Origin of the sequence: Caballeronia sp. BR00000012568055, assembly GCF_029439455.1 — a bacterium.
Classification (GTDB): Bacteria; Pseudomonadota; Gammaproteobacteria; order Burkholderiales; family Burkholderiaceae; genus Caballeronia.
On sequence record NZ_JAQFVG010000308.1, the window covers coordinates 1 to 45,194 of the forward strand.

Consider the following 45,194-nt stretch of genomic DNA (forward strand, 5'->3'; position numbering starts at 1 on the left):
GGGCAGGCCTCCGTGGCGGCGGGCTATTGTTACCGAGAGAGACCATTAATCCACTTGCCTTTTCAACGGGCAGTGTCCGGTTGAAAAAGCTGCTTTCTTTGGTGACTTTCTTTGCAGCAGCAAAGAAAGTTACCCCCCCGCCGGGGAGGCGGCTACTGAACCAAAACGCCCCAAAAACACCAGCATGTAAGCAACCATATACCGACCCTACGCCCACGATAAGCGAACCAAAAACAAAATACGCTAAGCTAAAAAAACACCCATAGGGAGCCGCATATGAACCTGCAATGCCCCAGCCTCTTCGAGCAATCCGCATACATCGGCGGAAAGTGGATCGACAGCACGGCACTACCGCGAATTCCGGTCAGCAACCCATCCACAGGCGATATCATCGGCTCCATACCGCAGGTATCCGCAGAGCAAGTGACAGAAGCGATCGAATGCGCGCAAGCGGCCTTACAGGACTGGCGCGGCTGGAGCAGCCGCGAACGCGCATCGGTGCTGCGCGAGTGGGCGGCGCTGGTGAACAATCATCGCGATGATCTCGCCACGATCCTGTGCGTAGAACAAGGCAAACCGCTGCACGAAGCGCGCGCCGAGATTACACAGGCATCGAATTATCTGGACTGGTTCGCGGAGGAAGCGCGCCGCATTTATGGCGACAATATTCCCGCGCCGCGTCGCAATCAGCGCATACGCGTGCTGCACCAGCCGATCGGCGTGTGCGGCGCGTTCACCTCGTGGACTTTTCCCTCGTCGATGGTCGCGCGGCGCGTGGGCGCGGCGCTCGCGGCGGGCTGCACGGTGATTCATCATCCCGATCCGCAGACGCCGTTTTCCGCCCTCGCGTTATGCGCGCTCGGTGAAAATGCGGGCTTGCCGCGCGGCGTCTTGTCTGTGCTGACGGGCGAAACAGAGCCGATCCGCACGCGTCTGCTCGCCAGTAACGATGTGCGCAAAATTTCCTTCACCGGTTCCATCGACGAAGGCAAGCGGCTGATGTCGATGTGCTCCGACACGGTCAAGAAAGTGTCGCTGGAACTGGGCGCGAATTGCCCGTTCATCGTGTTCGCCGATGCCGATATCGACCTCGCCGTAAAAGGCGCGCTCGACGCGCGTTTCCGTCATTCGGGGCAGGCCGCGATGTGCGCGAATCGATTCTTCGTACATGAAGACGTGTACGAAAGTTTCGTCGCGAAACTGGTCTCGAAGGTCGCGGTGATGAAGGTCAGCGACGGCCTCGCGGAAGGCGCGCAAATCGGCCCGCTTATCAGCGATGCAGCGGTCGCGCGCATCGAAGAACTGGTTGACGATGCGGTGCGCGCAGGCGCTGCGATTGCCACGGGCGGCGCGCGTCTGAATGCCGGATCGAACTTCTATAAGCCGACCGTGCTGACCGATGTGAAACCATCGATGAACATTTGCGGCGATGAAATTCTCGGACCCGTTGCAAGCGTGTTGCCGTTCCGCGACGAAGACGATGTGATCGCGCTCGCCAACGACACGCGCACGGGTCTGGCCGCGTACTTTTATACGACCGATATCAGCCGCGCTTTCCGTGTGATGGAAGCGCTGGAATGCGGCGTGGTCGGCGTCAACGACAGCCTCGTCTTCAACGAAGTCGCGCCGTTCGGCGGCATCAAGGAATCGGGCATGGGACGCGAAGGCGCGCATTCCGGCGTAGAAGAATATCTCGAAGCGAAGTACGTATGTTTCGGCAATTTATGAACTGTCGATGTTTATGAAGGATCGCTGAATATCGCGCATAATCGTTGCGATCACGACGACAGGAGACACGTTCATGTCACGCAGCGTATCTGAAAAACGTGCGGCGTTCCGCGCATTGCACGAGTCCGGCTGTTTCATGCTTCCTAATCCGTGGGATATCGGTTCTGCGCGTTATCTCGAGACGCTCGGTTTCAAAGCGCTCGCGACCACCAGTTCCGGTTTCGCCTGGTCGATGGGCCACGCCGACAACAGCGTTACGCGCGATGCCGTGCTCGCGCATCTGCGCACTATCGTCGATGCCACCGACTTGCCCGTGAACGCCGACTTCGAAAGCGGCTTCGGCGCGACTCCTGATGAAGTCGCTGAAAGCGTGCGGCTGGCGATCGAAACCGGCGTCGCAGGTTTATCGATCGAGGATTCGACGGGCGATACGTCCGCGCCGCTCATGTCCATCGATACCGCCGTGGAGCGCATCAACGCCGCGCGCCGCGCCATCGATGCCAACGGTGGCGACACGCTGCTTATCGGCCGCGCGGAAAACTTCTTCGCAGGCAAGCCCGATATCGACGATGCCATCGCGCGGCTCAAAGCGTATTCCGATGCAGGCGCGGATTGCCTCTACGCGCCCGGCATCAAGTCGCGCGAGCAGATCGAAGCGGTGGTGAAAGCGGTCGGACCGAAGCCGGTAAATCTGCTGATCGGCGGTGTATCCGAATTCACGTTGAATGATGTCGCGTCGATGGGCGTGCGTCGCGTGAGCGTCGGCGGCGGATTGGCGCGCGCGGCGTGGGGCGGTTTCATGCGCGCAGCGCTTGGATTAGCCGATGGCCGTTTCGATGGCTTCAAAGACGCGGCCGCAGGCGATGAGCTGAACGGCATCTTCAATCGGCATACTAAATAAAAAGAGAGGAGATATGGCTCGCGAAATCATCCGCGTCGAACCGCTTTCGACGTGGCTCGAAGGCTTCAAAGCGCCGACGTCCGCCGTCACGCGTCATGGCGATACCGTCTATGTGTCCGGCTTTCCGCCCTTCGATCCCGCCACCGGCCAGATCGCCGTCGATGCGAGTATCGAACGGCAAACCGAACTGGTGATGGAGCAGTTGAAGCTGTGCGTGGAAGCGGCGGGATCGTCGATGGATCAGGTGTTGAAGTGCAATGTGTATTGCACATCCGTCGAGGCGTTTCCCGTGGTCAACGCCATTTACGCGCGATACTTCGCGCCGCATTTTCCGGCGCGCATCTTTATCAACGTGCCCGCGTGGCCGGGCAAGTTCGATATCGAAATCGATTGTGTGGCGGCTGTTAGTTTTTCCGATGTGTCATGTACCTGAGATAAACGATCACATTGTCGATATCGCCGTCGCTCATGGCGTTTTTGTCGAAGCCGTGCATCTTCATATCGGGCCACGCGCGGATCGATTTAGGATCGCGAATGAATTGCTTCAGCACCCACGGCTGAAGATATTCCGTCGGGTTGTGCGGCAGATTCAGATCCGGTCCCATCGACGCATCGCCTGCGCCGTTCATTTTGTGGCACGCCATGCATTGCGCTGCGAACAGCGCCTGGCCTTTGCGGATGGGTGAATCGGCGGGAATATTACGCGCGACCGCGATTTGCGGCCATTTGGCGGTGAGCGTCGGCGCGCTGCGGATCGCATCGACTTTGTACGGCCACTGCTCGCTCGTGATATGCGATGCGGATGGATCGATCCACACGACGTAGAACGGACCGATATCGTCGCCGTTCGGCAGGCGCGGCCATTTTTCGTTATCCGATTCAATCGCGAGCCAGGGCGTGGCTTGCGTGCCATTGAACACGAGATTTGCAGGCAAATGCGTGACAAAGCCATCGGTGCCGGTGATCTGCAATTCGTGATTGGCGGGCAGGGCTTTAACAGCATCTTCACCGAGCAAGGCGCGCAAAGGCACCGCGCGATAAGTCATCGTCCGATGGAACACGACGTCATCGGGAACGTGAAGCGTGACGGCATCCCCACGCGCGAGCAGTTGTTCCGTCGTATAAACGCGCTTCGTGCCGATATCGACGACAAGACTCGCCGCCATCGACGAAGCACAAGTCAGCATAAAACATAGAAGCGCGAGTGCGTGTTTGAATCGCATCGAAAAAATCCCGAGATTGATCAATCGATCTGCTTCTGCCAAATCGCAATCGCGCCGCCCACCAGCGCCACACCGATCATGAAATAAAACCCGTCCAGCGCGCTCAAAAAACTCGCTTGCTGCGTGACGATGCTGCTGATTTCGCCCATCGCCAAACCCTTCGCCTGCGCCGCGCCATACCCAAGCGATTCGAACCCGCCGACGAGCCGCTCATACGTATTCTGAAACAGCGGATTGAACGGATTCACGCTTTCCGCCAACCGCGTCTGATGCACCGCCAGCCGATGCTGCTGAAGAATGATCATCGTTGCCGTGGCGAAAGAATACGTCAGTTGCTTGACGATGTTCTTGAAGCGATAACCGTGATTGAACTCCTCGATCGCAAAGATCCGGAAAGTCAGATTCGCCACCGGCAACGCGATGAACAACAGCAAACACCCGCGCAACGTCAGCGGTAACACGAGCCACGGCATGCTGGCATCGGGCGGCATGCGCACCATCCACGCGCCGATCAACGCCGCCAGCAAAAAGCCCGGCACGATCACCCATTTCTTATGCGTGATGCGCGCGGAATAGCGGAAATAAACGAAGGCCATCAACAGCGAACCCATCGACGTAAAACTAGTCAGTCGTCCTGCATTCTCCACCGGATAACGCAACCCGCCTTCCAGAAAACGCGATACGAGAAACCCCATCGCATTGTTGATGTAGTAGAACGCGATATACAACGCAATGCCCGCGCGAAACGTTTTCTCGCGCAACGCATGCAGCCGCAGCAAGGGCTTCGGATGATGCCACTGATGCCACACGAAATACGCAATCGCGCCGATCCCGCCAATGGTCATCAAGAGCAACTCGGGCGACGTGCTGAACAACTCGAATCGCACTTGCTGCATGACGATTTGCAATGCGCCTAAAGCAAGCGCGAATGTCATGTACGGCCAGAAATGCGCGTCGCCGCGTTGCTCGGGTTGCACGTGGCCGCTGTGCGGGACCGCCAGCAACGCAAAGCCGCCAAACACGAAACCGGCGAGCGCGGTGCTGGTGAACAACACGCGCCAGCCGAAGTAGCCGATCAAATAACCGCCGACCATCGGCGCGAGGCCGCTGCCGAGCAGGATCATAAACAGAAAGCGTTTCACGGCCGGACCGCGCGTCTGCGGCGTGAACTTCGATTGAATCAGAATGCGGCACGCGCTCATCATCGGGCCGATGAAATAGCCCTGAAATCCGCGCGCGAACGCCAGTTCTATCGACGATTCCGACATCGCCGCCGCCAGTCCGCCGACCGCGAACAGCACCAGGCAGCCGCCGACATATCGACGCCAGCCGAGCCGTTCGACAAACCATTGCTGCTGCAAAATGCCGAGCACGGACGCCACCGCATACGCGCTCGACGACCACACGAGTTCATCGACCGATGCGTTGATGCCGCCCGCGATATGGCTGGTGAAGAACGAGAAGATCGCGTTGTCGAAATAATCGAGACCCGTGGCGAGCGCAATGGCCCACGGAAAAAAGTCGGCGCGAAGGCGTGAGACAAAGGAGCGCTGACTCATCGATGCTGCCGGAGTCATTTCGCGGCATCCTCCTTGCTTGCAGGTTTGCGGCGCTTGCGCGCGGCGCGTTCTTTCAGCAGGTCTTCCCTGCTCTCGCCCGCGATGCGCCGCTGAATGTAGCTTAGGTCATCGGCCAGTTCGCCGCGAACGGCTTGTGCTTCTTTCAGCTCGCGTCGAACTGAAGCGATGCGCGCATCGATTGATTCGAGTTGTTGCGACAGCGCGCCTTCGATTTCGCGCAGCGAACTCATGGAGTAGGCGGAGCGGCCTTCGCTCACGGAATCGAGCGGACGTTTCAGTATTTCGGTGATGCCTTGCAGCGAAAAACCGAGCGAACGCAGCCGCAAAATGCGTGCGAACTTTTCGAGGTCCTGTTCGCTGTATAGCCGATACCGCCCTTCGCTGCGGTCCGGCGTCACCAGGCCGCGCTCTTCGTAATATTTGAGCGTACGCGGCGTGACATCGAGACGCTCGGCGGCGTCGCGGATGGTAAGCAATTCGGCTTTGGACGCGGACATACGGCGCTCCGGCACGGGAAAACGGCATTATAACGCCAACCTGTACGTTCGCGTACGGGTTGGGTCGGACGCATGATGCTTGGGAAGGCGCAGTGATAGACTTGGACGCACGATGCACAACGAAGCAATACGCGCATCGCCCGATTCACGACATGATTAAAAAAGGCGCATGAACAAACGATTCTCGATGATCCGCGACTTCCATCTGGCCGACTGGTTCACGCTCGGCAATGCGGTCTGCGGCACCGGCGCGCTGTTCTCGTCGATGTCCTATCTCGACGACAACGACGTGCTGCATATCTATCTCGCGGTGGCTTTGGTATTCGCCGCGCTCGTCTTCGATGTGCTCGACGGCCGCATTGCGCGGTGGCGTCAGAAGGCTTCGCTATTGGGCAAGGAACTGGACTCGCTGGCGGACGTGATTTCGTTCGGCGTCGCGCCAGCGATCATCGGCTATGGATTCGGCATGCGCGGGTTATATGACCGCGTGATATTGGCGTACTTCGTGGCGTGCGGCGTGTCGCGGCTGGCGCGCTATAACGTGACGACCGAAGAGATGTCGGGCGGATCGGGCAAGGTGACGCACTTTGAAGGCACGCCCATTCCGACATCGTTCGCCATCGTGCTGATGCTGGGCATCGCCGCTTACCTCGGCGCGGTCGGCGAGAACATGTGGTTCGGCACGTGGAAGTTCGCGGGCTTCACCCTGCATCCGCTGGTGATGGTTTATGCGATTTCCGGTTCGTTGATGATCAGCCGGATTCGGATTCCGAAGCCTTAAGCGACTCAGTGCAGCTTCCGCCCGATCGCGGCGAAATGCACCAGCGCGATCAACGGAAACGCGGTCGCGATCATCGCGACCAGCGGCCATCCGCCCTGATCGTAAATGCGGCTCGCGAATGCCGAGCCGCATGCGCCGCCCACGAAGATGCTCGTCACATACACCGCGTTCAGCCGATTGCGGCTCGCGGCGTCCAGACCATAAATCTCGCGCTGGCCGAGCACCATATTCATCTGCACGGCGAAGTCCAGCAGCACGCCCGTCACCACCAGCGCACCGACGCCCCACGCCGGATGCACCAGCACCGGCAAATAAGCCAGCACCGCCAGCGATAACGCGATAAAGGTCGCGCGCACCGTATGCCCGGCATCGGCGAGACGCCCGGCGATGGGCGCGGACGTCGCACCGATCGCGCCGATCAGCGCGAACAGGCCGATCTGCGTCTGCGTCAAGCCATAGTGACGCGTGAGTTCGATCGGAATCGCCGTCCAGAACAGACTGAACGATGCGAACATCAGCCCTTGATAGAACGATCGGCAACGCAGAAGGCGCAGCGTGCGCACCAGATGCCCGATCGATGCGATCAGTTCGAAGTACGTCGCCTGATGATCAGGCTGTCGGCGCGGAATGGTCAGCGCCAGCACGACCACGATAAACGCCATCAGCACGGCCGCGGCGGCGAACATCGCGCGCCAGCCGAAGTGCCCGGCCACTACGCTCGAGATCGGACGCGATAGCAGGATGCCGAGCAGCAAACCGCTCATCACCGTGCCGACCACTTTGCCGCGCGATTCGTCCGGCGCGAGATGCGCGGCCAGCGGAATCAAAATCTGCACCGCGACCGACGAAAAGCCGATCAGCAGCGAAATCAGCAGAAACCAGCCCGGCGAGTGCGCCATCGATGCCGCCGCGAGACTGGCGATCGACACCAGCACGGTCACGATCATCAGCTTGCGGTTTTCGAGCAGATCGCCGAGCGGCACGATAAAGAACAGCCCGAGCGCGTAACCAATCTGCGTCAACGAGACGATCAGGCTCGCCGTGCCGTTCGCCATGTGCAGGTCGGGCGCGATCAGCTCGGTGATCGGTTGTGCGTAATACAAATTCGCGACGATAGCGCCGCAGCAGAAGGCGAACAGCGTGATCAGGCCGCGCGTCAGTTCGATATGTTTTGAACTATCGTTCGCGCGGGAGGCGGGCGTCGACATGGGTTTTCCTCGATTGGCGAAAGCGAAGGATACGCGTTCGAAGAAAACCGTGCAGGGCGCGAAATCACGGCTGAATGCGGTGTTTATAGTCGTGCAGCGTCTCTTTCACGTAGTTCCAGTACGTGTCGTCGTCGCGGCGCAGGCCCATTTCGCCGTTGCGATACGCAATCGCCAGCGCGAGATTCGCTTCGGGATTTTCGCCGTGCGCGGCGCGTTCGAGCCAGGCGAGCGCCTTCGCGTCGTCGCCGCGTTCGCGATACACATTGGCAAGCTGAAACTGCGCTTGCGGCATGCCATGTCGCGCGGCGAGTTCGAGCCATCGCACGCCGGCGGCGGTATCGCGCGGGGCGCCGTAACCGTTGCGATAGATCGACGACAGCCAGTACGCAGCCTGTGCGCCTGCGGGCGGCGCGTGGTCATCGTCGAGCGTGGCGGGCGCGACGGGCAGCGAATGCGCCGCGCGTTCCAGCCACACGCGGCTTTGCGTCAGGTCCGTCTTTCGATCGAACAGCACGCGTCCGAGCATGTACTGCGCATCGACGTTGCCGCTGTTCGCGCTGCGTTCCAGCCAGCCGATGCCCTCGCGCGTATCGCTGTCGTCGTTGCGGGCGACCAGCACGGTGCCGAGCGCGAGTGCCGCTTCATCGTTGCCCGCCCACGATGCGGCGCGCAGCTTGGTCATCGACGAAACAGAGCGGGTGGAAAGCGCATGCACGCGCCATTCGTCGATATCGCGCGTGGGCGTGCGTGCGGCCACGAAAGCCGCCGCAGCGAACACGCCTGCGGTGATCAGGAGAACGCGTGTGAAAATCATTGCGCGAGGTTGATCGAATAAACCGCGAGACCCTTGCCGGTGCCATCATCGGCCTGAATCTGCGTGATATTGGTGATGCCCTGCGTCTGCGCGAGCGCCGCCAGATTCGGCGCGGACTTGAACGTCACCTGACCTTGCGTGCTGACCTTGGTAAAGCGCCAGCTTCGATCGATTCCATTCGTCACCGACGTAATCGACTTGATCTTTTTGATGTACGAGATCAGCACGTCACGATTCGCATCCGGCGATGCGTAGATCGTCTTGCTGCCGTCCAGCCCCGGAAAATTCCCGCCGCCGCTCGCACGATAATTGTTCGTCGCGACAATGAACGCCTGATCGCTGGCCACCGCCGTGCCCTTGTAGCTTAGATTCTTGATCCTGCTCCCAACGGCCTGCGTCACATCGATCTCATACGTGAAGTCCTTCGACGTGATCATGTCGAAGTTGTAGCCCGGATAATTGCTCACCAGCGCCTGCGCCGCAGTGGAAGTCGGATCGATCCGATTGAAGCGCTGCGCCGCCGTTTCGAGCCACGCCTTCAGATCCGCGCCCGTCACCTTCACGGCATAGACCGTGTTCGGGTACAGATACAAATCCGCCGCGTTGTTGATCGCCACATTGCCCGCCGATACATCCGTGAAGTCCGTGCCGCCGCCGAAGCCGCTCTTGAACGGCGCGCTCACGGACAGCACCGGAATGCCCGCGTATTGCGGCAGATTCGCGGCGATATAGTCCGTCACGTACTGCGCCTGCGCCTGATTGACGATCTCGATGGCCGATACATCGCCCACGTCGGCGAAGTAGCTGGTCATGCGGAAATCGGTCGAGCCGATCGGCGTCTTCACGTAATCGATGGTCGCCTGATGTTCGGCGGCGATGGCGGCAGAAACGGTCGGATCGGCGGCGACGTAGGTTTTATCGGCGTTCTGGATGGCGCGTGCTTCGACTTTCGTCGCGCTCTTGTCGATATTCCACGTGCCGTTCGAATACGTCAGCGACAGCGCGATCACGCCGAGGTGCTTGCCCCAGAAGTTCGCCATCACCGTCGGCACGCCGTTGACCGTGCCCTTGACCTTATCGACGCCCGGCAGATTGAACTGCGAGACCGTACTGGTCGCATCCGGAAACACCTGATGCGAGTGGCCGATCATCAATAAGTCGATGCCCGGCACCGTCGAGAGGTAATAGCTGCCGTTTTCCATCGTCGGCGAATAAGCGGAGTTGTCCAGCCCGCCGTGCGACATCGCGACGACGATCTGTGCACCTTCCGCGCGCATCTGCGGCACATACTTTTCGGCGCTTTCCTTCAGGCCCTGCGTGTACACGTTGCCTTCTAGATTGCGCTTGTCCCACGACATGATCGCGGGCGGCGTAAAGCCGATCACGCCCACTTTCACCGGCACGGTGACGGCCTTGCCATCCGGTCCCGTCGCGGTGATGTTGCGCGTGACGATGGTGTAGGGCTTGAAGATCGGCTGCGCGGTTTTCGCGCCGAGCACATTCGATAGCACCAGCGGGAACGCCGGTCCGGCGCAACTCTGCTGTTGCGCGACGGGCGGCAGATTCGGCACATCGAGCTTGTTGCCGGTGACTTGCGCGAGGAACGGCAGGCCGTAATTGAATTCGTGATTGCCGATGGTGCCCGCGTCGTACTTCAACGCGTTCATCACCTTGTAGACGGCCAGCGTGGTCTGGCAGTTCACCGGCGAGACCAGCGCCTGATAGTCGGCCAATGCCGTGCCCTGAATGGTGTCGCCATCGTCGAGCAGCATGGTGTTGGCGAATTCCTTGCGCGCGGCGGCGATCAAGGTCGCGGTGCGCTCCAGACCGATCGACTTGTCTTCGGCGAGCTTGAAGTAGTCGTAGCTAAGAACGTTGGTGTGGATGTCGGTGGTTTCGAGCATCGCGAGCGTGGCCTTGGTGCCATCGGCGATTGCCGGCGTCGCGGGCGTGTCGTTGTTGTCGTCGTCATAGCCGCAGGCGGCAAGCAATGCCGTCGATGTCAGAACCAGCCCCAGCGCGATCCGCTCACGTTGTTTCATCCCTCGTCCTCTTATGTGGTCATTTATTACGAGGAGGGAAGATACGTAAGGTTTGTGACAGTAACCCGACGCACGCCGAAAACGTTCCGTAAAGCGCGACTCGGCGAAAGCTGCCATGCAAACGTTTAGCGTTGTTTTTAAACACTTGCAGTCAAGTTTCGTCAAGAAAGCGCCGTTTACAGGCACATGAAGAGGCGTGGCCGAAATGGTTAAGCGACGCCATCGTCCCCAAACCGATTTCCGAACCCTTTTTCCAGCAATGCGATTGAAACGTCCGACCGCGAGCCTCGCCGGGATTCTTTCGGCAGCCCTCGTCTCGCTCTCGCTGTCCGCTCACGCCGATGAACCGCCCGTCGTTCCGCTTACAAGCGGCAAGCTGCTGCTGACCGGCGGCGTTTCGCAGGTCGAAGGCGCGGCGGGCGGCGGTCTCGTGCCGTGGGCCGTGATCGGCGGCTATGGCACCGCGCAGCAGGTTGGCGCGGACGTGCACGGCACCTATGTCCACACGCAGGACTTCGCGCTCGGCACCTACGGCTTGACCGTGGGCGTGGCGAATCGCGTCGAATTTTCGCTGGCCCGCCAAACTTTCGATACGCGCGATGCAGGCGCGGCGCTCGGTCTCGGCGAGAACTTCAAATTCAATCAGGACATCTTCGGCGTGAAAGTGCGCGTGCTCGGCGATGCCGTGCTCGATCAGGACACGTGGGTGCCGCAGATTTCCGCGGGCATCCAGTTCAAGCACAACGAACAGGGCGATATCGTCAAGGCGGTCGGCGCGGTCAGCAATTCCGGCACCGATTTCTATTTGTCCGCGACCAAGCTGCTGCTCGCGCAAAGCCTCTTGCTCAACGGCACGCTGCGCTTCACGAAGGCGAACCAGTTCGGTTTGCTCGGCTTCGGCGGCGACAAATCGAATGCGTATCATCCGGAATTCGAGTCGTCGGTGGCGTATCTGCTGTCGAAAAGCGTGGCGATCGGCGCGGAATATCGGATGAAGCCGAACAATCTGGGCTTCGCGCGCGAACAGGATGCGTACGACGCGTTTGTCGCGTGGGCGCCGAACAAGCATGTTTCGCTGACGCTCGCGTATGTCGCGTTGGGCGATATCGCGACCTACAAGAATCAGCGTGGCGTGTATGCCTCGCTGCAGGCGGGATTCTGATCATGAAGATTCGATTCGCCGCTTATGCGGCGCTCGTGCTCGCGTCTTTCGCGAGCGTCAATGCGTACGCCGACGACGCGCTCTACAAACAGTTCGGCGAGAAAGAAGGCCTGACGAAGATCGTCGATGACATGTACGACAACGTCCTCGCCGATCCGCGCACCGCGCCGTATTTCGAAGACGCGCCGGTCAAGCGCATCAAGCCTTTGCTCGTCGATCAGTTCTGCGAGGCGATCGGCGGTCCGTGCACTTACACCGGCCGTTCGATGAAGCGCGCCCACGAAGGCCACGCCATCGACCGTGCCGCGTTCAATGCGCTGGTCGAAGACCTGCAACTGGCGATGGACAAGAACAACGTGCCGTTCCACGCCCAGAACAAGCTGCTCGCGAAGCTCGCGCCGCTGTATCGCGATGTGCAGGATCGTCCATGAAAAACCTTATGAAGATGTCGAAACTTCTTGCTTTCGTTAGTGCGTTTGCATTCGCCGTTTCGTTCGCGCATGCGACGAGCATCAACGTGCAGGTGTTGGATCAGGCCGGCGCGCCCGTGCCCGACGCCGTCGTCTACGCGATGCCCGTGAACGGCAAGCTCCCCGCGAGCAAGCCTGCGCCAGCCATCATCGATCAGGTGAAGCGCCGTTTCGTGCCGATGGTGTCCGTCGTGCAGACCGGCGCGGCGGTCACGTTCCCGAACAAGGACAACATCGAGCACGATGTGTATTCCTTTTCGCCCGCCAAGCGCTTCGAATTGAATCTGTACCACGGCATTCCGGCCAATCCGGTCACGTTCGATAAACCCGGCCTCGTCGTGATGGGCTGCAATATTCACGACACGATGGTCGCGTACCTGCTGATCGTCGAGACGCCGTACTTCGCGCGCACCGACGCGAACGGCACCGCGACGCTGACCGTGCCGCCAGATTCGTACAAGCTGATCGCGTGGCATTTCCGCCTGACCGATCCCAACGCGCAGCCGACGCAGAAGGTCGCTGCCAACACGGATGCAGCCACGAAATTCTCGCTGCAACTGAAGAAAGCCGAGTAACGCCATGTTTCTCCACAGCCTGCGTGCGCGCATTGCACTTGCTTTCGTCGTCTTGATGCTGATCGCGCAGGCTGCGGCGTATCTCGTCATCAATTCGGTGATCGTGAAGAACGCGCATCGCGGCGCGGAGGAACAACTCACCGTGGCCGAGCGCGTGTTCGGGCAGGTGATACGCGGCAACAGCGAACAGTTGACGCAGGCCGCCACGGTGGTCGCCGCGGACTTCGGGTTCCGCGAAGCGGTCGCGTCGCACGATGGCAAGACGGTGGCGTCGGCGCTGGAGAATCACGGCGACCGCATTCATGCCGACATCGTCATGCTCGTCGGTCTCGCCGGCAAGCTGATCGCGGACAGCGCGGGCACCGATCACGCAGGCTCGACGTTTCCGTTTCCCGCGCTGATCAAGACCGTCGCCAAACGCGGCGATGCGTCCTCGTTCGGCATGATCGGCGGGCGTGCGTATCAGCTCGTTGCGGTGCCCGTGAAAGCGCCGATCACGATTGCTTGGGTCGTGATGGGATTCGCCATCGACGACGCCCTCGCGCGCGAAATGAGCACCATCACGTCGCTCGATGTCTCGTTCCTCACGGTCGATGCAGGCGGCAAATGGGGCGTGCTCGCCAGTTCGCTGTCCGACTACGCACGCGCAACGCTCAAGGATCAGAATCAACTCGCGGACGAAGGCTTCGTGACGCGCCTCGTGCCGCTGCATTCGGAAGGGCGCACGGTCGCGGTGCTGCTGGAGCGCTCGCTGATCGAAGCGCTCGCGCCGTATCATCGGTTGCAGTCCACGCTGCTGATCATCACGATTCTCGGCGTGCTGGTGTCGATCATCGTGAGCGTGCTGACGGCGCGTTCGGTGACGCGGCCCATCGCGGCACTGGCGGCGTTTTCGACGCGCATCGGGCAGGGCGAATATGCGGAGCCGCTCGAAGTCCGCCATCAGGATGAAATCGGTCAGCTCGCGCACGCATTCAATCAGATGCAGGAAGGCATTGTCGAACGCGAACGGCGCATCACCGAACTGGCGTATATGGATCGGCTGACGGGCCTGCCGAATCGCGCGCTGTTCAACGACCGGCTGCAACAGGCGCTCGCTTCCGCCATGCGCACCAACAAGCCGCTCGCCGTGATGATGATGGACCTCGACCGTTTCAAGTACGTGAACGATACGCTCGGCCATCCGATCGGCGACATGCTGCTGTGCGAAGTGGCCAAGCGTCTGCGCGCCACGCTGCAACGCCAGACCGATACTGTCGCGCGTCTCGGCGGCGACGAATTCGCGGTGCTGCTGCCCACAGATAATATCGATGCCGCGCGTCTGCTCGCCACGCGCATGCTGCGCGCGCTGGAACAGCCGATCACCATTGAAAATCAACTGGTGGATGTGGGCGCGAGTATCGGCATCGTCACGTTCCCGGACAATGGCACGGACATGAACGTGCTGCTGCGCCGCGCGGATATCGCCATGTACGTGGCCAAGCGTTCGAACCTGGGCTTCTCGCTCTACGACGAACGTCACGATCAGAACAGCGCCGAACGTCTCTCGCTGATGAGCGAATTGCGTCAGGCCGTCGAGCACAACCAACTCACGCTCTACTACCAGCCGAAGGTCGATCTGGCGACGCATCGCGTGAAATATGTGGAAGCGCTGGTGCGCTGGGATCATCCGACGCGCGGCTTCGTCGCGCCCGATCAGTTCATTCCGTTTGCCGAGCAGACTGGCTATATCAAGACCATTTCACGCTGGGTCGCGGACAAGGCGATCGGGCAGTGCGCGGAATGGCGCGCACAAGGTTTGGACATCGAAGTATCAGTGAATGTGTCGGCGCGTGAGTTGATTCAGTCGTCGTTGCCGGAGACGTTTCAGGGCTTGCTCGAAAAGCATGGCGTGAAGCCGGCGTGGATCTGGATCGAGATCACCGAAAGCGCGATCATGGACGACCCGAATCACGCGATCGAAACGCTGGATCGTCTGCATGCGCTGGGCATACGCTTGTCCATCGATGACTTCGGCACCGGTTATTCGTCGCTGTCGTATCTGAAGCGCATGCCGGTGGACGAGATCAAGATCGACAAGTCCTTCGTCATGGGCATGGCTGATCATAAGGACGATGAAACAATCGTTCGGTTAACTATCGATCTTGGCCACAACATGGGGCTGAAGGTCGTGGCCGAAGGCGTGGAAAACGAAGAAATGCTGATGCGCCTGAAAGAGCTTCAATGCGATCTGGCGCAAGGTTTCCATCTGAGCCGGCCGCTGCCGCCGGCCAGGCTCGAACTGTGGCTCAACGGCTGGAAAGCACAGAACGCCGTCGCCGAACATCAGGCGCGAGAACAGCACGTGGTCGCGCAACAAGCCTGAAGCTTTTCCTTCTTTCTGAACGCGCATTTCACTGCAACGTTCTGTCCCGATCTGCACCTGAAAGGTTTTCGACATCGTTCGATAGAACCGGTTCTGTCACGCCGATATCGTTCGTTCACTTTCACGACATGGGCCACAACACATAAAAAGGTCCATGTAGACGAATGCTTCGCCGAGGCCGTTGCGAGAACACCATGAACAAGAACGTCAGAGTCGCCATTCTGGACGACCATCCGCTCATATTGTGCGGACTTCGGAAGATGCTCGAAGCAGAGGGCTTCGACATCGTCGGCGCCGAATCGAGCCCGGCTGGCCTCAGGCACTTGCTGGAAGGCGCGAAGTGCGATGTCGTGATCGCCGACTATTTCATGTCTGGCGATGAACTGGTAGGCGGCTGGCGTTTTCTCGCTGCGATCTCCAGTGACTATCCCGCGCTTCCCGTGCTGGTCTACAGCGATTCGGAAGATCCGTTCCTGCTCGGCAGTCTCGCGCAGCGCGGGGTGGCGGGAATCGTCAGCAAGCGTGAAGAGATGGGCGAAGTGATCAACGCGTTGAACGCGCTCGCCTCACGTGGCCTTTATCGATCACCTGTCACGCTCGACGCCATTCAACGATTCTCATCGCAGCCCGAATTGCGCCGCTTCGCCGGGCTCACGCGGCGACAGATGGAAGTCGCTGGCCTCATGTTGTGCGGCCTGAATGTGCGCGACACCGCGCGATTGTTGCGCCGGCGTGTCAACACGATCAGCGCGCAGCGATCGGAAGCCTGCAAGCGGCTCGGTTTTTCGGGCGAATCGGAAATGTATCGCTTCGCCTTCGGGCATGATTTGTGGCTGGATCGAAGTGCGTGGGAAACACGCAGCGCTGCCCACTGAAAGGGCGCTGCGGCATCAATTGAAAAAGGAAACAGCGGGTATGTCCGGCAAGCTCATTCGTGTCGCCATTCTTGACGATCATCCCCTCGCGGTCTGTGGGCTGCGCGGTGCGCTCGAAGCCGCAGGCTGCGAAGTGATTGGTACGGCGACAAGCCCGAACGACATACTCGAACTATTGAGTCGCGTCGAATGCGATGTCATGGTCACCGACTACATCATGCCGCGCGCCGGTGAACTGGACGGCTGGCGGTTTCTATCGGCGGTTTCCATGGCCTATCCGAATCTGCCGGTGCTCGTGCATAGCGAATCCGACGACCCGTTCCTCATCGGCAGTCTCGTGCAACGAGGTGTTGCGGGTATCGTGAATAAGCGGGAGGACTTGTCGGAAGTGGTCACGGCGGTACGGCGACTGGCGCGGGGCGGGCGGTATTCGTCGCCGGTCTCGGAGGCCGCGCGTGCTCGTTTCGCGTCGATGCCAGAATTGAGGCGATTTGCATCGCTGACGCGTTGGCAGATGGAAGTTGCCGGCCTCATGCTGTGTGGTATGTCGGTATGCGAGACATCGCGTTTCCTCAACCGTGGCAAAAGCACCATCAGTGCGCGGCGCGTCAATGCGTGTAAGCAATTGGGTTTTGCACGTGATTCCGAATTTTTCCGTTTCGCGGCACGTCTCGGTCTCCGGCTGGATCGCAGCGACGTGGCGCACAAGGCGCAGTACGTTTAAGAAAGCCCGTCAATCGAAATTGTTCTATTGAGGCTGCTGGCACTCGTCCATAACATCAATGTTGAACTAGAATTTTTTCGATGCGGCTCACCGCGTCGTTCAGCACTGAGGACCGGGAATGAAAGAGACCAGCAAGGCCAGCCAGCGGCGTTCGCGCGAATCATCGTTCGTGCAGAACTACTTCGTGGGCGATGGCATCGACATTGGTGATCTTGACGACCCGCTCTCGGCGCATCAGCAGGCGTTTCCGTGCATCCGCAGCGTGCTCGAGTGGAACGCCCTGCAGAAAGACGCTGAAACTATGCATGGCGTGCCCGAGGGGCGTTATGACTTTGTTCATTCGAGCCACTGTCTCGCGAATTTCAATAATCCCGGCAAGGTGCTGACGCGCTGGCTCGAACTGCTGAAACCGGGCGGTTATGCCGTCATCACTGTTCCCGACGAAGACCTCTATGGCCACGGCGAGTGGCCGAGCCGCTTCAACGCAAAACATCTGCGCAGTTTCACGGTGTGCAAGCCCGAGCGCGGGCTCGCACGTTCGGTCAATCTGCTCGAACTTGTCAGCACGCTTGCGCCCATTGCGAGTTGCGAGCGCCTGACGGTTATCCGGGAACACTACGATCCCGCACGGCGCGACATCGATCAAACCGCGGAAGGCCCGGCCGAGTGCGCGATCGAACTCGTGCTGCGCAAGCGCGAAGTGCCGTCGCCGGCCGAGCTTTTCAACCGCGCTGTCGATTCAGACAGCACCGCCGAAGCGGTAACCGCATGCGATCGCGTGATGCGTACCTATCCGTATCGCTTCGACGTGTACTTTTACGTCGCGAAGGAGCTGTTGCGGCGGAACGTGCCCGCTTGCGGCGACGCAGTGTGGGAACAATGCGTGAAGCATCTCGAAGGCGAGCACCTCCCGCGTCTCTATCAGGTGCTTCATCTGATCGCGAGTGGCAAATTACAGGAAGGTTTTGCGTTGCGCGAAGCGCTGGTGCGCCCTTTCGGTACTAAACGGCGCACCAAAGTCGAACCGCCGCACACCATACCCGAATGGCAGGGCGAATCGCTGAAAGGCAAGTCGATCGCGATCTGGAGTGAGTTCGGCCTCGGCGATGAGATCTTTTTTCTGCGATTCGCCCGTATCTTCCGCGAACAATGTGGCGCCGCCCGCGTGGTCGCCGTGTGTCAGATGCCGCTCGTCGAACTGTACGAGGCCTCGGGAGAATTGGATCAGGTGATCGGTGTCGAGCAAGCTTCGCAGTTGCCCGCTGTTGATTATTGGGTCTTTCCGCACGCCATTCCCGTGTGGCTGCCGCTCGATCTGGAGCATTTGCCGCAAACCACGCCCTATCTGCATGCGCCCGAAGGCGTGATATCGCGTATGCCGCCGGTCGAGCGCGGGAAGCTGAAGGTCGGGATCGTGTTCAAGGGTGATCCGACGCATGAGAACGACAAGAGTCGTTCATTGCCCTCGCTGGCCGTGCTCGACGACGTGTTGCGTCTTGAAGGTATCGAATATTTCAGTTTACAAAAAGGCGCGGGCGCCGATGAAGCCGCGCGTTACGCGCTCACGCACGCGCACTTTCACGACATCGGCGCGCAGGTGAAGACGATGGCTGAAACCGCGAGCGTGATTGCGGAGCTCGATGTGGTGATCGCCGTGGACACGTCCGTCGCGCATCTCGCCGGTGCAATGAACAAGCCTGTGCTCCTGATGCTCCCTGCTTACGGCGATTGGCGCTGGCACTACATTCGCGAGGACAGTCCGTGGTATCCGAGTGTACGGTTGTATCGATGCAGCCTGGAGCATGAAGGCTGGCAGCATGTCGTCGAGCGGATCGCCGGCAAGCTGGTCGAAATGAGAGCCGCACTTTGAATGCAAAAAGGCGTGTCCTAAAATCAATTGGATGGCCGTTTCTTCAACGTACGTGCCGGTGAGCCGGATCGGTCGGCTATTACTTCTTTCGAGGCGAGTGTGTCGTCCGTTTCAATTTTTCATGCAGGACGTGATGGCTTTGGTGAGTCTATGAATGGGCAAGCGCGCGACGTGCGCGTTGTCGTCGCCGACGATCATCCGATCGTCCTTCTGGCCATATCCGACCAGTTCTCGAAGATCGCCGGCGTTCGCATTACGGCTTCGGTGAACTCCGGTGCGGAACTGATCCGCGCGCTGGATCGCGAGCCGGCGGATCTCATCATTACCGATCTGGTCATGCAAGGCGACGACGAAGTCGAACTCGACGGGCTGCGTCTGGTCAGCCGCCTGCGCCGTTCGTACCCGAGCGTGCCCGTTGTGATCGTCACCATGACGACGAGCGGCGGCATGTTCCACGAACTGTGCAAGCTGGGCGTTGCGGCTATCGTCAGCAAGGAGGAGCCGGCGAACGAATTGGCGCAGATCGCCCTCCGCGCGATGACCACGAAAGAACCCATCATCTCGCCCAAAATACAGAGTCGTCTTGCACGAGAAGGTTCGACGGCCAAGGACCTCGGCCGCGAACAACCGCTTTCGCCGCGCGAGCTGGAAGTGGTTCGCATGTTCGCGCAGGGCATGTCGGTCACCGAAATTGCGCGCACCTTGAATCGCTCGGTGCCGACGGTCGCGACGCAGAAGCGTTCGGCCATGCGAAAGCTGCACGTCGAAAATCACGTGGATCTCGTGAAATACGCAGCGAAAACCGGGTTGGCCTGATGGCCGCGATATGCAGCGCAAAGCTGACGTGACCGAATCGAGCGTGTTCGCCGCAAGCGTATTGCGCGATGCCGCGCCGCCCCTTCACGGCCCGACCGTTCTCATCGCCGAAGACAACGCCTTCAACCGCAGCGTGCTGCGCGTCCAACTCGCGAAACTCGGCGCGACCGTGCTCGAAGCGGCCGACGGCGAGGAAGCGTTCGACATCCTGAAGAAGCGGCGCGTCGATGCGGTGCTGACCGACATAAGCATGCCGAAGATGACCGGCGTGGAATTGCTCGCACATGCGCGCGCGCTCGATCCTGCCATGCGCATTTACGCCGTCAGCGCGAGTACGAGTCCGCAAGATGTGGCGCGCGGGCGGGCACGCGGGTTCACCGATTACCTCACGAAGCCGGTCTCGCTCGCGGTTTTGTCGAAGGTGTTGAAAGTCAGCAGCGAGCCTCTCACTCGGACGGAGCACCAAGAAGACTTGCCGCCGCGCTTTCCCGGCGTGCCGTTCGCCTTTGCGCGCGCCTTCGTGCATCAGATCGATGAAGACGTAGCCGCGCTCGACGCTATTTCCAAAACGCGTGACACGCAGAAACTGCACCGCTGGGGACACAAGGTTTCGGGCGGTTTATCGGTGCTCGGCCCGTCGATGCTGCTCGATCAGTGCGAAGAACTGCGCGCCGTGCTGCGCGAAACGGGCGAATGGGTGGAAGACGTCGATACCTTCGTCGAAAGCATTCGCGCCGATCTGATCGAAATGCGCGCTCAGCAGCACGCCGCGCTTCAGCCGTAGGCGCGTTCGGCCTGCGCGATCTTGTAGCCGCCGCGTCCGTCGAGCTTGGTTTCGTACAGCGCGGCATCGGCCCGCTTCAACGCGCTTTCGAACGATTCCCCCGGCCGCGCCAGCGCAATACCCACGCTCACGCCCACGCGCGCTTCGACCGTATCGTCCAGCCGATACGGCTCCGACAGCGCGTCGATGATCTTGCGTGCGAACGCCACGCTCGATGCGTCCGCCACGTAAGTCGCGACGATCGCGAATTCATCGCCGCCCAGACGCGCGGAAAGCTCGCCGTGGCGCATCGCGTTGCGCAGACGGTCAGCGACGCGGCGCAGCAGTTCATCGCCTGCGTTGTGGCCGTGCGTGTCGTTGACGCGCTTGAAGCCGTCGAGATCGATGTACATCACCATGACCTTTTCACGGCCTGAACTACTGTTCCCGCCGCTCATCAGCCGTTCGGCGTGATCGCTCAGATAGCGGCGGTTCGGCAGGCCGGTGAGCGAATCGTGATGCGCCCAGTGGAGGATTTTCGCCTCGCTTCTGCGCCGCTCCGTCACGTCTTCGATAATGATGACCGCGCTGCCATCAGGCACCGGATTGCGGCTCAGTTCGAGTTCGCGGCCATCGGCGAGTTTGAGGTCGAGCGGCGCATTGCCTTGCGCAAGCCATTCGCGGCATCGTTCGACGAGTTGCGCGCGCAGCGCTTCGCCGAAGCGCGCCAGTCCCACATAGCCGATGAAATCCGGCAAGGACACGTTCAATCGCAGCATTTCCACGGTCGCGCCGAACAATTCGGCCGCGCGGCGGTTGGCGATCACCACTTTGCCCGATGCATCGACGGTGCAGAGGCCGTGCGGCATATGGGCGAGCGCGGCATCGAAACGGGCGGCGATTTCGGCGTGCCCTTGCTCCGCGATCATCAGCGCGACCAGGTTGCGATAGTGGCGCTGTACCACCGCGCTCATCGCACCGATGTAGAGGAATAAAGGCGGCACGAGAATCCAGTAGCCGTCGGGACCGAGCAACGCGCCGATGCCGATCGGCAACGCGCCGAGACAGACTTGCGCGACGGCGAGCTTCGGAATGCCCGCATTGCGCGATGCGATGCCGCCGAGCACGCCCGCCGTCACCATGATCGCAAGCGAGGTCAGCACGGCATCGCCCGCGATGACGCAGGCCATCACGCCGCAGCCGGTCACGGCGAACGCGCCGAGCGCGAACGGCGCATAGCGCGCGGCCCACGGTCCCGGATGCGGCGGCACCGGCCGGCACAACGAGCGATATCGATACACGATACCCAGCCGCGCGGCGAGAAACAGCGCGTCGGCGGCGATCCAGAGCACGGTCCAGAGCGCGTGCAGACGCAGCAGCGCGATCACCGTGACGAACAGACTCGATGCGCCCGACAGCATCAGCGGCCGGATGTCCTCGACCAGCGTGGAGAGCAGGGAAGCGCGAATGGCGGGCGTGATCTGCCCGTGCCCGGTCGCCGGCGTCGCCAGAATGGAGCTGAACAAGGGCTTGCTGCCTGACATACCGTGGACCCGCAGGCCGAATGAGTCAAAGAAAATGGAGGACGGCGCGAATCGTCAGCGCCGGTGGGTGTGTTTACGGCTGAAACGGGCTGAATCTTGAGTGCGCGAGGGTCGAAGGGAATTGTACTGACGCCAATTATTTAACGCGCTGTTGAATGAGCGTGCATCGGCTCCCGCGCGCGGGTTTTGCCTCATCGAAAGCTTGCGATTCAGCGACGATCATGAAAGACGCAAAACAAAGTCGCCCGCGCGGCTCAAAAAACGGAGATCTCATGGATACGAACTCGCTTCCTGGCGGAGCGCAAGGCGCGTCGCACGCCGAGCATCACAAGCAGACCAAGAAGGCCACGGCCAGCGGCTGGATCGGCTCGGCGCTGGAGTACTACGACTTCTTTATCTACGCGCAGGCCGCCGCGCTGATCTTCCCGCAACTGTTTTTTCCGTCCGGCAATCCGAAAGTGGCGATCGTCGCGTCGCTGGCGACCTATGGCGTGGGTTACGTGGCGCGGCCCATCGGCGCATTCGTGCTCGGCCATCTGGGCGATACCCACGGCCGCAAGAATGTCCTCGTGCTCTGCATGTTCCTGATGGGTTTTTCGACGATGGCGGTCGGCCTGCTGCCGACGTATCACAGCGTCGGCATGCTCGCGCCGACTTTGCTCGTCGTACTCCGTCTCGTGCAGGGCTTTGCGGTCGCGGGCGAAATCTCCGGCGCCAGTTCGATGATTCTCGAACACGCGCCTTTCGGACGACGCGGTTTCTTCGCCAGCTTCACCTTGCAAGGCGTGCAGGCGGGACAGATTCTCGCTGCCGCCGTGTTCCTGCCGCTCGCGTACTACATGCCCGAGGATTCGTTCAACGCGTGGGGCTGGCGCATTCCGTTCCTGCTCTCGGCGCTGGTGCTGGTCGCGGGTTACATCATCCGCCGCGAAGTACACGAAACACCCGCATTCGAGAAGGAAGGCGAGAAAGGCACGGTCCCGCGCTCGCCCATTGTCGATGCGTTCAAGTACAACCTGTCCGACATGATCCGCGTCGTCTGCATGGCGCTGATGAATGTGATTCCCGTCGTTGCCACCATTTTCGGCGCGGCCTATGCCGTTCAGCCGGCTTACGGCGTCGGATTTGCGAAGAGCGTGTACCTGTGGATTCCGGTGGCGGGCAATATCATCGCGGTGCTGGTGATTCCGTTCGTCGGCAATCTGTCGGACAAGATCGGGCGCAAGCCGCCGATTATCGTCGGGGCGCTGGCGTCGGGCCTGCTGTCGTATTTCTATCTGTACGCGATCAGCATTCACAACGTCGGACTGGCGATCGTCGCGTCGCTGTTGATGTGGGGCATCGTGTATCAAGGCTATAACGCGATTTTCCCGAGCTATTACCCGGAACTGTTCCCCACCCGCACGCGCGTCTCCGCGATGGCGATTGCACAAAACGTCGGCACCACGATCACGGCGCTGCTGCCTGCGCTGTTCGCCAGCGTCGCGCCGCCGGGGGCCACCAATATTCCGATCGTGATCGGCTCGCTGACGCTGGGCGTGACCATCGTGTCGGCGATTGCGGCGTGGAGCGCGCGGGAGACGTATCGCATTCCGCTGAATCAGCTGGGCGAGCCGGGCGCGCGGCCGGTGGAGCACGGGGAATATGAGCGGCTGCGGGCGGAATCGATCGCCAATACGCGTGGTTCTTGAGCGTGTGCGCTTAGAATCGTGCGCGAGCGCAGATTCGTTTTCACTTTAAAAAGCAAGGAAAAGTCATGGCAAAGATCCTGACGCTGCATGGCGTCAACCTCAATATGTTCGGCAAGCGCGATCCGAAGCAATACGGCACCGCGACGCTCGCGCAGATCGACGAACAGCTTGCGGCGCTCGGAAAGGAATTGGGCGTGGACGTGGAGTGCTATCAGACCAACATCGAAGGGGAGATGTGTGAGCGCATTCACCGCGCCTTCACCGAAAATGTCGATGCCATCGTCATCAACGCGGGCGCGTGGACGCATTACAGCTACGCCATCCGCGATGCGCTCGCCATTCTGAAAGCGCCGATCATCGAAGTGCATATGTCGCACGTGCATGCGCGCGAGGAGTTCCGCCACAAGTCGGTGTTCGCGGAGATTGCGAAGGGGCAGATTTCGGGCTTCGGCGTGGAGAGCTATCTGCTGGGATTGCGCGCGGCGGTGGCGGCAATCAAGTAAGGCTTTCAAAGCCGGCGCGCGAGGCCGCGCGCCGGTTGCCATCATTCAGGCTTTCAGGCCGTATGGCCAACTTCATTCGATGCCACACCGCGACGCACGTCGCGTTCGGGCGAAGGCGTCGCCAGTTCGTCGCGCAGGGAAGCGCCGCGAACGAAGAGAACCGCGCAGATCGCGCAGATTGCCCAGATAGCCAGGATGATGGTCAAGTAGCTCATTTCTGCTTCCCGAGTGGTGCGTGTGTCGTGCCGTGTTGCGTGCGAGAACTTCAGAGTGCCGATGCCGGCATCGCCAGCAAACGCGCGATCAGCGCATCGGCGATGGCGTGTTGCCGCTTCAGTTCGATGGCGTCGTGGTGGCTGCGCATCGCGTCCGGATCACCGCCTACGCGGCCGGCCAGCCGCATGACTGCATCGGATGCCACTTGCAGCGCGCGCATCAGGTCCGCCTGGCTTTCGTGCTGCTCGCCTTCGAAACCTTCCGTGCGATGCGGCCTGGCGTTTCCTTCCATCGTCTGAAACATGTCAACTCCCCGTTTTGAGTGCATGGGAAGAATTTTGCCGCCAGACGACACAATTCAATCCTCCGAATAACCCCTTATTCCGGCCTTATATCGTCTGCTGCTTGGCGCATGCGCAGGTGACGTGATCGTGACAATGGCTGCCATCAAGGCTTTGCGGGCGGCAGACGGTAAAATTGCGTCTTTCTCCGCAATCGATTCGCGCCGCAAAATTCACTTCGGTAAAACGTTCGCGCAAAAAAACAACAGTTCGTGCTTTTTTTGACGCAAACGTTGCGCGAACGTCACGGCGGGCGGCTCAGGGTTTTCTCGCAGTTCATTTCGCAGTCACGCAGGCATCGACATGGTTTCTGGCAGCAAGGACGTATCACTCAGGCGCGGTTTGAAAAGCCGCCATATTCAACTTATCGCGTTGGGCGGAGCGATCGGCACGGGGCTTTTTCTCGGCGTCGCGGAAACCATCAAGCTGGCCGGACCTTCCGTGTTGCTCGGGTATGCGATCGCCGGGCTAATGGCGTTTTTCATCATGCGGCAACTCGGCGAGATGATCGTCGATGAACCGGTGGCCGGTTCGTTCAGCCATTTTGCCGATCGATACTGGGGCCACGCGGCGGGCTTCATCTCCGGCTGGAATTACTGGGCGGTGTATATCCTCGTCAGCATGGCGGAGCTGTCGGCGGTCGGCATCTATATGCAGTACTGGTGGCCGGGCCTGCCGACCTGGGTATCGGCGCTGGCGTGCTTCGTAATCGTCAATGCCATCAATCTGACCAGCGTGAAGTCGTACGGCGAGACGGAGTTCTGGTTCGCCATCGTCAAGGTCGCGGCGATTCTCGGCATGATCGGATTCGGCGCGTATTTGCTGATGTCCGGTCACGCGGGACCGCAGGCGAGCGTGGAGAATCTCTGGCAACGCGGTGGATTCTTTCCGTATGGCATCAACGGTCTTGTCATGTCGATGGCCGTCATCATGTTCTCGTTCGGCGGGCTGGAACTGGTCGGCATCACGGCGGCGGAGGCGGAAGATCCGTCGCGCAGCATTCCGCGCGCGACCAATCAGGTGATTTACCGCATTCTGATTTTTTATATCGGCGCGCTGGGCGTGCTGTTGTCGCTGTATCCGTGGGACAAGGTGGCGACGGGCGGCAGTCCGTTCGTGCTGATCTTCCGCGAACTAAATAGCTCGCTGGTGGCGAACGTGTTGAACGTGATCGTGCTGACGGCGGCGCTTTCCGTCTACAACAGCGGCGTCTATGCGAACAGCCGCATGCTCTACGGCCTCGCGCAGCAAGGCAATGCGCCGCGCGCCTTCCTCAAGATCAGCCAACGCGGCATTCCGCTGATGGCGCTCGGGGTATCGGCGATGGTGACGGCGGCGTGCGTGCTGATCAATTACTTCGTGCCGGGCCGCGCGTTCGGCATGCTGATGAGCCTCGCGGTGTCGGCGCTCATCATCAACTGGGCGATGATCAGCATCATCCATTTGCGATTCCGGCGCGAAAAGCGTGCGCGGGGGTTCGGCACGGCGTTTCAGAGCCTCGGCTATCCGATCACCAATTATCTGTGCCTCGCGTTTGTCGGGCTGATCGTGTGGGTGACGTACGAGACGCCGGGCATGCGGCTGTCGGCGTTGCTGATCCCGGTTTGGCTGGCAGTGCTGGGAATCGGCTACTATCTCAAATCTCTGGGCCAACGCGCCCCCTGACCCACGTCTGACATAAACACCATGTTCGAACATATCGATGCCTACCCCGGCGACCCGATTCTGTCGCTGAACGAAAACTTCCAGAAGGACCCGCGCACCAACAAGGTCAATCTGAGCATCGGCATCTACTTCGACGACGAAGGCCGTCTGCCCGTGATGCAGGCCGTGCGCGAAGCCGAGCTGTCCATCCTCAAGACACTCGGCCCGAAACCCTATCTGCCGATGGCCGGTTTCGCGCATTACCGCGATGCCGTGCAGGCGCTGGTGTTCGGCAACGACAACCCGTCGCGCGCGGCGGGCCGCATTGCTACCGTGCAGACGCTGGGTGGATCGGGCGCGTTGAAAGTGGGCGCGGATTTCATCAAGCGCTATTTCCCGAACACGCAAGTCTGGGTCAGCGATCCGACGTGGGAAAACCATCGCTTTATCTTCGAGCGCGCGGGCTTCGAAGTGAACACGTATCCGTATTACGACGAAGCCACCGGCGGACTGCGTTTCGATGCCATGCTCGATGCCATCGATAAATTGCCGGCGAAGAGTGTCGTGTTGCTGCATGCGTGCTGCCACAACCCGACCGGCGTCGATCTGGACGAAGCGCAGTGGATCAAGATTATCGATGTGCTGCAAAAGCGCGATCTGCTGCCCTTCGTCGATATGGCGTATCAGGGCTTCGGCGCGGGTCTGGACGACGATGCCTTCGCCGTGCGCGAACTTGGCCGTCGCGGTGTTCCGGCCTTCGTCGCCAATTCGTTCTCGAAGAATTTCTCGCTGTACGGCGAGCGTTGCGGCGGTCTGCACGTGATTTGCGATGACGCCGCCGAAGCCGACCGCGTGCTCGGTCAACTCACGAGCGCGGTGCGCGCGAACTACAGCAATCCGCCGACGCACGGCGCGAAGATCGTCACGCATGTGCTGAACACGCCTGAACTCAAGCAGATGTGGGAGCAGGAACTCGCGTCGATGTGCCAGCGCATCGCGCGCATGCGCCAGGCGATTCACGACGGCCTGAAGGATCACGTGCGCGGCGAAATGCTCACGCGATACATCAAGCAGCGCGGCATGTTCACGTACACGGGTCTGGTCGCGGAACAGGCGGATCGGCTGAAGGAAGAATTCGGCGTCTATATTCTGCGTTCGGGCCGCATGTGCGTGGCCGGTCTGAACGACAGCAACGTGCAGATCACGGCGGACGCCATCGGCAAGGTGCTGGCTAAGTAAATTGCTTCAAAACGCGGGACAGGACAGCACGCGCTGCGTCGGCAGCGCACCCGGTCCCGCGTCGACCGGCGCACCGCGCGGCGGCGTCGCGATCAGGCGCACGCTGCTTTCTCCCGCATTCGCGAGTATGTATTGCTCGCTCTTTCCCTCCGGCTGCCAATACACGCGATACACCTGCACGTCGCGATAGACATGCAGCACGCCGTGCGTGACTGCATCGCCGTGGCGGAAGTCGACGTGTTCGCCTTCCTTCAGCGCGAAACTCGAACCCGATGCGCTTTCCAGCGTGCCGCACGGTGTGCCGTCGTCGGCGTATGCGCTTGCAGAAAAGACGCACGCGGCGGTGAAAATCGAAAGAATCGTACGGTGTTTCATCCGTTATCGCTCCGTCAAACCTGTCGTTTCGACGCACGTGCGCCATGCCGCGTGCGCGAATCAATAAGCCCGCGAAACGCCGGTGCATGTGCTACCTTGAATGAAGCCTGAGTCGATTCGGGAGGCCGCCATGTCAGTCATCGCACCGGATGAAAAAGCGGGTTTTCTGGCGATATTGGCACGCCATCGGCTGAATCAAGAAGACTTTCTTGTGCAGGAAACGGACCTGTCGGACGTAGTGGACGATGTCTATCCGTTGCAGGGTCATGTGACGATCGTGCGGCAATCGACGTTGAAGCAACGCGAATACCGCATTGGCCACGGCACGAAGTGGGTGGCGGATTTCGAGCAGGATTTGAACAAGGGCGCGTTCGGGTAATGCCGGCAGGATCGCCCTTCGATGCGAGCGGCCCGCATGAAAAGAATGGCCGCGCGCATTTCATTTTTTACGCACGTTTTCACGCGGAGCATGAGATGAGACCGACCGAGTTCACATCGTTCAGGGCGCATGTCGCGATGTTGCTGCGCGATCTTCCGCGCGGCGTGACCGCCGATCTCACCGATGTCACCGTCGCCTACTGGAACGGCCGGCAAGTCGTGGGCGCGTATTTGCGCGACAACGGCCGTCTCGACGAGGACTTCGATTTCGATGAAAACGCGTGGGGCAACTGGCGCGACGACTTCCTGATCTGGCTCGACGCGCCGCGTTTTTCCGAGCGCAGCGATCTGAAAGCCGCGCTGCTTTCAGATACACCGATGGCCAACGTGCACGGCGGACGCTGGCCGCTTTGATGCTCTTTGTGCCTCTTTGAGCCTGTGCCTTACTTGCCGAGGCGGTAGGCGCCGGCCATCAATGCGGCGACTTTGGCGCGGGCCTTAAGCGCGTCACGCACGGCGACGTAGAGCTTGTCGAACATAAGGGTGAACAGCGGGCTGGTGGTGGCGGCGATGATGCTCATGGCGAATTCCTCAATGTTGTCAGCGAACTAGGTTAACTACCTAGGTAATAACCCTATACTAGCACGCGATGTCGCGCCGCAACAAAATAAACTTTGAGGGTTGTCTCGAAATTGGGTGTTTAGAAGTGGAGGGCGCATGGTCGCGCATTTCACGGGTCGTAACATCGCGCTTCTTCTGGCATCTTCGGCTATCGCTGCTTCGTTGATTGCTGTGGGATGCAGCGGCGGTGGTGGATCGAACACGGATTCGACGGCGACAACTTCTGGCAGCGGCGGCGGCGCGACGGCGGCATCGAGTCCTTCGACTGGCGCTTCCGCAAGCAGCGGGGCAAGCGCTTCGGGCACTTCCTCGAGTACGTCATCGGGTACTTCAACGGGCACATCACCGGGCACCGGCACGAGCACCAGCCCCACGGTCGTGACGCATTCGATGGACGTCGCCACGTACCACAACGACATCGGCAGAACGGGGCAGCAGCTTGCGGAAACCGTGCTCACGCCCGCCAATGTCAATTCCACGACCTTCGGCAAGCTTGCCGTCTTTTCCGTCGATGGTGCGGTGGACGCCGAACCGCTGTTTTTATCGAATATGACGATTGCGGGCGGCGCGCACAACGTGCTGTATGTCGCCACCGAAAACGCAAGCGTCTACGCGTTCGATGCCGACAGCGGCACCGTGCTCTGGAAAACCACCACGCTTAAATCCGGCGAAACGCCCAGCGATGACCACAGTTGTCCGCAGATCACGCCGACAATCGGCATCACGGCGACGCCGGTGATCGACCGCACGCGCGGCGCGAACGGCGCGATGTACGTGGTCGGCATGTCGAAGGACGGCGCGGGCGCGTATCACCAGCGCCTCCACGCGCTCGATCTCACCACGGGCGCGGAACTCTTCAACGGCCCGACCGATATCACCGCGACCTATCCCGGCACCGGCTCGGGCAGCCAGAACGGCACGCTCAGCTTCGATCCCGGCCAGTACGCCGAGCGCGCCTCGCTGTTGCTGCTCAACGGCGTGGTCTACACGGCGTGGACTTCGCATTGCGACATCCTGCCGTACACGGGCTGGGTGATCGGCTATAACGCTGCGACCTTGCAGCAGGCGAGCGTGCTCAATCTGACGCCCAACGGTCAGATGGGCGCGATCTGGATGAGCGGCGCGGGCCTCGCCTCCGACGGCGCATCGATCTATTTTCTCGATGCCAACGGCACCTTCGACGCCACGCTTGACGGCAACAGCATGCCGATCCACAACGACTTCGGGAACGGCTTTCTGAAGCTCGGCACATCGCCCGCACTCAGCGTGACGGACTATTTCGAGGCATCGGACACGGTGGCGGAATCGAATGCGGACGAAGATTTGGGCTCGGGCGGCGCGCTCGTGCTCCCCGATCTCGCCGATGCCAGCGGCGCCGTGCATCATCTGGCGCTGGGCGCGGGCAAGAATTCGGTGATCTACGTCGTCAATCGCGACTCGATGGGCAAGTTCGATTCGAACGCCGACCATCTGTATCAGGAGATCGTCGGCCAGATCACCGGACCGATGTTCGCGATGCCCGCGTACTTCAACGGCGCGGTGTATTTCGGCTCGATCGGCGACAGCATCAAGGCGTTTTCGATCACCAACGCCGCGTTATCGACGACGCCCGCGAGCAAGACTGCCAACACCTTCGGCTCGCCGGGCGCGACGCCGAGCGTATCGGCGAATGGCGCGGCGAACGGTATCGTGTGGGCGGTGGAAAACGGCACAGTCGCTGTGTTGCACGCCTACGATGCGGGCAATCTCGCGCGCGAGTTGTACAACAGCAATCAGGCCGCGGGCGCGCGCGATCAGTTCGGACAAGGAAATAAATTCATCACGCCGATGATCGCGAACGGCAAGGTTTATGTCGGCACGAAAAACGGCGTCGGCGTGTTTGGCTTATTGAGCCATTAGCGCGGATGCGAGGCGATGAATTGCTTAACATCGGCGTATGCGGGTTTGGGCGTCAGACCGTCGTTGAGCAGCAGTCCGTATGGACCTTCGCCGCCAGGCGGATCATCGTAAAGCTCGTAAATTTGCACGCTTTCAATATCGTATTGCGATGCAATCGACACCATGCCGCCAAGCATGTCATTGGCGAGATAAGCACCGGCTTGCGTTGAATTGCCGAAACTCGGACGCACGCCGAGTTCGGTGATCCACACCGGTTTGCCGAACGCGTGCAGCGCGCCGATCACGTTATAGCAACCCGTGCCGCCGCACGCGTTGGTGATATCGCCCTGATCCGAAAACCAGTGCCACGCGGTAATGTCCCACGTCACCACCGGATGTCCGCTCGTGCCGTCCGGCTGCGTGCCATTCGCCAGCATTTGATCAAACGCGTAATGCATCCATGTATCCGCGCCGATGATGATTTTGCCTCTCGAATCCATTGAACGAATACCGGCGATCATGCCGCGAATCACGCCGCGCGCCGTCTGGAATTTGCGATTGTCGTAATCGGTGATACGCACGCCATCGACATTTCCGGTGAGGCATTGCGCGCCGAGTTCGTTGCTGACTTCGTAATACGGAAAGTGCTGCGCGCCGGTTTGCCGCCCGAGCGTATAACCGGCGTTATAGGCGGATTGTTCATCGGGAAAGTTGTAGGTGCTGCCAAAGCCCACATCCATCAGCAGCACAGGAAATACGGTGACGCCGCCGGCGGCCATTGTGTTCGCGAGTGCGCCGATATCGGACGCGCTGGAAGCGCTGAACACTTCGTTGCGGTAAACCTTCATGCCGAGGTCTTTGAGTTGCGCAAGCTGAGTCGATTGCGGTGTGGAGCGGTAGACGCTGCCATAACCGTTATGACCGTTCACGCCATAAAACAAGCTTCCCGATACCGGCGATGACGAATGCCGCCGCGCATTGTCGATGGAAGCGGGCGTGGTGTCATCGGAAGAACCGCCACCGCATGACGCGATAAAAATCGAAATAGCGGCGATTTGAAAACTTAAAACGATGCGAATAAAACGAGCGAATGTCATCGTGCATGCTTCGTGAATCGAAGCCTCGAAATATTCCCCGCGATTGAATTAACGCGACGTGCGCAGTGAGATTATCTGGAATCCAGATTGATTTGCGATGGCGCTGATCGACAGGCACGACGCGGCTCACAACCGTTTATTCGGCCGCTTGATGAGGATTGGGATGGATCGTGCGAAGGGCAATATAGACCGCGCTATACCGGATAATCAAGCCATAATCGCCGGCATTGACGGGTTGGCGGTTAAATGGGGTAATCGAATCGCGAGTGTGGTTCTCTATACTCGCGTCACCATTCTCCATATTTAAGCATGGCGAAATAAATCGAATCGGTCGAAACATGACAATTAAAAGACACGCGTTTTAGTTTCATCACGCGATGGAATTGTCTGCATCGCAACCCATGGTAAAGTCACGGTTCTTCGCTGGGGAGTAGCCGGCTTTCCATCATTTTGGAAAGCGCGCGTGTCAACACACTCGGTCACCAACACATGTGACCGTGGCACGCGCAGCCATCAAGGTTGGCAAGACCATCGACGGAATGCGCCCGAAGGCCGGGCGGCGCGTTCTGTCGTTCCGTCTTGCCCGGCCTGAGCGCTACGAATGAACCTCGCCTCCACACTATTTCTCGCTTTCGCCATGTCCACCGACGCCTTCGCCGCTGCGGTCGGCAAGGGCGCGACGCTGCATAAACCACGCATCGCGGAGGCGCTCAAGACAGGCCTGATCTTCGGCGTGATCGAAGCGATCACGCCGCTGGTCGGCTGGGCGTTGGGCCGCGCCGCCGCGCAATACGTGACCGCGTGGGATCACTGGATCGCGTTCGGGCTGCTCGGGCTGCTCGGCGCGCGCATGATCCGCGAAGGCTTCGGTCAGGCCAAAGAGGATGACGAGAAGCCGAAATCGCATTCGTTCTGGGTGCTCGCGCTCACGGGTTTCGCGACCAGCATCGACGCGATGGCGGTCGGCGCGGGCCTCGCCTTTATCGATGTCGATATTTTCTCGACCGCCGCGACCATCGGCTTCGCGACCATGCTGATGGTGACAATCGGCGTGATGGTCGGGCGTCTGGTCGGCGCGACCATCGGCAAGCGGGCGGAGATTGTCGGCGGCGTAATTCTGATCGGCGTCGGCAGCGTGATTCTGGCCGAACATCTCGGCTATCTCGCCTGATCCCTGGTTCAGTCGAACCAGCCAAAAAATCGCGCAAATATAATAACAACCACTGCCTGACGGTCGATACGATTGCGGAATCCACTAATTCTGCGCTATTTCCACGTATCGCTCGTCAGGAGTTTCCATGCCACGCCCGATTTCCGCGCGCATCCATCTCGATGCCATTCGCCACAATCTCGACTTCGTGAAGCGCACGGCGGCGGCATCGCGCGTGTGGGCGGTGATCAAGGCGAACGCGTATGGCCACGGCATCGAACGGATTTTTACGGCGCTCGCGGCGGCGGACGGCATTGCGCTGCTCGATCTCGACGAAGCCGTGCGCGTGCGCGAACTCGGCTGGACCGGTCCACTGCTGCTGCTCGAAGGTATTTTCGATGCGCGCGACGTGGAAACGGCAGCGCGATATCGCCTGACCGTGACCGTGCATTGCGATGAACAACTCGATCTGCTCGAAGCCGCGAAGCCGCCGCAGCCGATCGATATCCAGTTGAAGATGAATTCCGGCATGAATCGCCTGGGCTTTCGTCCCGGCGATTACGTGCGCGCGTGGCGGCGTGCATCAGGGATTGCGTCGATTGGCGAGATCGGTTTGATGACGCATTTCGCCAACGCGGACGATGGTTCCATCGACTGGCAAATCGATAATTTCGATGCCGCCACGAAAGACCTGCCCGGCACGCGCTCGCTGTCGAATTCGGCGTCGGTGTTGTGGCATCCGCGCGCGCATCGCGACTGGGTGCGGCCGGGGACGATTCTGTACGGCGCATCGCCGACGGGCAGCGCGCGACATATCGAAGGCATTCCGCTGCGCGCCGCGATGACACTCGAAAGCCAGTTGATCGGCGTGCAGACGCTGCAAGCGGGCGAAACCATCGGCTACGGGCGCACGTTCAGCGCGGACCGGACCATGCGGATCGGCGTGGTTGCGTGCGGCTATGCGGACGGTTATCCGCGTCACGCGCCGGCCGGCACGCCCGTTATGGTCGATGGCGTGCGTACGCGCATCGTCGGACGCGTGTCGATGGATATGCTTACCGTCGATCTCACGCCGTGTCCGCACGCGGGCATCGGCGCGCCGGTCGAGTTGTGGGGCGAGCGGGTGCGCGTGGACGAGGTCGCGGAGCCGTCCGGCACCATCGGCTACGAGTTGATGTGCGCGCTGGCGCGTCGCGTGCCGGTGGTGGCATCGTCAAGATTGGATGCAGCACAGATCGCTTGACCCTCACGTAGCGTAAGGTCCTATCTTCGGAAATGCGCAACGAAGAACGGAGCCTTTTTATGCTGCTCAAAGTCGGAGAACTGGCCAAACGCAGCGGACTCACGGTCCGCACACTGCATCATTACGATGCCATCGGGCTGCTTACGCCTTCGGCGCGCGCTGATAACGGCTATCGGCTTTATGACCGTGACGACGTCGCGCGCCTGCATCGCATACAGGCGTTGCGTGGTTTCGGTTTGTCGCTGGCTGAAATCGGCGCTTATCTGTCCCGGCCCGATACTTCGCTTACCGAACTAATTACTCGTCAGATTACCTTGCTCGATACGCAGATCGACGAAGCCACGCGTCTGCGCGCGCGGCTCGACACGCTGCATGGCATGTTGACGAAAGGCGAAGAACCGGCGCTGGCCGACTGGCTCAATACGCTGGAGATGATGACCATGTTCGACCGTTACTTTTCGAAGGAAGAACTCGACCGTTTGCCGATGGTTCGGCAGACGCACACGCAGCCTGCTGAATGGACCGACCTCGTGTCCGATGTGCGCGCGTTGATGGACGCCGATGTGCCGCCCGCAGACGCGCGTGCTCAAGCGCTCGCGGATCGTTGGATGACGTTGCTCGCGCGCGATACCAATAACGACGCGCGTTTGTTCGCCAAGCTCAATCGCATGCACGAACAGGAGCCGTCGATGCAGGCGAGCATCGGCATATCGACTGCCATGCGCGATTACGTGATCCGCGCGTTCGGCGAGACGAAGATGGCGATCTACGAGAAGTATTTATCGCCCGAAGAGATGCGGTTTTTGCGCGCGAACTACGGCAAACGCGCGATGGAATGGCCGCAACTCATGGCCGATGTGCGCGATGCGCTGGATGCGAGTGTCGCGCCTGATTCGCCGCGTGGCCACGAACTGGCGGCGCGGCATGATGAGTTATTTCGAAGCTATGCGGGCGATGATCCACGTACGCACGCGAAGTTTCGCGCGGCATTGATGAACGAGCCGGAGTTGATGAAGGGCTCGTGGGCGGATGAGCGGATGATTGGGTTTTTGCGGGCGGCGGTGGCCTCACGTCTCGGTTCGATACAGACGATGACACAACGCAATTAACATGATCGCGTTGACGGCCCGACGCACGGTCAACGCAAAAAATTCCCCGCACGAGGCGGGGACAATATTCCGAAGTGCGAACGGTCGGTCCGGATAAATCCGTCCGCCATCAGTTTGAAATAACGGAATGCGAAATTGAATCCAGAGAAGTCCGAAATATATTTGACTGCCGGCTACCACGTCGCTTCCGACGTCCCCGGCGGCACCGAAGGCCGCGCATATCCGGCCGGCGTGCGTTCAAGACGCGCAGCAGGTCGCACCGCATTCAAGTCCCCAAACCCCGACGCCTTGCGCTGCAAATACGGCGCAAAATCCGGCCTGGCAGCGTCCAATCCGCCATCGACACGCCCAAGCCCGCGCAGCCAATGCCCCGTTTGCGCCAGCGATACCTCCACGTGCCAGCTCCCGCCCTCGTGCTGCTGCTTCCACAACGCCGCCGCCGCGCCGAACGCCATCAAAAAACCGCTGGCCATATCGAGCATCTGCATGGGCAGAGGACGCGGCTTGCCGTTGCCTTCGGCATCGTTGAAACCGGTCGCGGTCTGAACGAGCGAATCGAAACCGCGCCGCGTGGCCCACGGCCCTTGCGTGCCATAAGCCGTCAACGATGTATAAACGATGCCCGGCCGCCGCGCCGCCACCGCCAGCGGTCCAAAGCCCAGCTCCGCCAATCCGCCTGGTCGATACCCCTGCGAAAACACATGCGCCTCGTCGATAAGACGCCAGAGCGTGTCGCGCCCCGCATCGGTTAGAAGGTCTAAGTGTGCCGAGCGCTTGCCACGGCTTGTATCGGCGATGGCGGGAATGTTCGGCAGATTCGGCGAGTTCACCAGCATCACGTCCGCGCCGAAAGCGGCAAGCGCGCGGCCACCGACCGGCCCCGCAAGAATGCGCGTGAAGTCGAGTACGCGGACACCGTCGAGCGGACGCGCATCGACAGACAAGGGCGCAAGCGTGCGCGGCGGCGCATCGCCGATACGCGTGATGGTCATGAGCGGCTGCTTCGCGATGGCCTGAGCCTGCGGCGTCGCATCCCACTGCGCGAAGGTGCGCAGCATCGTGACGACAAGACCGCGTTCCGCGCACGCATCTTCGAAATCGATCGCGCGCCAGCCGAGCAGGGCGCGTTCGGCATCGGCACGGGTCGCGGTGTTGGGATCGAGACCGAGCACCTGCAACGCGCCATTCTGATGATGCTCGAAATTCGCGTGAATGCGCACGTAACCATCGGCACATTGGTAGAGACCGGAGAATGCGCCCCACGTTTCGGGTTCCTTATCATCCACCGTGAACCAGCCTGTGCATTCGACAGCCGCATGCGTCATATCGACTGAAATGCGCTGCCGATCCGCCCCGCGTACATGCGCAAGCTCGCACGCCGCGAGCGCCGCCGCCGCAATGGTCGATTGCGCCGCCGTGCCGATCGCGAAGGTAGAAGGAAACACCGGTTCCTGTCCCGGCAAAGCGATGAAACCGAGCGCTTCATCGGGCAGATTCGCCAGATGCCAAAGCGTCGTCAGCGTATCGAAGGAGAAAGAAGGCATGTCCGTGATGCTCCATCGGGTTGACATGCCCGTATTGTCGCGCCGATCAGCCCGTATGTCCCGCCATCGCCAGCACGCGCTCCAGTTCCGGCAGATTCACGGGCTTGACGAGATGCGCATCGAAGCCCGCAGCACGCGTGCGCGCCATGTCCTCGTCCGAGCCGAGACCCGTCATGGCCGCGACGATCACGCGCTGGCCTTCGTTGGCCTGCCGCTCGCGCATATGACGAATCACGTCGAAGCCCGTCATGCCCGGCATCGACAAATCGAGCAGGACGATTTGCGGGCGCGTTTGATCGAACAGGCCGAGCGCTTCGGGACCGTCGTAGGCGGCGCGCGCGGCGTGGCCGAGCATATCGACCAGCAGCGTCATGCTGTCGGCGGAATCGCGGTTGTCATCGACCACCAGCACGTCGAGTTGTTCGACGCGTTCATCCCTGGGCGCGGCAGGCGGCGCGATGATTTGCGATGGCGCCTGCGCAAGCGGTAACCATAAGCTGAACGAACTACCGCGCCCGGTGCCTTCGCTTTTTGCTTCGACATGGCCGCCGTGCAGTTCGGCAATGGCGCGCACCAGCGTCAGGCCGATCCCCAGCCCGCCTTCATCGAGATGCGCGCCCGGCGGATGTTCCTGCACGAAGAGATCGAACACGATGGCCAGCGCCTGCGGTGCGATCCCGCGTCCCTGATCGATCACACGCACCATGGCCGAGCCACCGCGCGGACCGACTTCCAGTGTGATCGTGCTGCCCGTCGGACTGAATTTCGATGCGTTGTTGAGCAGGTTATTGAGCGCCTGCACGAGCCGCGTGGAATCGCCGTTGACGAACAGACGCTGCCCGCTGTCGCGCATCACGATGCGTTGATTGCGCGCATCGAAAGAAGGCTGGCTGGCTTCGACGCTCAGTTGCACAACATCGGCGATATCGACAATCTCGGTGCTCAGACGAATCTTGCCGGAACTCACGCGTCCCGCTTCCAGCAGATCGTCCACCAGTTTGGTCAGATGCGCGAGTTGCCGATCCACGATTTGCCGGCTGCGCACGACGTCTGCATCGTCGGATGCTTTCAGCTTGAGAATGCTCACCGCGTTGCGAATGGGCGCGAGCGGATTGCGCAATTCATGGCCCAGCAGCGCGAGAAATTCATTCATGCGCCGGCTCGATGCTTCGAGTTCTTCCAGCCGCCGCCGCGCGGTCATATCGCGCGTGATCTTGACGAAGCCGTGCTCGCGTCCGCCGCTTTTCGGCAGTGCGCTCAGAATCACATGCGCCCAGAATTCCGAGCCATCGCGCCGCACGCGCCAGTCTTCATGTTCGACACGGCCACGGTCGATGGTGTGACGAAGATCATCGCTCGGACGGTCACGTCCCAGTTCATCCGATACATAGAACAACGCGAAATGACGGCCAATCGCTTCTTCCGCTGTGAAGCCGTAGATGGCCTCCGCGCCGCTGTTCCAAGAACGCACGATGCCGTTGTGATCCAGCATGCAGATGGCATAGTCCGACACGGCGTCGATCAGCAGACGCAGACGCTCGTTCGCATCGTGCGCGCGGCGGCGGTCGGTGATGTCGTGCACGAAACACGCGAACTGCCGCTGGCCGTCGAACCACACTTCGCTGATGGTAAGTTCTGCTGCGAATTCGGTGCCGTCGCGGCGCAGCGCGGCCAGTTCCACGCGCTGATTCATCATGCGCGCTTCGCCGGTGGCGAGATAGCGCGTGAGGCCGGCGCGGTGCGCATCGCGGAAGCGCGCGGGCACGATCAGATCGGCGAGTTCGCGGCCCATCACCTCCGCCATGCGCCAGCCAAAAAGCTGCACGGCGGCCTCGTTCCAATCGACCACCAGACCCGCTTCATCCATCGATACGAACGCGACATGCGCGTTGTCGAGCACGGTGCGGCGGCGGCGCAAGGCATCCGCGAGCTTCTTCTCATACTCGATTCGCAGCGATGATTCGGCCGTGAGATTCGTATGCACAGTCTCGAACTCGCGCAGCAGCTTGCGGTTTTCCTCGGCGATTTCCTCGCGCGCGATGGTTTCGGCAATGCACGCGCAAAACGCATTGAGAATGGCGATATCCGGTTGTCCGAAGTAATCCGGCTCGCCTGAAATCAGCTTGAGCACCGCGACCGAACGGCCTTCGTAAATGACCGGCGCGACGACCATCGACACCGCGCCGACCGCTTCGCACGCCGCGCGATCCACGCGATGATCCGACGCCGTATTGCGGCTGATCAGCGCCTGCTGACGCGCGATGCACAGCCCCGACAAACTTCCCGCCGACGCCAGCCGCACGCCGATGCTCGACGCCGCCTTACCGCTCGCCGCGCGATAAACCAGTTCATCGCCCTCGATCCATTCGATCACCGAAGAAGGGACGCCCGCGACTTCCTTGAGCGTGTCCGTGACTCGTTGGAGATACGCGGGCAAAGGCAGACGCGAATGCGCGAGACTGGCGAACGTGGCGAACCAGCGCTGAAAATGCGCTTGCCGTTTATGTTCCGCCTTGAGATTTTTTTCGGGCGTCGAAGCCTCGTACTGAGAATCCATTTGCCTCATTCCATTCGACGGTCGCTGAAGAATCGTAAGCGCGTGGCGGTAAACGACTAGGATTTGACCACAGAACTCTAGCCGAACGTTTGTCGTCTGAGGAATTTTTTTAAAGCGTGTATTAAGGCATGCGGAATGCGCGACGGTCCCGATTTACTTTTTCTTTTTTATGCCTTTTAAAGGCGGCTTTTAAGCGGAATTTTTATCATTGCGATAAGCAAAAATCGCCTCGCATCGGAAATTTTTCTATGGCTTTCCTTAGCGAGGCGCTTAAGCCTGGTAACGAAATTACATGCTGCTTAGCTGCTAGTCCTTAGCGGTTAGCCCTTAGCGGTTAGTCCTTACTCTTAGCCCATTCGCTCGCGGTTTCTCGAGCGAAGTCGCGGTAAGTGCGCGGCGCGCGTCCAAGCAAGCGGCGGAATCGCTCGAGTTCTTCTGCCGATGCCACCGCGCCGTCTTGCTGATAACGCTGCATCATCAGGCGCATGTCGTACGCGAGCCATTGCGGGCCGAAGGATTTGAGCATCGCTTCGAGTGCGTCGAGATCGTCACCGCCATAGTTGATTTCATGGCCGAGCGCTTCGGACCAAATGGCGGTAATGCTGTCGGCGCTTAGCGCATCGGGGCCGACGAGTTCATAGGTTTCGCGCGGCAGCGGGCCGCTCGCACGCTCGCGGCGCAAAAGCTCACGCGCGGCGGCATCGCCGATATCGCGTACATCGACCATCGAAATTCCTTTAGCGCCGATCGCCATGCCGAAGACGCCATGCTTAAGCAAAGCGTCTTTTTGGCGTACGTCGTTTTGTATGAAGTAAGCCGGACGCAAAATGGTCGCCGGTAAATCCAGGCGTTCGATCATTCTTTCCGCCGTGCGCTTGCTGCTGAAATGCGGCACGTCGATATATTCTTCGCCCTTGAATACCGACAAATAAACGATGCCTTTAACGCCCGCTTCGCGCGCCACGCTCAATGCCTGCAAAGCCTGAGTGAATTCATCGGCGGCGTTGGGCGCAAGCAAAAAGAGCGTACTAACGTTTTTCATCGCGCGGCGCAGGGCGTCGATATCGGTTAGTTCGCCTTGCACGGCGGTGACGCCCGCCGGGAATTTCGCGCGCTCGGGCGTGCGTGTCAGCGCGAAAATTTCCGCGCCGCTGCCCGACAGATGTTCGAGTACTTGCGTGCCGATTACGCCCGTGCTGCCCGTGACAAGAATGCTCATGGTCGATCTCCGTTGGGAAGTTGAGGCCCTTGAATGGGCCAGCACTGTTACGATAATCGTTCCGTTTTCACGTCGAAAGTCCCTATTCCGAGACGCGCAGTCTCATGAATGGAACGATTATGGATCTGATTTCGCTCGCAGATTTCAACGCCGTCGCGCTGCACGGCGGGTTCGGCCCAGCCTCGCGCAAAACCGGCAGGCCGAAAGCCAGCCTGTCGCGCCGCATCGCGGAATTGGAGCAGCAACTCGGCGTGCGGCTGATTGAACGCGGATCGCGAATGCTTTGCCTGACCGAAGAAGGCCGCGCGCTGCACGAGCGCACGCGCGGTCTGCTCGCTGAGATCGATGAAGCGGGCGAAGCGATCGCCTCGCGTGCGCCCGTGCCGCGTGGTCGATTGCGTGTGAGCGCGCCGATCGTGTTTGCGCATGTGGTGCTGGCGCGCGTCGGGGCGCGTTTTGCGCTTGCGTATCCGCAGGTCGAACTGGAGATCGTCGCGGAAGATCGGCTGGCTGATCCCGTGCAGGACGGTTACGACCTCGTGATTCGCGTCAATCCCGATCGCGATGAATTGTTGATCGGCCGCGCGATCGCCACCGACCGGCGCGTACTGGTTGCGGCGCCGTCGCTCGAAGTGACAATCGATGCGACGATGCCCGCCGTCGTGCTGGCGCGCTCGGCCAGTGAGACGTGGCGTATCGAAGTCGAAGACCGTGTCGTCGATATCCAACCGCAACCTGTGTTGCGGCTTTCATCGCTATTGATGGCCCGCGAAGCCGTGCTCGATGGCGCGGCAGCGGGTTTGCTGCCGAACCTGCTGGTTGCGCCGGACATCGCCTCGGGAAGATTGACGATGCTCGGCGTCGAAGCAGGCGCGCCCGTAGAAATCTGGGCGCTGTACAGTTCGCGTAGATTGCTCAGCGCGAAGGTTCGGGCGTTTCTCGATATGCTTGGTAATCCAAACTAAATCACCACGATTCAGAACGCGTAGCGCATGCCTGCAAAAACGCTGCGTCCTTCGCCCGGATAAAAGATCGCCGTCGATGACACCGTGCGTGCATCGGCAACGGTGCTGATATCGCTTACATAGCGCTTGTTGGTGAGATTGCGTGCATCGACGAAAACGGACAGGCCGTTCTTGAAGTCCATGCCCGCCTGCACGCCGAGCAGCGTGTATCCGGGCACGCGCAACGTGTTGGCGTCGTCGGCCCATGCGCCAGCAGGAACCCAGTCAACCGATGCCGAAATATGAAACCCGTTCGGCCGCGAATAGCCGAGCGCTGCGCGCAGCACATTCACCGGCACGCCCGCGATGCGATTGTTCCCGTATTGCGGATCGTCCTTGAAGCGGAAGTCGCTCAGATTCCACAGACCCGACAGCGTGATCTTGTCGCCCGCGCCCACGCGCGTGACATCGCGCCAGACATCGACGGATACGCCTGCTTCAATGCCTTGCAACACGGTCTTGTTTGCATTGAACGTCGATGCGGGCACGTCGGGGTTGGTCGTGTATTGCAGCAACTGATCGCGCACCAGCGAGCGATACGCCGTCACGTCCCAGCTCAAGCGATCCCGCGTGCCGCGCGTGCCCAATTCCAGCGTCCACGCATGTTGCGATGAAAGCGGCGTGAAGCGCGTGGTCGTGGAAAAGGTCTGCGTGAGATCAGAAAAATCCGGCACGTCCTGACTGCGCGTGATGTCGATATAAGCCTGAATTTCACGGTTCGGCTGCCACATCAGACCGAGTTTCGGGTTCACGCCGCTGAAGGTTTCGCTGGTGGATTTGTAGGTCGGGTCGGCCGCGAGACCACCGTGATCGACGTACTTGCGTACATCGCGCAGGGCTTTGAAGCCTGTCATCAGCGCGACGGTCGGCAGGAAGAACAGGCGGTCTTCCACATAGGCTTCGTAGTTATAGGCGCTTTGCGTGGAGTCGAGCGTTTTAGCGCCTTCGTTGCCCGACACGTTGATATATTGCCGCGCCTGCGTATTGCCGCCGAAAAAGCGTGCGCCTGCGATCACATCGTTACGCATACCGCCGAGATTCAACGTCGCGGTGTAGCGCGGTGCAAAGCCATATGTCCAGCCATCCTGATCAATTGCCTGGAAGATCGGATGATACAAACTCTTGTGGATGGCCCACGTATCGAAGTCGAGTTGGCCGACATCGAGCTTAACCGTGGTCCGATTGGCGATACGTTCGGTGCGCGTATTGCGCGCCTGATCGCCTGCAAGTGCACTCGCGGAGGCTTTGGTCGGATTGTTCAAGGCATCGCTCAACGAGAGTGTGCCTGGCAGTTTTTGATCGACGATATACGCACCCAGATAGAAGCGCGTCTCCACGTCCGGCGAGAAGCGATAGCCGACGTTGGCATTGAATTGCTCATACTGACCACGCTCGTGATCGCGATACCCGTCCGCATGATTCACCGAAAACGTGCCGATGAAATCGAGCGGGCCGACCACGCGCGAGAACTGCGCGCTGCCACGCACGGTGCCATAACTGCCGCCTTCGAGCCGCACGATATTGGGCGCGTCGGCGGTGTAGGCGGTGGGCGTGAGAAAGTCGATTGCGCCGCCCAGCGATGACGATCCATACGCGAGACCGTTGCCGCCTTTATAGACTTCCGCCGATTGCAACGCGAGCGGATCGATCTGATAGTAGTCGCCGCTGCCATCGGCGAGATTGGTCGGGATGCCGTCCTGAAGAATTTCGAGTCCGCGCGTGTGATAGCCGCGCGCGATGCCCGAACCGCGAATCGACAGACGCAGTTCCTGACCATAGCGGTTCTGCACGAACACGCCTGGCACGTTCTTCAGCACGTCGCGCAATGTGAATGCGTAGGTATCCTTGTAATCGTCCGCATCGACAAAGCCGACGGAACCTACGGTCTGATCGAGCGTGCGTTTTTGACCGGCAACGGACTTTGTGGTCAGCGATGGATCGCTTTTTCCCTGCACCACGACGGCGGGCAAGGTCGTGCTCTGCGCGTAGGCGCTCGCAGCAAACAGCAGTAAAACGCCTGCAGTGATGAGGGCGACAGGCGTGCACAGGCCGCCACGTCTTTGATGAGTGGTCATGGTTCTTCTCTGATGAATGGTCGTGACAATGCCTCGCTTGCGTTATCGACGTTCAGCGAAAAGCACTGCAAAAAGGGACGATTTCAGATCAGAACCGGAGGCGCGCGCGATTGCGCGTGAGTGAAGGGCGCGTTGCGCCGTGCATCGTCAATCGATGCGATAACGACCGCGCGCTGCGCAGGCGAAACGAGCGCAGACGCGATACCCGCGCCCGGCAAAGCAGGCGCATGAGCGAAGAAGTGACAGTAACCGCAGGCCGCGCCGTCGAGATGCGCGAGGCTGTCGTGATGATCTTCAGGCGCTTGAGAAGACGTTGACGTGGCGGATGCATGCGCCGAACACAACTCGGCGGTCAATTCACCGGAAGACGCATGCGCCGCAAGCAATTGCGACACCGCAGGCGCGAACGTGATCAACAGCATGGCAAACAATGCCAGCAGAGATCCGGTTCGTTGATGCAGACGGCGGCGCATGCGCGTAAGGGCTTGGAGAGAGGTCCGGGGAAGTGCGGCGATTATGCCATCTCATTACTCTCGATTACACGCCTGAAGGGACAAATATTCCGTGTATCGGGTACGCAACATACTGTCCCGTCGATATCGAAGATGTACACGGCCGTGCATTCATTAGCTAAGACCAAAGCATTGTTTGGCGATGCAATGCGCGCGTACTAGCATCGACACGTACTTTTATGGGAATTTTCATGCGATACAAAGGATATGACGTCGAGCCGTCCGCGCACGCGCTGCCGAGCGGACTGTATGCGGCCAATCTGATCATCGAGCGCGAAACGTCGCCGCAAAGCGCGTCGTTCAGCTTCGATGCACTCGATTATTTCTTCGAAGCCGATCACGCGATTGCGTATGCGTCGCGCTGGGCGCGCTTGTGGATCGATCAACATAGCTGAAGGGCTTTTGCATCGGTTTAGCGATTTGACAGGCACAATACGGGCGATGCTTCTAAAAGGCCCGATATGAGCCACGCCCAACCCACACAGAATTCACCGCGTTTTCTGCTGTTTCTGATCTGTTTCTTCGCTTCGGCGGGGCAGCTTGCTATCGATATTTACGTGCCCGCGTTGCCTGAAATGGCGCGATATTTCGCGACTTCTCCGCAAGCGATTCAATCGAGCGTATCGGGCTATATGGCCGCGTATGCAATCGGCCAACTTATCTTCGGTCCCTTTGCCGATGCGTACGGCAGAAAGCGCGTGCTCGCGTTTGGGCTGATCGTCTTTACCATCGGCTGCCTGCTTTCGCTTGCGGCGACGAGCCTCGAAACCTTTCTTATCGCGCGCTGTTTTCAGGGCTTCGGTATTGCTGCAACCAACTTACTGGCCAAGGCGATCACTACGGACTCCTTCAAAGGCCAG

Annotated in this window: 44 protein-coding genes and 1 riboswitch; of the genes, 27 read left to right on the top strand and 17 right to left on the bottom strand. The window is 60.3% G+C overall.

Annotation, left to right across the window (positions count from 1 at the left end; all coding sequences use genetic code 11):
• From P7F28_RS21800 to P7F28_RS21815, 4 genes are all read left to right on the top strand, one after another.
• The coding region (locus P7F28_RS21800; RefSeq protein WP_277186775.1) for a hypothetical protein at nucleotides 1-266 on the top strand (266 nt) is incomplete at its 5' end.
• Nucleotides 267-276: 10 nt separating this feature from the next.
• Nucleotides 277-1,728, top strand: coding sequence for an NAD-dependent succinate-semialdehyde dehydrogenase (locus tag P7F28_RS21805; RefSeq protein ID WP_277186776.1), 1,452 nt, complete (start codon nucleotides 277-279; stop codon nucleotides 1,726-1,728).
• A 73-nt stretch (nucleotides 1,729-1,801) separates the two neighbouring features.
• Complete coding sequence (locus P7F28_RS21810; protein WP_277186777.1) at nucleotides 1,802-2,629, top strand: oxaloacetate decarboxylase; 828 nt, start codon at nucleotides 1,802-1,804, stop codon at nucleotides 2,627-2,629.
• A 13-nt stretch (nucleotides 2,630-2,642) separates the two neighbouring features.
• Nucleotides 2,643-3,062: a RidA family protein gene (locus P7F28_RS21815; protein WP_277186778.1), complete on the top strand. Its 420-nt coding sequence runs from the start codon at nucleotides 2,643-2,645 to the stop codon at nucleotides 3,060-3,062.
• On the opposite strand, the gene P7F28_RS21820 is transcribed toward P7F28_RS21815, so the two are convergent.
• From P7F28_RS21820 to P7F28_RS21830, 3 genes are read right to left on the bottom strand one after another with little or no spacing between them, the layout of a single operon-like run.
• Nucleotides 3,034-3,852 carry a cytochrome c gene (locus P7F28_RS21820; protein WP_277186779.1) on the bottom strand — a complete coding sequence of 273 codons (819 nt, stop codon included), beginning with the start codon at nucleotides 3,850-3,852 and terminating at the stop codon, nucleotides 3,034-3,036. The genes P7F28_RS21815 and P7F28_RS21820 overlap by 29 nt on opposite strands.
• Nucleotides 3,853-3,872: 20 nt before the next feature.
• Nucleotides 3,873-5,429, bottom strand: coding sequence for an MFS transporter (locus tag P7F28_RS21825; RefSeq protein WP_277186780.1), 1,557 nt, complete (start codon nucleotides 5,427-5,429; stop codon nucleotides 3,873-3,875).
• The gene (locus P7F28_RS21830; RefSeq protein WP_277186782.1) at nucleotides 5,426-5,929 is read right to left on the bottom strand and encodes a MerR family transcriptional regulator; all 504 of its coding nucleotides are present in this window, start codon (nucleotides 5,927-5,929) and stop codon (nucleotides 5,426-5,428) included. Before P7F28_RS21830 ends, P7F28_RS21825 begins: the two co-directional genes overlap by 4 nt.
• A gap of 169 nt (nucleotides 5,930-6,098) precedes the next feature.
• Here P7F28_RS21830 and P7F28_RS21835 point away from each other — a divergent pair, with 169 nt between their 5' ends.
• Nucleotides 6,099-6,710, top strand: coding sequence for a phosphatidylcholine/phosphatidylserine synthase (locus P7F28_RS21835; RefSeq protein WP_277186783.1), 612 nt, complete (start codon nucleotides 6,099-6,101; stop codon nucleotides 6,708-6,710).
• A gap of 5 nt (nucleotides 6,711-6,715) precedes the next feature.
• Here P7F28_RS21835 and P7F28_RS21840 read toward each other — a convergent pair whose 3' ends face one another.
• From P7F28_RS21840 to P7F28_RS21850, 3 genes are all read right to left on the bottom strand, one after another.
• Nucleotides 6,716-7,918 carry an MFS transporter gene (locus P7F28_RS21840; RefSeq protein ID WP_277186784.1) on the bottom strand — a complete coding sequence of 401 codons (1,203 nt, stop codon included), beginning with the start codon at nucleotides 7,916-7,918 and terminating at the stop codon, nucleotides 6,716-6,718.
• Between the two features lie 64 nt (nucleotides 7,919-7,982).
• Nucleotides 7,983-8,732 carry a tetratricopeptide repeat protein gene (locus P7F28_RS21845; RefSeq protein WP_277186786.1) on the bottom strand — a complete coding sequence of 250 codons (750 nt, stop codon included), beginning with the start codon at nucleotides 8,730-8,732 and terminating at the stop codon, nucleotides 7,983-7,985.
• Nucleotides 8,729-10,774 (bottom strand): bifunctional 2',3'-cyclic-nucleotide 2'-phosphodiesterase/3'-nucleotidase, encoded by a 2,046-nt coding sequence (locus P7F28_RS21850; protein WP_277186787.1) that lies wholly within the window; start codon nucleotides 10,772-10,774, stop codon nucleotides 8,729-8,731. The genes P7F28_RS21845 and P7F28_RS21850 overlap by 4 nt, the downstream gene beginning before the upstream one ends.
• 259 nt (nucleotides 10,775-11,033) lie before the next feature.
• Here P7F28_RS21850 and P7F28_RS21855 point away from each other — a divergent pair, with 259 nt between their 5' ends.
• The 9 genes from P7F28_RS21855 (at nucleotide 11,034) to P7F28_RS21895 (ending at nucleotide 20,415) form a co-directional block, all read left to right on the top strand.
• A complete protein-coding gene (locus P7F28_RS21855) occupies nucleotides 11,034-11,936 on the top strand; it encodes a DUF3034 family protein (RefSeq protein WP_370467372.1) in 903 nt (300 codons plus the stop codon).
• Between the two features lie 2 nt (nucleotides 11,937-11,938).
• On the top strand, nucleotides 11,939-12,367 hold the full coding sequence (locus P7F28_RS21860; RefSeq protein ID WP_277186789.1) for a group 1 truncated hemoglobin: 429 nt from the start codon (nucleotides 11,939-11,941) through the stop codon (nucleotides 12,365-12,367).
• On the top strand, nucleotides 12,364-12,981 hold the full coding sequence (locus P7F28_RS21865) for a methylamine utilization protein (RefSeq protein WP_277186790.1): 618 nt from the start codon (nucleotides 12,364-12,366) through the stop codon (nucleotides 12,979-12,981). Before P7F28_RS21860 ends, P7F28_RS21865 begins: the two co-directional genes overlap by 4 nt.
• Nucleotides 12,982-12,985: 4 nt before the next feature.
• A complete protein-coding gene (locus tag P7F28_RS21870) occupies nucleotides 12,986-15,346 on the top strand; it encodes an EAL domain-containing protein (protein ID WP_277186791.1) in 2,361 nt (786 codons plus the stop codon).
• A gap of 194 nt (nucleotides 15,347-15,540) precedes the next feature.
• Entirely contained in the window at nucleotides 15,541-16,221 is a 681-nt protein-coding gene (locus P7F28_RS21875; RefSeq protein WP_277186792.1) for a response regulator transcription factor, read from the top strand.
• 40 nt (nucleotides 16,222-16,261) lie between these two features.
• Nucleotides 16,262-16,945: a response regulator transcription factor gene (locus tag P7F28_RS21880; protein ID WP_277186793.1), complete on the top strand. Its 684-nt coding sequence runs from the start codon at nucleotides 16,262-16,264 to the stop codon at nucleotides 16,943-16,945.
• A gap of 118 nt (nucleotides 16,946-17,063) precedes the next feature.
• On the top strand, nucleotides 17,064-18,815 hold the full coding sequence (locus tag P7F28_RS21885; RefSeq protein ID WP_277186794.1) for a methyltransferase domain-containing protein: 1,752 nt from the start codon (nucleotides 17,064-17,066) through the stop codon (nucleotides 18,813-18,815).
• Nucleotides 18,816-18,965: 150 nt separating this feature from the next.
• Nucleotides 18,966-19,631 carry a response regulator transcription factor gene (locus P7F28_RS21890; RefSeq protein ID WP_277186796.1) on the top strand — a complete coding sequence of 222 codons (666 nt, stop codon included), beginning with the start codon at nucleotides 18,966-18,968 and terminating at the stop codon, nucleotides 19,629-19,631.
• A gap of 10 nt (nucleotides 19,632-19,641) precedes the next feature.
• Nucleotides 19,642-20,415 (top strand): response regulator, encoded by a 774-nt coding sequence (locus tag P7F28_RS21895; RefSeq protein ID WP_277186797.1) that lies wholly within the window; start codon nucleotides 19,642-19,644, stop codon nucleotides 20,413-20,415.
• Here the strand turns inward: P7F28_RS21895 and P7F28_RS21900 are convergent.
• Nucleotides 20,406-21,920, bottom strand: coding sequence for a diguanylate cyclase domain-containing protein (locus P7F28_RS21900; RefSeq protein ID WP_370467374.1), 1,515 nt, complete (start codon nucleotides 21,918-21,920; stop codon nucleotides 20,406-20,408). The genes P7F28_RS21895 and P7F28_RS21900 overlap by 10 nt on opposite strands.
• Nucleotides 21,921-22,210: 290 nt before the next feature.
• Here P7F28_RS21900 and P7F28_RS21905 point away from each other — a divergent pair, with 290 nt between their 5' ends.
• Together P7F28_RS21905 and aroQ are read left to right on the top strand one after the other, a co-directional pair.
• Entirely contained in the window at nucleotides 22,211-23,629 is a 1,419-nt protein-coding gene (locus P7F28_RS21905) for an MFS transporter (protein ID WP_277186800.1), read from the top strand.
• 65 nt (nucleotides 23,630-23,694) lie between these two features.
• On the top strand, nucleotides 23,695-24,132 hold the full coding sequence (gene aroQ, locus P7F28_RS21910; protein ID WP_277186802.1) for a type II 3-dehydroquinate dehydratase: 438 nt from the start codon (nucleotides 23,695-23,697) through the stop codon (nucleotides 24,130-24,132).
• Nucleotides 24,133-24,185: 53 nt separating this feature from the next.
• Here the strand turns inward: aroQ and P7F28_RS21915 are convergent, their stop codons facing one another.
• Both P7F28_RS21915 and P7F28_RS21920 read right to left on the bottom strand, forming a co-directional pair.
• A complete protein-coding gene (locus P7F28_RS21915) occupies nucleotides 24,186-24,347 on the bottom strand; it encodes a hypothetical protein (RefSeq protein WP_277186803.1) in 162 nt (53 codons plus the stop codon).
• Nucleotides 24,348-24,397: 50 nt separating this feature from the next.
• Nucleotides 24,398-24,652 carry a hypothetical protein gene (locus P7F28_RS21920; protein WP_277186804.1) on the bottom strand — a complete coding sequence of 85 codons (255 nt, stop codon included), beginning with the start codon at nucleotides 24,650-24,652 and terminating at the stop codon, nucleotides 24,398-24,400.
• 340 nt (nucleotides 24,653-24,992) lie between these two features.
• On the opposite strand from P7F28_RS21920, the gene P7F28_RS21925 reads away from it, so the two are divergent.
• Together P7F28_RS21925 and P7F28_RS21930 are read left to right on the top strand one after the other, a co-directional pair.
• Nucleotides 24,993-26,354, top strand: a complete 1,362-nt coding sequence (locus tag P7F28_RS21925; RefSeq protein ID WP_277186805.1) for an amino acid permease — start codon at nucleotides 24,993-24,995, stop codon at nucleotides 26,352-26,354.
• A 21-nt stretch (nucleotides 26,355-26,375) separates the two neighbouring features.
• Complete coding sequence (locus tag P7F28_RS21930; protein WP_277186807.1) at nucleotides 26,376-27,572, top strand: amino acid aminotransferase; 1,197 nt, start codon at nucleotides 26,376-26,378, stop codon at nucleotides 27,570-27,572.
• Between the two features lie 6 nt (nucleotides 27,573-27,578).
• On the opposite strand, the gene P7F28_RS21935 is transcribed toward P7F28_RS21930, so the two are convergent.
• On the bottom strand, nucleotides 27,579-27,947 hold the full coding sequence (locus tag P7F28_RS21935) for a hypothetical protein (RefSeq protein ID WP_277186808.1): 369 nt from the start codon (nucleotides 27,945-27,947) through the stop codon (nucleotides 27,579-27,581).
• 130 nt (nucleotides 27,948-28,077) lie between these two features.
• Here P7F28_RS21935 and P7F28_RS21940 point away from each other — a divergent pair, with 130 nt between their 5' ends.
• Nucleotides 28,078-28,326: a hypothetical protein gene (locus tag P7F28_RS21940; RefSeq protein WP_277186809.1), complete on the top strand. Its 249-nt coding sequence runs from the start codon at nucleotides 28,078-28,080 to the stop codon at nucleotides 28,324-28,326.
• Nucleotides 28,327-28,421: 95 nt separating this feature from the next.
• Nucleotides 28,422-28,739 carry a hypothetical protein gene (locus P7F28_RS21945; RefSeq protein ID WP_277186810.1) on the top strand — a complete coding sequence of 106 codons (318 nt, stop codon included), beginning with the start codon at nucleotides 28,422-28,424 and terminating at the stop codon, nucleotides 28,737-28,739.
• Between the two features lie 29 nt (nucleotides 28,740-28,768).
• Here P7F28_RS21945 and P7F28_RS21950 read toward each other — a convergent pair whose 3' ends face one another.
• A complete protein-coding gene (locus P7F28_RS21950; protein WP_277186811.1) occupies nucleotides 28,769-28,906 on the bottom strand; it encodes a hypothetical protein in 138 nt (45 codons plus the stop codon).
• A gap of 136 nt (nucleotides 28,907-29,042) precedes the next feature.
• Between P7F28_RS21950 and P7F28_RS21955 the strand changes: the two genes are divergently transcribed.
• Nucleotides 29,043-30,845 carry a pyrrolo-quinoline quinone gene (locus P7F28_RS21955; RefSeq protein WP_277186812.1) on the top strand — a complete coding sequence of 601 codons (1,803 nt, stop codon included), beginning with the start codon at nucleotides 29,043-29,045 and terminating at the stop codon, nucleotides 30,843-30,845.
• Here the strand turns inward: P7F28_RS21955 and P7F28_RS21960 are convergent.
• Entirely contained in the window at nucleotides 30,842-31,921 is a 1,080-nt protein-coding gene (locus P7F28_RS21960; RefSeq protein WP_277186813.1) for a lipopolysaccharide biosynthesis protein, read from the bottom strand. The genes P7F28_RS21955 and P7F28_RS21960 overlap by 4 nt on opposite strands.
• Before the next feature lie 413 nt (nucleotides 31,922-32,334).
• A riboswitch (yybP-ykoY riboswitch) is annotated at nucleotides 32,335-32,513 on the top strand.
• Between the two features lie 9 nt (nucleotides 32,514-32,522).
• Here P7F28_RS21960 and mntP point away from each other — a divergent pair.
• From mntP to P7F28_RS21975, 3 genes are all read left to right on the top strand, one after another.
• Nucleotides 32,523-33,092 carry a manganese efflux pump MntP gene (gene mntP / locus P7F28_RS21965; RefSeq protein ID WP_277186814.1) on the top strand — a complete coding sequence of 190 codons (570 nt, stop codon included), beginning with the start codon at nucleotides 32,523-32,525 and terminating at the stop codon, nucleotides 33,090-33,092.
• 127 nt (nucleotides 33,093-33,219) lie between these two features.
• Complete coding sequence (gene alr / locus P7F28_RS21970; RefSeq protein WP_277186816.1) at nucleotides 33,220-34,314, top strand: alanine racemase; 1,095 nt, start codon at nucleotides 33,220-33,222, stop codon at nucleotides 34,312-34,314.
• Between the two features lie 59 nt (nucleotides 34,315-34,373).
• Nucleotides 34,374-35,423, top strand: coding sequence for a MerR family transcriptional regulator (locus P7F28_RS21975; protein WP_277186817.1), 1,050 nt, complete (start codon nucleotides 34,374-34,376; stop codon nucleotides 35,421-35,423).
• Between the two features lie 173 nt (nucleotides 35,424-35,596).
• Here P7F28_RS21975 and P7F28_RS21980 read toward each other — a convergent pair whose 3' ends face one another.
• The 3 genes from P7F28_RS21980 to P7F28_RS21990 form a co-directional block, all read right to left on the bottom strand.
• Nucleotides 35,597-36,967, bottom strand: coding sequence for a CoA transferase (locus P7F28_RS21980; RefSeq protein ID WP_277186818.1), 1,371 nt, complete (start codon nucleotides 36,965-36,967; stop codon nucleotides 35,597-35,599).
• Nucleotides 36,968-37,013: 46 nt separating this feature from the next.
• Nucleotides 37,014-39,524, bottom strand: coding sequence for a PAS domain S-box protein (locus P7F28_RS21985; RefSeq protein WP_277186819.1), 2,511 nt, complete (start codon nucleotides 39,522-39,524; stop codon nucleotides 37,014-37,016).
• A 334-nt stretch (nucleotides 39,525-39,858) separates the two neighbouring features.
• Entirely contained in the window at nucleotides 39,859-40,743 is an 885-nt protein-coding gene (locus tag P7F28_RS21990) for an SDR family oxidoreductase (RefSeq protein ID WP_277186820.1), read from the bottom strand.
• 119 nt (nucleotides 40,744-40,862) lie between these two features.
• Between P7F28_RS21990 and P7F28_RS21995 the strand changes: the two genes are divergently transcribed.
• Complete coding sequence (locus tag P7F28_RS21995) at nucleotides 40,863-41,708, top strand: LysR family transcriptional regulator (protein WP_277186826.1); 846 nt, start codon at nucleotides 40,863-40,865, stop codon at nucleotides 41,706-41,708.
• 11 nt (nucleotides 41,709-41,719) lie between these two features.
• Here the strand turns inward: P7F28_RS21995 and P7F28_RS22000 are convergent, their stop codons facing one another.
• Entirely contained in the window at nucleotides 41,720-43,822 is a 2,103-nt protein-coding gene (locus tag P7F28_RS22000; protein WP_277186821.1) for a TonB-dependent receptor, read from the bottom strand.
• 83 nt (nucleotides 43,823-43,905) lie between these two features.
• A complete protein-coding gene (locus P7F28_RS22005) occupies nucleotides 43,906-44,295 on the bottom strand; it encodes a DUF2946 domain-containing protein (protein WP_277186823.1) in 390 nt (129 codons plus the stop codon).
• 230 nt (nucleotides 44,296-44,525) lie between these two features.
• Between P7F28_RS22005 and P7F28_RS22010 the strand changes: the two genes are divergently transcribed.
• Both P7F28_RS22010 and P7F28_RS22015 read left to right on the top strand, forming a co-directional pair.
• Entirely contained in the window at nucleotides 44,526-44,729 is a 204-nt protein-coding gene (locus tag P7F28_RS22010) for a hypothetical protein (protein ID WP_370467375.1), read from the top strand.
• Between the two features lie 66 nt (nucleotides 44,730-44,795).
• On the top strand, nucleotides 44,796-45,194 hold a 399-nt coding region (locus P7F28_RS22015), incomplete at its 3' end, for an MFS transporter (RefSeq protein WP_277186825.1).

Excerpts from the sequence above, each read along its gene's own strand:
- P7F28_RS21805 (WP_277186776.1), top strand. The coding sequence starts at position 277 with ATGAACCTGCAATGCCCCAGCCTCTTCGAGCAATCCGCATACATCGGC.
- P7F28_RS21810 (WP_277186777.1), top strand. The coding sequence starts at position 1,802 with ATGTCACGCAGCGTATCTGAAAAACGTGCGGCGTTCCGCGCATTGCAC.
- P7F28_RS21815 (WP_277186778.1), top strand. The coding sequence starts at position 2,643 with ATGGCTCGCGAAATCATCCGCGTCGAACCGCTTTCGACGTGGCTCGAA.
- P7F28_RS21820 (WP_277186779.1), bottom strand. The coding sequence starts at position 3,852 with ATGCGATTCAAACACGCACTCGCGCTTCTATGTTTTATGCTGACTTGT.
- P7F28_RS21825 (WP_277186780.1), bottom strand. The coding sequence starts at position 5,429 with ATGACTCCGGCAGCATCGATGAGTCAGCGCTCCTTTGTCTCACGCCTT.
- P7F28_RS21830 (WP_277186782.1), bottom strand. The coding sequence starts at position 5,929 with ATGTCCGCGTCCAAAGCCGAATTGCTTACCATCCGCGACGCCGCCGAG.
- P7F28_RS21835 (WP_277186783.1), top strand. The coding sequence starts at position 6,099 with ATGAACAAACGATTCTCGATGATCCGCGACTTCCATCTGGCCGACTGG.
- P7F28_RS21840 (WP_277186784.1), bottom strand. The coding sequence starts at position 7,918 with ATGTCGACGCCCGCCTCCCGCGCGAACGATAGTTCAAAACATATCGAA.
- P7F28_RS21845 (WP_277186786.1), bottom strand. The coding sequence starts at position 8,732 with ATGATTTTCACACGCGTTCTCCTGATCACCGCAGGCGTGTTCGCTGCG.
- P7F28_RS21850 (WP_277186787.1), bottom strand. The coding sequence starts at position 10,774 with ATGAAACAACGTGAGCGGATCGCGCTGGGGCTGGTTCTGACATCGACG.
- P7F28_RS21855 (WP_370467372.1), top strand. The coding sequence starts at position 11,034 with ATGCGATTGAAACGTCCGACCGCGAGCCTCGCCGGGATTCTTTCGGCA.
- P7F28_RS21860 (WP_277186789.1), top strand. The coding sequence starts at position 11,939 with ATGAAGATTCGATTCGCCGCTTATGCGGCGCTCGTGCTCGCGTCTTTC.
- P7F28_RS21865 (WP_277186790.1), top strand. The coding sequence starts at position 12,364 with ATGAAAAACCTTATGAAGATGTCGAAACTTCTTGCTTTCGTTAGTGCG.
- P7F28_RS21870 (WP_277186791.1), top strand. The coding sequence starts at position 12,986 with ATGTTTCTCCACAGCCTGCGTGCGCGCATTGCACTTGCTTTCGTCGTC.
- P7F28_RS21875 (WP_277186792.1), top strand. The coding sequence starts at position 15,541 with ATGAACAAGAACGTCAGAGTCGCCATTCTGGACGACCATCCGCTCATA.
- P7F28_RS21880 (WP_277186793.1), top strand. The coding sequence starts at position 16,262 with ATGTCCGGCAAGCTCATTCGTGTCGCCATTCTTGACGATCATCCCCTC.
- P7F28_RS21885 (WP_277186794.1), top strand. The coding sequence starts at position 17,064 with ATGAAAGAGACCAGCAAGGCCAGCCAGCGGCGTTCGCGCGAATCATCG.
- P7F28_RS21890 (WP_277186796.1), top strand. The coding sequence starts at position 18,966 with ATGAATGGGCAAGCGCGCGACGTGCGCGTTGTCGTCGCCGACGATCAT.
- P7F28_RS21895 (WP_277186797.1), top strand. The coding sequence starts at position 19,642 with ATGCAGCGCAAAGCTGACGTGACCGAATCGAGCGTGTTCGCCGCAAGC.
- P7F28_RS21905 (WP_277186800.1), top strand. The coding sequence starts at position 22,211 with ATGGATACGAACTCGCTTCCTGGCGGAGCGCAAGGCGCGTCGCACGCC.
- aroQ (WP_277186802.1), top strand. The coding sequence starts at position 23,695 with ATGGCAAAGATCCTGACGCTGCATGGCGTCAACCTCAATATGTTCGGC.
- P7F28_RS21915 (WP_277186803.1), bottom strand. The coding sequence starts at position 24,347 with ATGAGCTACTTGACCATCATCCTGGCTATCTGGGCAATCTGCGCGATC.
- P7F28_RS21920 (WP_277186804.1), bottom strand. The coding sequence starts at position 24,652 with ATGTTTCAGACGATGGAAGGAAACGCCAGGCCGCATCGCACGGAAGGT.
- P7F28_RS21925 (WP_277186805.1), top strand. The coding sequence starts at position 24,993 with ATGGTTTCTGGCAGCAAGGACGTATCACTCAGGCGCGGTTTGAAAAGC.
- P7F28_RS21930 (WP_277186807.1), top strand. The coding sequence starts at position 26,376 with ATGTTCGAACATATCGATGCCTACCCCGGCGACCCGATTCTGTCGCTG.
- P7F28_RS21935 (WP_277186808.1), bottom strand. The coding sequence starts at position 27,947 with ATGAAACACCGTACGATTCTTTCGATTTTCACCGCCGCGTGCGTCTTT.
- P7F28_RS21940 (WP_277186809.1), top strand. The coding sequence starts at position 28,078 with ATGTCAGTCATCGCACCGGATGAAAAAGCGGGTTTTCTGGCGATATTG.
- P7F28_RS21945 (WP_277186810.1), top strand. The coding sequence starts at position 28,422 with ATGAGACCGACCGAGTTCACATCGTTCAGGGCGCATGTCGCGATGTTG.
- P7F28_RS21950 (WP_277186811.1), bottom strand. The coding sequence starts at position 28,906 with ATGAGCATCATCGCCGCCACCACCAGCCCGCTGTTCACCCTTATGTTC.
- P7F28_RS21955 (WP_277186812.1), top strand. The coding sequence starts at position 29,043 with ATGGTCGCGCATTTCACGGGTCGTAACATCGCGCTTCTTCTGGCATCT.
- P7F28_RS21960 (WP_277186813.1), bottom strand. The coding sequence starts at position 31,921 with ATGACATTCGCTCGTTTTATTCGCATCGTTTTAAGTTTTCAAATCGCC.
- mntP (WP_277186814.1), top strand. The coding sequence starts at position 32,523 with ATGAACCTCGCCTCCACACTATTTCTCGCTTTCGCCATGTCCACCGAC.
- alr (WP_277186816.1), top strand. The coding sequence starts at position 33,220 with ATGCCACGCCCGATTTCCGCGCGCATCCATCTCGATGCCATTCGCCAC.
- P7F28_RS21975 (WP_277186817.1), top strand. The coding sequence starts at position 34,374 with ATGCTGCTCAAAGTCGGAGAACTGGCCAAACGCAGCGGACTCACGGTC.
- P7F28_RS21980 (WP_277186818.1), bottom strand. The coding sequence starts at position 36,967 with ATGCCTTCTTTCTCCTTCGATACGCTGACGACGCTTTGGCATCTGGCG.
- P7F28_RS21985 (WP_277186819.1), bottom strand. The coding sequence starts at position 39,524 with ATGGATTCTCAGTACGAGGCTTCGACGCCCGAAAAAAATCTCAAGGCG.
- P7F28_RS21990 (WP_277186820.1), bottom strand. The coding sequence starts at position 40,743 with ATGAGCATTCTTGTCACGGGCAGCACGGGCGTAATCGGCACGCAAGTA.
- P7F28_RS21995 (WP_277186826.1), top strand. The coding sequence starts at position 40,863 with ATGGATCTGATTTCGCTCGCAGATTTCAACGCCGTCGCGCTGCACGGC.
- P7F28_RS22000 (WP_277186821.1), bottom strand. The coding sequence starts at position 43,822 with ATGACCACTCATCAAAGACGTGGCGGCCTGTGCACGCCTGTCGCCCTC.
- P7F28_RS22005 (WP_277186823.1), bottom strand. The coding sequence starts at position 44,295 with ATGCGCCGCCGTCTGCATCAACGAACCGGATCTCTGCTGGCATTGTTT.
- P7F28_RS22010 (WP_370467375.1), top strand. The coding sequence starts at position 44,526 with ATGCGATACAAAGGATATGACGTCGAGCCGTCCGCGCACGCGCTGCCG.